Origin of the sequence: Palleronia rufa (assembly GCF_000743715.1) — a bacterium.
Lineage (GTDB): Bacteria > Pseudomonadota > Alphaproteobacteria > Rhodobacterales > Rhodobacteraceae > Palleronia > Palleronia rufa.
This window is the reverse complement of record NZ_JQEY01000001.1, coordinates 1-57,068: the sequence shown is the minus strand read 5'-3', so window position 1 is coordinate 57,068 and position 57,068 is coordinate 1. Positions and strand designations below refer to the sequence as shown.

General features: G+C 69.4%; 49 protein-coding genes and 3 pseudogenes (1 of these 52 running past the window's edge). 27 read left to right on the top strand and 25 right to left on the bottom strand.

From position 1 onward, the window contains the following. The 6 genes from KW83_RS00250 to KW83_RS00225 all read right to left on the bottom strand — a co-directional run. Window positions 1–159, bottom strand: partial view of a pyridoxamine 5'-phosphate oxidase family protein gene (locus KW83_RS00250; RefSeq protein WP_036172870.1) — the start only. 399 nt of this gene lie to the left of the window's left edge; only the first 159 of its 558 coding nucleotides appear in the window; the start codon lies at window positions 157–159; its stop codon lies beyond the left edge, outside the window. Next, entirely contained in the window at window positions 152–1,207 is a 1,056-nt protein-coding gene (locus KW83_RS00245; protein WP_036172867.1) for a lipocalin-like domain-containing protein, read from the bottom strand. Before KW83_RS00245 ends, KW83_RS00250 begins: the two co-directional genes overlap by 8 nt. Beyond that, window positions 1,197–3,566, bottom strand: coding sequence for an ABC transporter permease (locus KW83_RS00240; protein ID WP_161785446.1), 2,370 nt, complete (start codon window positions 3,564–3,566; stop codon window positions 1,197–1,199). Before KW83_RS00240 ends, KW83_RS00245 begins: the two co-directional genes overlap by 11 nt. After that, a complete protein-coding gene (locus KW83_RS00235; protein WP_036172864.1) occupies window positions 3,566–4,231 on the bottom strand; it encodes an ABC transporter ATP-binding protein in 666 nt (221 codons plus the stop codon). Before KW83_RS00235 ends, KW83_RS00240 begins: the two co-directional genes overlap by 1 nt. 70 nt (window positions 4,232–4,301) lie before the next feature. Further along, complete coding sequence (locus KW83_RS00230; RefSeq protein WP_036172861.1) at window positions 4,302–4,688, bottom strand: DUF1178 family protein; 387 nt, start codon at window positions 4,686–4,688, stop codon at window positions 4,302–4,304. Window positions 4,689–4,716: 28 nt separating this feature from the next. Continuing rightward, window positions 4,717–5,190, bottom strand: a complete 474-nt coding sequence (locus tag KW83_RS00225) for an NUDIX hydrolase (RefSeq protein ID WP_051928065.1) — start codon at window positions 5,188–5,190, stop codon at window positions 4,717–4,719. Between the two features lie 168 nt (window positions 5,191–5,358). Between KW83_RS00225 and KW83_RS00220 the strand changes: the two genes are divergently transcribed. Next, a complete protein-coding gene (locus KW83_RS00220) occupies window positions 5,359–6,477 on the top strand; it encodes an acetoin utilization protein AcuC (protein WP_036172858.1) in 1,119 nt (372 codons plus the stop codon). A 56-nt stretch (window positions 6,478–6,533) separates the two neighbouring features. Here KW83_RS00220 and KW83_RS20835 read toward each other — a convergent pair whose 3' ends face one another. From KW83_RS20835 to KW83_RS00195, 6 genes are all read right to left on the bottom strand, one after another. After that, window positions 6,534–6,698 (bottom strand): hypothetical protein, encoded by a 165-nt coding sequence (locus KW83_RS20835; protein ID WP_161785427.1) that lies wholly within the window; start codon window positions 6,696–6,698, stop codon window positions 6,534–6,536. A gap of 140 nt (window positions 6,699–6,838) precedes the next feature. Continuing rightward, window positions 6,839–7,888 (bottom strand): hybrid-cluster NAD(P)-dependent oxidoreductase, encoded by a 1,050-nt coding sequence (locus tag KW83_RS00215; protein WP_235191329.1) that lies wholly within the window; start codon window positions 7,886–7,888, stop codon window positions 6,839–6,841. Between the two features lie 56 nt (window positions 7,889–7,944). After that, entirely contained in the window at window positions 7,945–9,180 is a 1,236-nt protein-coding gene (locus KW83_RS00210) for an aromatic ring-hydroxylating oxygenase subunit alpha (protein ID WP_036172853.1), read from the bottom strand. Between the two features lies 1 nt (window position 9,181). Then, the gene (locus KW83_RS00205) at window positions 9,182–11,215 is read right to left on the bottom strand and encodes an NADH:flavin oxidoreductase (RefSeq protein WP_036172850.1); all 2,034 of its coding nucleotides are present in this window, start codon (window positions 11,213–11,215) and stop codon (window positions 9,182–9,184) included. 216 nt (window positions 11,216–11,431) lie between these two features. Beyond that, entirely contained in the window at window positions 11,432–12,778 is a 1,347-nt protein-coding gene (locus KW83_RS00200; protein WP_051928062.1) for an FAD-dependent monooxygenase, read from the bottom strand. 113 nt (window positions 12,779–12,891) lie between these two features. Then, on the bottom strand, window positions 12,892–13,851 hold the full coding sequence (locus KW83_RS00195; RefSeq protein ID WP_036172847.1) for a 2-hydroxyacid dehydrogenase: 960 nt from the start codon (window positions 13,849–13,851) through the stop codon (window positions 12,892–12,894). Window positions 13,852–13,958: 107 nt separating this feature from the next. Between KW83_RS00195 and KW83_RS00190 the strand changes: the two genes are divergently transcribed. The 4 genes from KW83_RS00190 (at window position 13,959) to fdhF (ending at window position 21,222) form a co-directional block, all read left to right on the top strand. After that, a complete protein-coding gene (locus KW83_RS00190; RefSeq protein WP_036172844.1) occupies window positions 13,959–15,635 on the top strand; it encodes a formate--tetrahydrofolate ligase in 1,677 nt (558 codons plus the stop codon). 190 nt (window positions 15,636–15,825) lie between these two features. Beyond that, on the top strand, window positions 15,826–16,716 hold the full coding sequence (folD, locus tag KW83_RS00185; protein ID WP_036172840.1) for a bifunctional methylenetetrahydrofolate dehydrogenase/methenyltetrahydrofolate cyclohydrolase FolD: 891 nt from the start codon (window positions 15,826–15,828) through the stop codon (window positions 16,714–16,716). 40 nt (window positions 16,717–16,756) lie between these two features. After that, the gene (locus KW83_RS00180; protein ID WP_036172837.1) at window positions 16,757–18,436 is read left to right on the top strand and encodes an NAD(P)H-dependent oxidoreductase subunit E; all 1,680 of its coding nucleotides are present in this window, start codon (window positions 16,757–16,759) and stop codon (window positions 18,434–18,436) included. Beyond that, window positions 18,436–21,222, top strand: coding sequence for a formate dehydrogenase subunit alpha (fdhF, locus tag KW83_RS00175; protein ID WP_036172835.1), 2,787 nt, complete (start codon window positions 18,436–18,438; stop codon window positions 21,220–21,222). Before KW83_RS00180 ends, fdhF begins: the two co-directional genes overlap by 1 nt. A gap of 1 nt (window position 21,223) precedes the next feature. Here fdhF and KW83_RS00170 read toward each other — a convergent pair whose 3' ends face one another. The 3 genes from KW83_RS00170 to KW83_RS00160 are packed head-to-tail and all read right to left on the bottom strand — an operon-like array spanning window position 21,224 to window position 22,945. Beyond that, complete coding sequence (locus KW83_RS00170) at window positions 21,224–21,937, bottom strand: LrgB family protein (RefSeq protein WP_036172832.1); 714 nt, start codon at window positions 21,935–21,937, stop codon at window positions 21,224–21,226. Then, window positions 21,930–22,286: a CidA/LrgA family protein gene (locus KW83_RS00165; RefSeq protein WP_036172828.1), complete on the bottom strand. Its 357-nt coding sequence runs from the start codon at window positions 22,284–22,286 to the stop codon at window positions 21,930–21,932. Before KW83_RS00165 ends, KW83_RS00170 begins: the two co-directional genes overlap by 8 nt. Then, window positions 22,283–22,945: a class II aldolase/adducin family protein gene (locus tag KW83_RS00160; protein ID WP_036172826.1), complete on the bottom strand. Its 663-nt coding sequence runs from the start codon at window positions 22,943–22,945 to the stop codon at window positions 22,283–22,285. The genes KW83_RS00165 and KW83_RS00160 overlap by 4 nt, the downstream gene beginning before the upstream one ends. Before the next feature lie 277 nt (window positions 22,946–23,222). Here KW83_RS00160 and KW83_RS00155 point away from each other — a divergent pair, with 277 nt between their 5' ends. The 19 genes from KW83_RS00155 (at window position 23,223) to KW83_RS00065 (ending at window position 41,047) form a co-directional block, all read left to right on the top strand. Then, on the top strand, window positions 23,223–24,026 hold the full coding sequence (locus tag KW83_RS00155; protein ID WP_036174689.1) for an urease accessory protein UreD: 804 nt from the start codon (window positions 23,223–23,225) through the stop codon (window positions 24,024–24,026). A gap of 2 nt (window positions 24,027–24,028) precedes the next feature. Then, window positions 24,029–24,331, top strand: coding sequence for an urease subunit gamma (locus KW83_RS00150; RefSeq protein ID WP_036172823.1), 303 nt, complete (start codon window positions 24,029–24,031; stop codon window positions 24,329–24,331). A gap of 10 nt (window positions 24,332–24,341) precedes the next feature. Next, on the top strand, window positions 24,342–24,527 hold the full coding sequence (locus KW83_RS00145) for a hypothetical protein (RefSeq protein WP_036172821.1): 186 nt from the start codon (window positions 24,342–24,344) through the stop codon (window positions 24,525–24,527). Continuing rightward, on the top strand, window positions 24,524–24,829 hold the full coding sequence (locus KW83_RS00140) for an urease subunit beta (RefSeq protein WP_036174686.1): 306 nt from the start codon (window positions 24,524–24,526) through the stop codon (window positions 24,827–24,829). The genes KW83_RS00145 and KW83_RS00140 overlap by 4 nt, the downstream gene beginning before the upstream one ends. A 158-nt stretch (window positions 24,830–24,987) precedes the next feature. After that, window positions 24,988–25,338 carry a lysozyme inhibitor LprI family protein gene (locus KW83_RS18915; RefSeq protein ID WP_051928060.1) on the top strand — a complete coding sequence of 117 codons (351 nt, stop codon included), beginning with the start codon at window positions 24,988–24,990 and terminating at the stop codon, window positions 25,336–25,338. A 60-nt stretch (window positions 25,339–25,398) separates the two neighbouring features. Beyond that, on the top strand, window positions 25,399–25,716 hold the full coding sequence (locus KW83_RS00125) for an antifreeze protein (protein WP_235191328.1): 318 nt from the start codon (window positions 25,399–25,401) through the stop codon (window positions 25,714–25,716). Between the two features lie 114 nt (window positions 25,717–25,830). Next, a complete protein-coding gene (gene ureC / locus KW83_RS00120; RefSeq protein WP_036172818.1) occupies window positions 25,831–27,540 on the top strand; it encodes an urease subunit alpha in 1,710 nt (569 codons plus the stop codon). Window positions 27,541–27,651: 111 nt separating this feature from the next. After that, window positions 27,652–27,873, top strand: a complete 222-nt coding sequence (locus KW83_RS21290; RefSeq protein ID WP_036172815.1) for a hypothetical protein — start codon at window positions 27,652–27,654, stop codon at window positions 27,871–27,873. A gap of 10 nt (window positions 27,874–27,883) precedes the next feature. Next, window positions 27,884–28,354, top strand: coding sequence for an urease accessory protein UreE (locus KW83_RS00110; protein WP_235191327.1), 471 nt, complete (start codon window positions 27,884–27,886; stop codon window positions 28,352–28,354). Then, the gene (locus tag KW83_RS00105) at window positions 28,323–28,973 is read left to right on the top strand and encodes an urease accessory protein UreF (RefSeq protein WP_235191326.1); all 651 of its coding nucleotides are present in this window, start codon (window positions 28,323–28,325) and stop codon (window positions 28,971–28,973) included. The genes KW83_RS00110 and KW83_RS00105 overlap by 32 nt, the downstream gene beginning before the upstream one ends. Continuing rightward, the gene (ureG, locus tag KW83_RS00100; protein ID WP_036172811.1) at window positions 28,970–29,578 is read left to right on the top strand and encodes an urease accessory protein UreG; all 609 of its coding nucleotides are present in this window, start codon (window positions 28,970–28,972) and stop codon (window positions 29,576–29,578) included. Before KW83_RS00105 ends, ureG begins: the two co-directional genes overlap by 4 nt. A 108-nt stretch (window positions 29,579–29,686) precedes the next feature. Further along, window positions 29,687–30,682 carry a deoxyribose-phosphate aldolase gene (deoC, locus tag KW83_RS00095; protein WP_051928055.1) on the top strand — a complete coding sequence of 332 codons (996 nt, stop codon included), beginning with the start codon at window positions 29,687–29,689 and terminating at the stop codon, window positions 30,680–30,682. Window positions 30,683–30,689: 7 nt separating this feature from the next. Continuing rightward, complete coding sequence (locus KW83_RS00090) at window positions 30,690–33,023, top strand: aldehyde dehydrogenase family protein (protein ID WP_036172808.1); 2,334 nt, start codon at window positions 30,690–30,692, stop codon at window positions 33,021–33,023. A 514-nt stretch (window positions 33,024–33,537) separates the two neighbouring features. Further along, window positions 33,538–33,930, top strand: a complete 393-nt coding sequence (locus tag KW83_RS20830; RefSeq protein ID WP_161785426.1) for a hypothetical protein — start codon at window positions 33,538–33,540, stop codon at window positions 33,928–33,930. A 109-nt stretch (window positions 33,931–34,039) separates the two neighbouring features. Beyond that, window positions 34,040–35,686, top strand: a complete 1,647-nt coding sequence (locus KW83_RS00085; RefSeq protein WP_036172806.1) for a glycoside hydrolase family 13 protein — start codon at window positions 34,040–34,042, stop codon at window positions 35,684–35,686. Window positions 35,687–35,886: 200 nt separating this feature from the next. Then, window positions 35,887–36,981: a TRAP transporter substrate-binding protein DctP gene (gene dctP, locus KW83_RS00080; RefSeq protein ID WP_036172803.1), complete on the top strand. Its 1,095-nt coding sequence runs from the start codon at window positions 35,887–35,889 to the stop codon at window positions 36,979–36,981. An 82-nt stretch (window positions 36,982–37,063) separates the two neighbouring features. Further along, the gene (locus tag KW83_RS00075) at window positions 37,064–38,425 is read left to right on the top strand and encodes a TRAP transporter small permease subunit (protein ID WP_081904381.1); all 1,362 of its coding nucleotides are present in this window, start codon (window positions 37,064–37,066) and stop codon (window positions 38,423–38,425) included. Beyond that, on the top strand, window positions 38,425–39,780 hold the full coding sequence (locus KW83_RS00070) for a TRAP transporter large permease (protein ID WP_036172801.1): 1,356 nt from the start codon (window positions 38,425–38,427) through the stop codon (window positions 39,778–39,780). Before KW83_RS00075 ends, KW83_RS00070 begins: the two co-directional genes overlap by 1 nt. Before the next feature lie 52 nt (window positions 39,781–39,832). After that, entirely contained in the window at window positions 39,833–41,047 is a 1,215-nt protein-coding gene (locus KW83_RS00065; protein WP_036172799.1) for an acetyl-CoA C-acyltransferase, read from the top strand. Between the two features lie 159 nt (window positions 41,048–41,206). Here KW83_RS00065 and KW83_RS20315 read toward each other — a convergent pair whose 3' ends face one another. The 8 genes and pseudogenes from KW83_RS20315 to KW83_RS21775 all read right to left on the bottom strand — a co-directional run bounded on the left by KW83_RS20315 (window position 41,207) and on the right by KW83_RS21775 (window position 53,496). Then, window positions 41,207–41,845, bottom strand: a complete 639-nt coding sequence (locus KW83_RS20315; protein ID WP_152563426.1) for a hypothetical protein — start codon at window positions 41,843–41,845, stop codon at window positions 41,207–41,209. Between the two features lie 946 nt (window positions 41,846–42,791). After that, window positions 42,792–45,644 carry a molybdopterin-dependent oxidoreductase gene (locus tag KW83_RS00060; RefSeq protein ID WP_051928053.1) on the bottom strand — a complete coding sequence of 951 codons (2,853 nt, stop codon included), beginning with the start codon at window positions 45,642–45,644 and terminating at the stop codon, window positions 42,792–42,794. Continuing rightward, window positions 45,641–45,973, bottom strand: coding sequence for a nitrite reductase small subunit NirD (nirD, locus tag KW83_RS00055; RefSeq protein WP_036172796.1), 333 nt, complete (start codon window positions 45,971–45,973; stop codon window positions 45,641–45,643). Before nirD ends, KW83_RS00060 begins: the two co-directional genes overlap by 4 nt. Further along, window positions 45,970–48,399: pseudogene (gene nirB, locus KW83_RS00050) on the bottom strand (nitrite reductase large subunit NirB). The gene nirD and the pseudogene nirB overlap by 4 nt, the downstream one beginning before the upstream one ends. Window positions 48,400–48,410: 11 nt before the next feature. Next, complete coding sequence (locus KW83_RS00045; protein WP_036172793.1) at window positions 48,411–49,343, bottom strand: GAF domain-containing protein; 933 nt, start codon at window positions 49,341–49,343, stop codon at window positions 48,411–48,413. A gap of 5 nt (window positions 49,344–49,348) precedes the next feature. Further along, a pseudogene (locus tag KW83_RS20825) lies at window positions 49,349–49,960 on the bottom strand (ABC transporter ATP-binding protein); the annotation flags it as partial. Window positions 49,961–50,020: 60 nt separating this feature from the next. After that, on the bottom strand, window positions 50,021–51,220 hold the full coding sequence (locus KW83_RS00035; protein WP_036172791.1) for a TrbI/VirB10 family protein: 1,200 nt from the start codon (window positions 51,218–51,220) through the stop codon (window positions 50,021–50,023). Further along, window positions 51,220–53,496, bottom strand: a complete 2,277-nt coding sequence (locus KW83_RS21775) for a TrbG/VirB9 family P-type conjugative transfer protein (RefSeq protein ID WP_081904380.1) — start codon at window positions 53,494–53,496, stop codon at window positions 51,220–51,222. Before KW83_RS21775 ends, KW83_RS00035 begins: the two co-directional genes overlap by 1 nt. Before the next feature lie 170 nt (window positions 53,497–53,666). Between KW83_RS21775 and KW83_RS00025 the strand changes: the two genes are divergently transcribed. Then, complete coding sequence (locus tag KW83_RS00025) at window positions 53,667–54,056, top strand: antitoxin Xre-like helix-turn-helix domain-containing protein (protein ID WP_036172788.1); 390 nt, start codon at window positions 53,667–53,669, stop codon at window positions 54,054–54,056. Further along, window positions 54,053–54,742, top strand: a complete 690-nt coding sequence (locus KW83_RS00020; protein WP_036172785.1) for an RES family NAD+ phosphorylase — start codon at window positions 54,053–54,055, stop codon at window positions 54,740–54,742. Before KW83_RS00025 ends, KW83_RS00020 begins: the two co-directional genes overlap by 4 nt. A gap of 68 nt (window positions 54,743–54,810) precedes the next feature. Here KW83_RS00020 and KW83_RS00015 read toward each other — a convergent pair whose 3' ends face one another. Continuing rightward, window positions 54,811–56,001 (bottom strand): hypothetical protein, encoded by a 1,191-nt coding sequence (locus tag KW83_RS00015; protein WP_036172782.1) that lies wholly within the window; start codon window positions 55,999–56,001, stop codon window positions 54,811–54,813. A gap of 49 nt (window positions 56,002–56,050) precedes the next feature. After that, window positions 56,051–56,626: pseudogene (locus KW83_RS00010) on the bottom strand (IS3 family transposase); the annotation flags it as partial. Between the two features lie 62 nt (window positions 56,627–56,688). Here KW83_RS00010 and KW83_RS00005 point away from each other — a divergent pair. Then, window positions 56,689–57,068, top strand: a 380-nt coding sequence (locus KW83_RS00005) for an IS5 family transposase (RefSeq protein ID WP_036172780.1), incomplete at its 3' end; no start/stop codon positions are given.

The window sequence follows — 57,068 nt, the reverse complement described above, 5'->3', positions numbered from 1 at the left end:
GCGGCGGAGCACCACCATCCGCGCCTCCGCCGCGCCGCCCGGCCCGGTGGTCGCCAGCGCGCAGGTGTGCAGCGGATGGCCGGCGTCCCCGGCGCCCGCACTCAGCCCCTCCCAGGCGCGGGACCGCAGCCCCTCCAGCGTCTTGGTCCAGTCACTCATAGCCCGTCATCTCCAGGTATCCGACTCCGGCGTGGCTGCCCTCGATCGTCACCGGACCCTCCCAGTAGGCATAGAGCAGGTCCATCCACGCCTCGCGGTTCACCGCCGCGATCTCCACGTCCAGGCCGCGGTCCGGCAGCGCGATCCGCCAGCGCACCGGCACCGACCGGCCCGCCACCTCGGCCGTCTCCAGCGGCGTCAGCGTCACGCCGCCGTCGGGGATCGGCGTGGGCGAGCCGTCGGCGGCGATCCAGGTGGCGGCGGTGAAGGGCGCGCGCCCCTGCTGGCGAAGCTGCGCCGCCATGACCTTCTCGCCCGTCGCCAGGTGCAGCGACGCCCAGTCCCAGCCCAGCTGCCCCGGCTCCAGCGGCGCAGAGGACCATTCCCGGTCGAGCCAGGCCAGCCCGGTCACCGGCACCTCCCGGTCCGGCAGGATCAACCGCCCCTCGGCGCGGTAGAACGGCTGCGAATAGTAGTGGCTGGCGACGCCGGTGGCGGATTTCAGCGAATAGCCCCGATCTCCCTGAAGGACGAAGGGCCTGTCGGTGGCCAGCGCCAGGTCATAGGCGAAATCGGCCCCGGCGGCCGTCATCGTCACGTCCGACAGCGACGGCCCGTCCAGCGCCCAGTCGTCGATCCGGGCCGAGAACGGCTCTGCCGTCACCCCGGCCTGCCCGGTGCCGCCGCGCGCCATCCGCTCCGCCGACAGGTGCCGGTCCGGCGTGGTCAGCGCGGCGTGGCCCAGCCAGGCCTGCGGAATCGCATCGTCCGTGGACAGCGCCGAGCGGAACAGCGTCCACTGCACCCCGTAGGCCGTGCCGTCCGGTCCGGTCAGGTTGGCGGTGACGTACCACCATTCGATGCGAAAGGCCGGATGGGGCCCGTGATCGGCCGGAAAGCGCAGCCGCGTGTCGCGGGACGGCTGCGCGAAGCCCCCCGCCGCGGGTCCCAGCGGCGCGAAGGTCTGCGCCCGGACCAGCGCCGGGAATGCCAGCGACGGCAGGGCCGACAGGATCAGCGACCGGCGGGTGGGATGTCTAGCGTTCATGGGCAAAGACCTTGAGCAATTGCGCGGGCGGCATCCGGGCCAGCCGCCGCGCGGGGATCAGCGCGGCGGCCAGCGCGGCCGCCAGCGACAGCGCCAGCAGCACCAGCCAGTCGCGCGGGAACACGAAGAGCGGCAGCCGCCAGCCGAACGCCTCCACGTTCACCACCGCCAGCAGCACCCAGGCCAGCGCGATGCCCACCGGCAGCGCCGCCAGAAAGGTCAGCCCCGCCAGCAGCGCCGCCCGGGCGAGGTCAAGCCGCGCCAGCGCGCGTCGCGTCATGCCCAGCGCCCAGACCGGGGCCAGCTGCGGCTGGCGCATCCCCGACAGCGTCAGAAGCGACGTCAGGATCGCCAGCCCCGCGACCCCCAGCGTCAGCACGTTGAGTGCGGCGGTCACCGTGAACGTGCGCTCGAACACCGCAAGCGAGGCGCGCTTGATCGCCGCCTGGTCGGTCAGCCGGTCGTCGGCCAGCCCGAACCGGTCGCGCAGATCCCCGGCCAGGCCCGCCACCTCGGCCTCTGGCACGCGCAGGCCGAACCGGGTGCGGGGGGCGTCCGGAAACAGCGCGTCGAAAAGCGCCAGCCCCACCATCGCCTGTCCGCGCGGGTTGCCGTAGTCGGAATAGACCCCGGCCACGGGCAGGTCGCGGCCGGCGATGGCGATGCGGTCGCCGGGCCAGATGCCCTCGCGCCGGGCTAGTTGCTCGTTGACCAGCGCGGCCTCTCCCGCCGCCACCCGGTCCCAGACCCGCGGGCTGTCGGCGATCAGCGGCCAGTTGTCGCGGTAGGTCGCGTGATCGGCCACGCCGAAGACCTCTCCCGGTGCGCCGGCCAGCCGGGTTTCGGCAGAGCGGATCGGCAGGATCGCGTCGACGCGGGGGGCCAGATAGGCCTCGATCTCGCGGGCCTGGTCCTCGGTCTCGGCGTGCAGGTAGAGCTCTGCCGCCAGCCGCTGGTCCAGCCAGCCGGTAAAGCTCAGCCGGAACGACGACACCATCGTGCCGACGCCGATGTTCGTGGCCAGCGCCAGCAGCAGCGCCATCAGCGCCAGCGACAGGCTCGGAAGCTGCTGGCGCGCGTCGGCCCAGAACCATTCTCCCCGCGGCCCGCGCGCCGTGCGCGACAGGGCCGACAGGGCCGCCGTCAGCACCAGCGGCAGCGCCAGCGCCGCGCCCAGAAGCAGCCCGCCCAGCAGGACGAACCCCGCCACCAGACCGCCGCCGACGATCCCCGCGGCAAGTGCGACGGCCCCGCAGACCAGCGCCGCGCCCGCCTGCCAGCGCATCGCCCGGCCAGAGGCGCGCGCCCAGGCCCGGGGCCGCGCCGGCGCCAGAAGCGGCATCCGCGCCGTCTGCCACAGCGACGCGGCCGCCGCCACGCCGGTGCCCAGCACCGCGATCCCCAGACCCGACAGCCACCACGCGGGCCGCAGCGTCAGCGTGCCCGCCACCTCCGCGCCGTAGAGCCCGCGCAGAGTCGCCGCGACGTCGCCGATCAGCAGTGAGGCGATCACCCAGCCGAGGGCCACCCCGATGGCGCCCGCCACCAGCGCCAGGATCAGCAATTCCATGCCCAGAAGGGCGGTCAGCGTGGCCCGCGGCATGCCCAGCGCGCGGAGCGTGCGGATCATCGGGCGGCGCTGCTCGAAGGCCAGCCCCACGGCGCCGCGCACGATGAACAGCCCGACGGCAAAGGACAGGAACCCGAAGGCGGTCAGGTTCAGATGGAAGCTGTCGGTCAGCCGCGCCACATCCGCGCCGCCGGTGTCCGGCGCGCGGCGGGTCAGGTCCGGGGCGACCTCCGTCAGGGGCGGCGCGGTCAGCGACGGCGGCCCCGTCAGGATCAGCCGGGTGTAGCCGCCATCTTCCAGAAGCCGCGCCGCGGTCGCGATGTCCGTGTAGGCGGTGCCGGGCGGCACGCTTTCGGCGCGGACGGCGGGCGGCAGGCCGTCCGGCACCTCTGCGCCCGGCGCCACGATGAGCCGCCCCTCGGGGCCCAGGAAGGCCGGATCGAAACTGCCGCCGTCGCCCGGAACGTCGCCGGGCGGCAGGGTGAACGGATCGATCCCCACGACCCTGAGCGCGCCGACCCGCCCCTCCAGCACCGGGCTGACCGGCCAGCCCGCGCGGCGCAGCGCCAGAACCTGCGCGGGCGGGATCGGCGCGTCGCTTTCCAGCGTCTCCCGCGCGGCCCCCGCCAGATCGCCGGCCGCGCGGTCGTAGCTGGCGCGCGCCTCGGCGTTGATCGCCTGCACGCCGGACCACAGCGCCGTCGCCGTGGCCAGCCCGACCACCAGCGTCAGCAGCTGGAACGGACGCCGCCGCCAGTGCGACAGAAGCGCCATCAGCCCCGCGCGGATCACGCCACCCGCCCCCCGGTCAGGGTCAGCCGCCGGTCCATCCGCGCGGCCAGCGCCGGGCTGTGGGTGACGCAGAGCAGCGCCGCGCCGGTCTCGGCCACCAGCTCCAGCATCAGATCCAGCACCCGGCCGCCGGTCTCTTCGTCCAGGTTGCCGGTCGGCTCGTCGGCCAGCACCAGGCGCGGCCGTGCCGCCAGCGTCCGCCCGATGGCCACCCGCTGCTGCTGCCCGCCGGACAGATCCTCCGGGTATTTCCGCAACTGGTCCTCCAGCCCCAGCCGGGCGGCCAGCCGCGCCGTCCAGTCCGGATCGTGCCGGCCCGAAAGCCGCGCCTGGAAGGCGATGTTGGCGGCCACGTCCAGCGACGGGATCAGGTTGAACTGCTGGAACACCACCGACACCCGTTCGCGCCGCAGCCGGGCGCGGCCCGCCTCGTCCAGGCCGGCGATGTCGCGGCCCTCAAGGCGGATGCGGCCGCCGTCCACCGTGTCGAGCCCGCCGACCAGATGCAGCAGCGTGGACTTGCCCGACCCGCTCTCGCCGGTCAGCGCCAGGGTCTCGCCCCCGGCAAGGTCGAAGGACACGCCGCGCAGGACCGGCACGGGGGCTTCGGCGCCGGGATAGGATTTCTCGACGCCGTCGAGGGAGAGGAGCGGTTCGGACATGGGACGGACTTATGTCACGCGGCCCTTGGCGGACAGGGGGGCGGCCAAAGGGTCGCGCGCGGCCCCCCCTTCAGTGCATTTTGGTTTTCGGACCGAAGGGCAGGGGGGCCACCGCGATGCCGTCGCGGGCCAGGGCCTGGATGTCGGCGCCCGTGGCCTGTCCCCAGATCGGGCGATCGGCCGCGTCCCCGCCCTGGATCGCGCGCGCCTCCGACGCGAAGCGGTCGCCCACGTAGTCGGCCTCCGACTCGATCCGGCGGCGCAGTCGCGCGATGGGATGCTCGGCGTCGTCGCCCCTGGCCACACGCGGGGCCATCACCGACTTTTCCACCCGCGCGGACCCGCACTCCGGGCAGACCACGTCGCCCCGCGCGCGCAGCCCCTCGAAAGCCTCGGCCGAGCGGAACCAGCCGTCGAAATCGTGGCGCGCGGCGCAGCGCAGGGTGTAGCGGATCACGGCAACCCCCCTGCCGCCGCGCCCCGGGTCACCTCAGCAGCTTGGGCAGGGTCGGATCGGACAGGATCCGCGCCAGCTCCGGGTCCGACACGGTGCGCGCGGCCTTTTTCAGCGTCATCCACTGCCGCGTCCGCTCTCCCTTCTCCGGCCAGTCGCCCAGCACCTTGGAGACCGCCAGCGGAAACACCGCCACCAGCACCGGAAGCACGCCGTCCGCCATCTCCTTGAGATAGGTGAACACGCCGACCGCGCGTTCCGACACGATGCCCCGCACGCCGGCCTCTTCCAGCGCCTCGATCCCGGCGGCCTGCTGGGGCGCCTTGCCCTGCATCGGCCAGCCCTTCGGGATCACCCAGCGCCCGCTGTCGCGGGAGGTGATCAAAAGCACCTCGATCTTGTCGTCGCGCTGCCGCCAGCACAGCGCCGCGAACTGGGCCCGCATGTCGCGCTTGCCCAGGTCCGAAAGGCGGGTTCCCCCGCCGTGAGAGACAATCTGCCCCATTCTCGACCTCCTGCCGCGACTTGTCAGCTGCGTCGCGTTCATCCACACAACATACATAATGCAAGTGGCTCAATATTGGAAATTTTCGGTTAATGCGCAAACCCGCCCGATGACGCATCCCGCCGGCAGACGGATCGGCCCTGCCGGGACCGCCCCGCCGGCGGCGGCGTGACCGCGCGCTTCATCGGGTCAGAGATCTACCGCGGCTCCAGCTACGGACCCGCCCACCCCCTGCGCATACCCCGCGTGCCGACGGTCATGGACCTGTCCCGCGCGCTGGGCTGGCTTACCGCGGACCGCTACCTGACCTCTCCCCGCGCACGGCCCGCGGCGCTCACCGCCTGGCACGACCCGGACTATGTCGCGGCGCTGCAGCGCGCCGAGGCCGAGGGCACCGTCACCGACGCGGTCCGCCGCAGGCACGGGCTGGGCACCGCGTCGAACCCGGTCTATCCGGAGGTCTTCCGCCGCCCCGCGACGGCCGCCGGCGGGTCGATCATGGCCGGATCGCTGCTGCGCGACGGCGGGCGGATCTACAACCCCGGCGGCGGCACCCACCACGGGCTGCCCGACCGCGCCAACGGCTTCTGCTATCTCAACGACCCGGTGCTGGGCATCCTCAGCCTGCGCCACGCGGGCGCCCGCCGCGTCGCCTATGTCGACATCGACGCCCACCATTGCGACGGCGTGGTGCACGCCTTCGCGGACATGCCCGAGGTGCTGGTCCTGTCCACCCACGAAGAGCGCCGCTGGCCCTTCACCGGCGCGCTGGACGACCGCGGCGCGGGCAATGTCTGGAACCTGCCGCTGCCGCGGGGCGCCCATGACGGCGACATGGCCCTGGCCCGCGACGCGGTGATCCTGCCGGCGGTGGCCGCGCACCGCCCCGACGCGATCGTGCTGCAATGCGGCGCCGACGCGGTGCTGGAGGATCCGCTGTCGCGACTCGCCATGTCCAACGGCGCCCATCGGGCGGTGCTGCGCGCGCTGATGCCGCTCAGCCCGCGCCTGCTGGTGCTGGGCGGCGGGGGGTACAACCCGTGGTCCGTGGGACGGCTCTGGACCGGGATCTGGGCCACGCTTTCCGGCCAGGAGATCCCGGACCGGCTGCCGCCGGCGGCGCAGGCCGTGCTCCGGGAGTTGCGGTTCGACGGCCACCGCCTGGGCAAGGCCCCGCCCGAAGGCTGGATGACCACCCTGGCCGACCCGCCCCGCGACGGCCCCCCCGCGCCCGAGACCCGCGCGCGCGTGGCCGTCCTCACCGCCCGCGCCGCGGCCTGGGTCTGAACCGGGGTCCGGCGCTCGGCGATACCGGCCGCCGCCGCGCCGCGTCAGTCCGTCGGTCAGTCCGCGAAAAGGTCCGGATAGGCGGCCTGCATCTGTGGCGTCGCGTGGGTATTGGCAGAGGGATAGGCGACGTCCTGGGCGAACTGGGCGATGCCGGCGCCTGTGCCGGCGAGGATCAGCGCCGCAAGCGCGGCGGGGATGAGAACGGTGATGCGGGTCATGGCGACCTCCTGGCTGTCTGCGGCGCCGACGGGGCGCTTGCGGACATATACGGCCCGCGGCGCCCGAAGTTGCCCTGCGCCAGCGCACAAGACCGGCCCGCCTGCGCGCAGACCCCGGCGCGCGCGCAGGGGAACCGCGCTCAGGCGTCGATCTCGACCGCGCCCATGGGGTGCGAGCAGCAGGCCAGGATATAGCCCGCGTCGATATCGTCCTGGGTGATCCCGCCGTTGTGGACCATGTGCACCTCGCCGGAGAGCTTGCGCACCTTGCAGGTGCCGCAGACCCCGAAGGTGCAGCCGAACGGGATCCGCATGCCGTGCGCCCGGCTCACCGACAGCACCGTGTCGGTCTGGTGGCACGCGATGCGCATGTCCGTCCGCATGAACGCCACCTCCGCCGTGGCGGCCTCCTCGGGGGCGACGTCGTCGAACTGGGGCACGTCCTCGGCCAGCAGGGCAGGGGCGGCGAAACTCTCCTGGCGATAGCGCGCCATGTCGTATCCCATGGAGGTCAGTGCCTCCCGCACCATGGTCATGAAGCTCTCCGGGCCGCAGCAGTAGACGTCGCGCTCCAGGTAGTCGGGCGCCATGAGGCCCAGCATGATCTGGTTCAGACGCCCCTTGTAGCCGGTCCAGACCTTGTATCTCTCTTCCTCCGTCACGGCAAAGGACAGCCGCAGCCCCGGAACCCGCCCGGCCATATGGGTCAGGGTGGTGGGAAAGATCAGGTCCGTGGGCCGCCGCCCGCAGACGATCAGATGCGCGTCCGGCTGGCGGCCGTGGTCGTAGAGATAGCTGACCATGGACATCATCGGCGTGACGCCCGACCCGGCGCAGATGAACAGATACCTGGCCTCCGGATCGCCCAGCACGAAGGTGCCCGCCGGACCGCTCGCGCGGAGCCGCACGCCCGGCGCGACATGGTCGAACATCCAGCGCGTGCCGACGCTGCCCTCCTGCGCCTTGACGGTGACCGACAGCGCCTGCGGCCGCGACGGGCTGGACGAGATCGAATAGGTGCGAAAGACCGGCCCCCCCGGCACCGGCAGCTCGAAGGTCAGGAACTGCCCGGGGCGGTAGTCGAACAGCCGCCCCGACGGCGGGCGGAAGGCGAAGGTCCGCACCCCCGGCGCCTCCGGGATCACCATCGTGCATTCCAGGGGCTCGTCGTCGGTCCAGATCCCGTCCATCTTCATCTTTCCAGAAATATCCCCGCCGGAGGCCCGATTTTTCGAAGAAAAATCGTCTACTCCGCCGCCACCATCGCGCGGCCCGTCAGGCGCGCCGTCATGGTGCGCGCGTACCAGTCCACGAACTGGCGCACGCCAGACTCCTGAACCGTGCTGTAGGGGCCGGGCTCATAAGCGGGCGAGGCGATGCCGCGCTGGTTGCCCTCCACGACCGAGCGGTCCTCGGCGTTGGTCTGGATCCAGACCGTCGTCAGCCGGTCGAGATCGTAATCCACGCCCTCCCGCGCGTCCTTGTGGACGAACCACTTCGTCGTCACGGCGGTCTCGGTCGGCCCGATGGGCATCATCGAGAACAGCATCACCACATCCGACAGGAAATGGTTCCAGCTGTTGGGGTAGTGAAAGAACAGCAGGCTGCCGGCATCGCGGATCGGCACCTCTCCGACCAGCTTCTCGCAGGACGGGCCGCCGTCCATGGTGTAGCTGACCGCACGTCCCAGAAGCGGCACCCGCACGAAGCGCCACTGCTCGTCGGGGGCGATGCGGAACCGCCCCGGCAGGCCCGCGGCCTCGCATTTCCGCAGATGGCTCTCGATCGCCGGATCCCCCACACCCGATCCGTCCCCGGCGATGTTGGGGTTGTCGTCGAAGGACACGCAGAGCGCGGGATGGCTTCCCGAACAATGATAGCACTCGCGGTTGTTCTCCATCACCAGCTTCCAGTTGCCGTCCTCGACGATGGTGGTCTCATGGGCCAGCTTCAGGTCCGCCAGACCGTGCGGGCGGGCGTAGGTCTCCGCCGCCTCGGCCATGGCGTCGATGGCGGGGGGCACATCGGCCAGGCAGATGAACACCACCCCGCCGGCCACCCGGCAGTGCACCGGCTTCAGACCGTGGGCGCCCGCGTCGAACTCCGCGCCCATGTCGCGGGCCCACAGAAGCCGGCCGTCGAGCTCGTAGGTCCACTGGTGGTAGGGGCAGACCAGCTTGGGGCTCATCCCCTTGCCGGCCTTGCACAGCCGCGAGCCGCGATGCCGGCAGACGTTGTGGAACGCGCGCACCGCGCCGTCGCCGCCGCGCACCACGATCACCGAATACTCGCCCACGTCCAGCGTCATGGTCGCGCCCGGCCGGGGCAGCTCGCATTCCGCGCCGACCAGCAGCCAGTCGCGGTACCAGATCGTCTCCATGTCCACCCGGAACATGTCCGCATCGGTATAGAGCGCGCGGGGCAGCGAATGGCCCGGCTTGCGGCGCATGAGGTGCGAGAGCATCTCGGACTGGAGGCTCATGTCAGATATCCTTCAACAGACGCAGCGCGTCGTAGATTGCGGCATGGGTGTTGCGGGCGGCGACGGCATCGCCGATCCGGTAGAGGTCGAACCGCCCGGCGGGGTTCGGGGCAAGCGCCTGCGCGCGCCCGGCGATGAGCGCCGCGTGATCGACCCGGCCCAGGTTGCGGCTGTCGGGTTTGAGGTCGAAATAGAGCTCGGCAATGGGCAGGGTGCCCGCGTTCACCACCACCTGGTCGAAAACCCGTTCCAGCCCCAGCGGTCCGTAGTCGCTGTCGATGGCGACCGCCAGGCGGTTGCCGTCGCGCCGCACCGCGCGCGGGCGCTGGGCCACGGTGAACACCGCACCGGCCTTTTGCAGGCTGCGCATGTAGGGGGTCAGGTTCATGCCGATGACTTCGGGCGCGATGGTGCGGTCCGGCGTCATGATCTCGACCGCGCCGCCCGCCGCGGCGATCGCCTCGGCGGCCTGCAGGCCCGCGTGATCGCCCGCCTCGTCGTAGATCAGCACCTCGCTGCCCGGTGCCACGTCGCCCGACAGGATGTCCCAGGCCGATACCGCCAGCTCGGCACCCGCGACCACGGAGGTATCGGGATAGCCGCCGGTGGCCACGATCACCACATCCGGCTCCAGGGCGGTCACGTCCCCGGCCTCGGCCCAGGTCCCGAAGCGGAAGGCCACGCCGGCCGCCTCCAGCCGGGCCATCCGCCAGTCCACGATCCCCAGCATCTCGCGCCGGCGGGCAGAGCGCGCGGTCAGCCGGATCTGCCCGCCCGGCCGGGCCGCCGCCTCGAACAGCGTCACCTCGTGGCCGCGCGCCGCGGCCACCCGCGCGGCCTCCAGCCCGCCGGGGCCGGCACCCACCACCACCACCCGCCGCGCCGCAACCGCCGCCGGGATCGTGTGGGGCATGGTCAGTTCCCGCCCCGTGGCGGCGTTGTGGATGCACAGCGCCTCTCCGCCCTGGTAGATCCGGTCGAGACAGTAGGTCGCGCCGACGCAGGGCCGGATCTGGTCCTCGCGCCCCTCCATGATGCGCGCGACGATCTCCGGCTCGGCCAGATGCGCCCGCGTCATCCCCACCATGTCGAGCTGTCCGGTCGCCACCGCGTGGCGGGCGGTGGCCACGTCCGGGATGCGCGCGGCGTGGAACACCGGCAGGCCCGTGGCCGCGCGCACCCGTCCGGCGAAATCCAGATGCGGCGCGCTTGGCATCCCCTGCACCGGGATCACGTCCACAAGGTCCGGGTCGGTGTCGATCCGGCCGCGGATGACGTTGAGGAAATCCACCTGCCCGGAGGCCGCCAGACGGCGTGAGATCTCCAGCCCCTCGTCCTCGGTGATGCCGCCGGGCGCGGTTTCGTCCGCCGTGTAGCGGATGCCGACCACGAAATCCTTGCCGACCCGGTCGCGCACCGCGGCCAGCACCTCTCGGGTAAACCGCATCCGCGCGTCCAGATCGCCGTTATAGCCGTCCTCCAGCCCGTTCAGCCGCGGCGACCAGAACGAGTCCATCAGATGCCCGTAGCTCTCGATCTCGATCCCGTCGAGCCCGGCGGCCTGCATCCGCGCCGCCGCGTCGGCCCAGTCGCGCACGATCCGGTCGATGTCCCAGTCCTCGATCAGCTTCGGGCTGGCCCGGTGCGCGGGCTCGCGCGCGTGGCCGGGCGACACCGAGGGCAGCCAGTCGCCCCGGTCCCAGCGCGTGCGCCGGCCCAGATGGGTCAGCTGGATCATCACCGCCGCGCCGTGTTCGTGACAGGCGTCGGCCAGGTCGGCCAGCCAGGGCACGACCTCGTCCTTCCAGGCCAGCACGTTGCCGAAGGCCGGCGGGCTGTCGCGGCTGACGCTGGCCGATCCGGCGGTCATGGTCAGTGCCACGCCGCCCTTCGCGCGGGCCGCGTGATAGGCGCGATAGCGCGCCTTGGGCATCCCGTCCTCGGTATAGGCGGGCTCATGGCTGGTGGTCATCAGGCGGTTTTTCAGCCGCAGGTGCTTCAGGTCGAACGGTTGCAGAAGCGGGTCGCGGGACATGGGGCTGCCTTGATGCGCCGAAGGGCATGGCGCGCTTTTGCCTCCGATCGCCGCCCGGCATTTGCCGCACTGCGACATTCGGCTTCGGGTTTGCGACCTTGTCCGCGCGCCGTTCCCGCGTCCCCTGCCGGAGGCGGCTCCGGCCGCCGCCACCTGCGCGCGGCCGATCGGTGCCGGCACTCCCGCCCGGCCGCCCGTTCCGCCGGTCCGGGCCGGTCACCCGCCGGGCGAGACATGCCGGCGGGCAAGCGCCCCCGGACCTCCGTCCCCCGGGGGGACCGCCCGCGTCGCGTCGTATCCGTAGACGCGGTCGAGCGGCGCGAGCTGCAGCCCGACAGGCAGCCGCCGCGCCAGACCGAGCCGGGCGCGCACGCCCGCCGCCCCCAGCGGCCCGGACAGGTGATAGAGCGCGCCGTTCTGCCGCGCGATCTTCTGCAACCGGCTGGTTCTGGGCTTGCGCGCGCATTCGTAGGCCTTCAGCGCGTCTTGCGGCGTGCGGCCCTCCAGCGCATCGGCCAGCACCCAGGCGTCCTCGATCGCCATGGCCGCGCCCTGGGCCATGAAGGGCAGGGTGGGGTGGCAGGCGTCGCCCAGAAGCCCCACGCGCCCCTCCGACCAGCGCGGCAGCGGTGCGCGGTCGAAGAGCGCCCACAGATGGCAGGTCTCGACCCGCGCCAGCAGCGCCGCGACCTCGGGGCACCATCCGGCGAAGCCGCGGCGCAACGCGCAGGGATCGCCCGGTTCGACCCAGCTTTCGCAGCGCCAATCCTCCCGGGCCTCCACCGCCACCACGTTCACCGCCCGGCCGCTGCGCAGCGGATAGCTCACCAGGTGCCGCCCCGGCCCGATCCAGACCGTGGCCCCCGGCGCCACCGGCGGCGCGCCTTCTGCGTCCAGCACCGCGCGATAGGCCACCTGGCCGGTGAACCGGGGCGCGTCGCCGCCCAGCATCTGCCGCCGCAGGGCAGAGCGCAGCCCGTCGGCCCCGATCACCATATCCGCCCGCCGCGCCCCCGGCCCCGATGCGGCGTCCCCGCTGCGCCCCGGCAGGGCGGGCCGCGGTCCCGGCGCGCCCTGCGATGCCGCCGGGCCGGCACCCGCCGCCCCCGGCGCGCCGCGCCCGTCCCCGGCCGTCACCAACCAGGCCGCCCCGTCCCGCTGGCCGTAGCCCGTCACGGCCGTCCCGGTCTCGACCCGGACGCCGGCGGCCAGCGCCGCGTGTAGCAGCACCCCGTGGAGGTCGGCGCGGTGGACATGCAGATAGGGCGCCCCGTAGCGCGCCGTGCAGGCGGCCCCCAGCGCCGGTGCGAAGAGCGTCGCACCGCTCCGCCCGTCGCGGATCGCGGCGAAGGCGGGCGCCGAGCCGATCCGCCTCATGGCGGCGCCCAGACCCAGCGCGTCGAGCACCCGCATCGCGTTGGGCGACAGCTGCACGCCGGCTCCGATCTCGCCCAGGGCGCCGGCCCGTTCGAGGACGCGCACCGCGTGCCCCCGCCGCGCCAGCGCCAGCGCCGCCGCCAGCCCGCCGATCCCGGCGCCGGCAATCTCGATCGACCGCTCCAATTCCGCCCCTCCGTTCCCACCTCGGTCGAGGCCCGCCACCCGGACGCGCGCCGGTCCGGCCCCCCGGTTGCCGATGCGCCCCTGACCCGTCCGCCCAAAGGCCGGCCGGCGGCTCAGGCCACGCGCGTTGCGACCTCGCGCCCGGCGAAGAACGCGTCCAGCGCATCCGCCACCATCATGCCCATCGCCACGCGCGCCTCCGCCACGGCGCTGCCCAGATGCGGCAGCAGCACCACGTCCTCACGCGTGCGGAGCGCCTCGGGCACTTGCGGCTCGCGCGCGTAGACGTCCAGCCCGGCGCCGCCGATCCGGCCCTGCCGGAGCGCCGCGACCAGCGCGCTTTCGTCCACCACCGTGCCCCGCGCGGTGTTGATCAGGATCCCCGCCGGTCCCAGCGCCTCCAGCTCCGCCATGCCGATCATCGCGTCGGTCTCCGCGCCCCCCGGAACATGCAGCGACACCACGTCCGCCGCCGCCATCAGCGCGGCCAGACTGTCCATTCGCCCCGCCATCCCGACATCGGACCGGTTCCACCACACCACCCGCATCCCGAAACCGTCGCGCGCGATCCGCGCCACCTCCCGGCCGATCCGGCCCATGCCGACGACGCCCAGCACCTTGCCGCGCAGACCCCGCCCGACCAGATGCGTGGGCCGCCAGCCGGTCCAGCCGCCGGCGCGCAGCTCGCGCTCGCCCTCTCCCGCGCGGCGCGCGACCATCAGCATCAGCGTGACGGCCAGATCCGCGGTGGCTTCGGTCAGGCAGTCGGGGGTGTTGGTCACCGCGACCCCCGCGGCCCTGGCGGCCCCCAGGTCGATATGGTTCACGCCGACGCCGTAGTTGCCCACGATCCGCGCCCGCGTCCCGCCGGCGAAGGCCTCCGCCCCCATCGGGTCGGTCACCGTGGCGCAGACCGCATCGTGGCTCTGCATCGCGGCGCGGATCTCGGCCGCGGTCATCTGGGTGTCGTCCTGGCGCAGCGTCACGTCGAAATCGCCGGCCAGCCGCGCCTCGCAGGCAGAGGGCCATTTCCGGGTCAGCAGGATCCTGGGTCTGGATCTGGGTCTGGGCATCGGGACTCGCTCGCCGTTGGGGACATCTATAGCGTCGCAAATAGTCCGGGACGACCCGCCGTCCCATGGCAGGCTCCAAGGCGGGCGGAGACAGGGGGAGAGCGTCGATGGGCCAGGGCTCGGACATAGAGATCGCGCGCGCCGCGCCAGTGAGGCCGATCCGGGAGATCGGCGCGGCGCTGGGGATACCGGAGGCGGATCTGATCCCCTACGGCCACGACAAGGCGAAGGTCTCGCGCCGGTTCCTGGGCAGCCTGTCCGACCGCCCGGACGGCAGGCTGATCCTGGTCACCGCGGTCAACCCGACCCCCGCCGGTGAGGGCAAGACCACCACCACCGTGGGCCTGGGCGACGGGCTGTCGCGCATCGGCAAGTCGGCGATGATCTGCATCAGAGAGGCGTCGCTGGGTCCGAATTTCGGCATGAAGGGCGGTGCCGCGGGGGGCGGCTACGCGCAGGTCGTGCCGATGGAGGACATGAACCTGCACTTCACCGGCGATCTGCACGCCATCACCGCCGCCCACAACCTTCTGGCGGCGATGATCGACAACCACATCTACTGGGGCAACGAGTTGCAGATCGACACCCGCCGCGTGACCTGGGGGCGGGTGCTGGACATGAACGACCGCGCGCTGCGCCAGGTCACCACGTCGCTGGGCGGCGTCTCCAACGGCTTCCCGCGGGAGACCGGGTTCGACATCACCGTGGCGTCGGAAGTCATGGCGATCCTCTGCCTCGCCGCCGATCTGGACGACCTGGAGCGGCGGCTGGGCGACATGATCGTCGCCGCCCGCCGCGACAGGTCCCCCGTCACCGCCCGCGACCTTCAGGCCCACGGCGCCATGACCGTCCTGCTGCGCGACGCGATGCAGCCGAACCTGGTGCAGACGCTGGAACACACGCCGGCCTTCGTCCACGGCGGGCCCTTCGCCAACATCGCCCACGGCTGCAACTCCGTCGCCGCGACGCGCGCGGCGCTCAAGCTCTGCGACTACGTGGTGACCGAAGCCGGGTTCGGCGCCGACCTGGGGGCAGAGAAGTTCTTCGACATCAAGTGCCGCAAGGCCGGGCTGAGGCCCGCGGCCGCGGTTCTGGTGGCCACCATCCGCGCGCTCAAGATGAACGGCGGCGTGGCCAAGGCGGACCTGGGGGCAGAGAACGTGGCCGCCGTCAAAGAGGGCTGCGCCAACCTCGGACGGCACCTGGAGAACGTCCGCGGCTTCGGCGTGCCGGTGGTGGTGGCGATCAACCATTTCGACGGCGACACGCCGGCAGAGATCGCCGCCGTCACCGATTACGTGGCCGGGCAGGGGGCAGAGGCGATCCTGTGCCACCACTGGGCCCGGGGCGGCGAGGGGGCAGAGGCGCTGGCCACCCGCGTGGCCGAACTCGCCGATGCCGGCACGGCGGATTTCGCCCCGCTCTACCCCGACGACATGGGGCTGATGGAAAAGATAGAGACCGTCGCGCGCCGCATCTACCGCGCCGACGGCGTGTCGGCCGATCCGCGGATCCGCGCCCAGCTTGCCGATTGGGAACGGGCCGGCCACGGGTCGCTGCCGGTCTGCATGGCCAAGACGCAGTACTCGTTCACCACCGATCCTTCCATCCGCGGCGCGCCCACCGGCCACACGATCCCGCTCAGAGAGGTGCGCCTGTCCGCCGGCGCGGGCTTCGTGGTGGCGATCTGCGGCCAGATCATGACCATGCCGGGCCTGCCCCGCACCCCCGCCGCCCAGTCCATCCGCCTGAACGCGGATGGAGAGGTCGAGGGCCTGTTCTGATGCGCCGCCGGATTTTCGCGGAGAATGCGCATCCCCTTACGCGGCGCGCGCACCCTCTTACAAACCTCCTACAGGATTCCGACACGGGTCCGACACGGGTCGCACCCCACGGCCCGGCCCGGTGGACGGCGCCTCGGGGTTCGGCCTAGATGGCGCCCGAACCAGCCCCGAACCAGCAAGGGAGCGCGGGATGAGCGCCCAGATCCTCGACGGCAAGGCCTTCGCCGCCACCATCCGGTCACGCGTCGCCGCCCATGTGGACCGGCTGAAGGACGCCCACGGCCTGACCCCCGGACTCGCCGTGGTCGTGGTCGGAGAGGACCCCGCCAGCCAGGTCTACGTCCGGTCCAAGGGCCGGCAAACGGTCGACTGCGGCATGGAATCTTTCACCCACCGCCTGGCCGCGGACACGCCGCAAGGGACCCTGCTGGCGCTGGTGAAATCTCTCAACGACGCGCCAGAAGTGCACGGAATCCTTGTGCAACTTCCGCTCCCGGAGCATATCGACACGTCCCTGGTGCTCGACGCGATCTCCCCCGACAAAGACGTGGACGGGTTCCATGTCTCCAACGTCGGACGCCTTGCCGCCGGCCAGGACGCGATGGTGCCCTGCACGCCGCTGGGCTGCCTGATGATGCTGCGCGAGCATCACGGATCGCTTGCCGGGCTCGATGCCGTGGTACTGGGCCGCTCCAACATCGTCGGCAAGCCCATGGCGCAGCTGCTGCTGGGCGAAAGCTGCACCGTCACCATCGCCCATTCCCGCACGAAGAACCTGCCGGATGTCGTTGGCCGGGCAGATATTCTTGTCGCCGCCGTGGGACGCCCGCGGATGATTCCCGGCGCCTGGATCAAGCCGGGCGCGACCGTCATCGACGTGGGCATCAACCGCGTTCCCGATGGCGACAGGGACCGGCTTGTGGGCGATGTGGACTTCGACAGCGCCGAAAAGGTCGCCGGCGCCATCACCCCGGTTCCCGGCGGCGTCGGACCCATGACCATCGCCTGCCTTCTGGCCAATACGCTGACCGCCTGCTGCCGCGCCAACGGCCTACGACCACCGGAGGGGCTGACAGCCTGAAACCGCGACCCGACACTGCGTCCGCACACAAGGATGAACGATGAACGAGTTGACGCGCACGCTTCCGCAGGGCGGCCGCTCGGTCGCCAAGACCAAGGGCCGGATGCTGGACGACACCGCGCTGGCCGAGGTCCGCGCGCTGATCGATGCGGCACCGGCCCGTGATCGGCTGATCGAATACCTCCATGCGATTCAGGACAGGTACGGCCATCTCTCCGCCCGCCATATCCGGGCGCTGGCCGAAGCCATGCGCCTTGGCCAGGCAGAGGTCTATGAGGTCGCGTCCTTCTACGACCATTTCGATCTGGTGAAGGAGGGCGACACCCCGCCGCCGCCGCTGACCATCCGCATCTGTGACGGCATCGCCTGCATGATGGCCGGGGCCGAGCGTCTGATCGAGGAGATGCGCGCCGGCACCGACCCCGCCCGGATCCGCATCCAGCGCGCCCCCTGCATGGGGGGGTGCGACGTGGCCCCCGCCGCGCGGGTCGGCGACCGGGAGGTCGGCCGGGCCGACGCGGCCGGGCTGACGACCATGGCCCGGACCGGTGCGACCGGCGTGGCGCTGCCCGGCTACAGAGACCTTGCGGCGTACCGCGCCGAAGGCGGCTACGCGCAGATCCGGCGACTGCGCGAGGGCGGCATCACCATCGCGCAAGTCATTGCCGAACTTCAGGACTCCTGCCTGCGCGGCCTGGGCGGCGCGGGCTTTTCGACGGGCAAGAAATGGGAGCTGGTCCGCAAGAACCCCGGCCCGCGGCTCATGACGATCAACGCCGACGAGGGCGAGCCCGGTACCTTCAAGGACCGCTACCACATGGAGCGGAACCCCCATGCCATGCTCGAAGGCGCCCTGATCGCCGCGCATTGCGTCGAGGCCACGCGCATCTACCTCTACATGCGCGCCGAATATCCTGCCGCGATCGAGATCATGCGCCGCGAGATCCGCGCCCTGGAAGAGGCCGGCCTGGCCCCGCCCGACTTCATAGAGATGCGCCGCGGCGCCGGCGCCTATATCTGCGGCGAGGAATCGGCGATGGTCGAATCCATCGAGGGCAAGCGCGGCCTGCCGCGTCTGCGTCCGCCCTTTATCGGGCAGGTCGGTCTCTTCGGCCGGCCCACGCTCAACAACAACGTGGAAACGCTCTACTGGGTGCCGCAGATCCTGGCCAACGGGATCGACTGGTTCCGCGACCTGGGAAAAGAGGGGCACCCCGGCCTGCGCTCCTGGTCCGTGTCGGGCCGGGTGCGGAACGCGGGCGTGGTCCAGGCCGCCGCGGGATCGACCGCGCGGGAACTGATCGCGGCCTGCGGCGGGATGCAGGAGGGCCACGACTTCAAGGCCTATCTGCCGGGCGGTGCCTCCGGCGGGGTGCTGCCGGCCTCCAGGGGCGACGTGCCGCTCGATTTCGGCGGCGACCTGGCCGCGCTGGACGCCTTCGTCGGCAGCCATGCCGTCGTGATCTTCAGCCAGCAGGACAACATCAAGGACGTCGTGCTGAACCTGATCGACTTTTTCGCCCATGAGTCCTGCGGCCAGTGCACACCATGCCGCGGCGGCACCGAGAAGCTGGCCCAGCTCCTGCGCCGGGACCGGCTGGACGAGGATGCGGTCGCCGATCTGCAACAGGTCATGCGCGATGCCTCGATCTGCGGTCTGGGCCAGGCGGCGCCGAACCCCGTGGCCCATCTTCTCCAGTATTTCCGCGAGGATCTGTGATGTCAGACCGTGTGAAACTCACGCTAGACGGCGTTGAAATCGAAGCGGAAACCGGTCAGACGATCTGGCAGGTGGCACAGCGGCACGGCACCACCATCCCGCATCTGTGCTGGCGCGACGCGCCGGGCTACCGGGCCGACGGCAACTGCCGCTCCTGCATGGTGGAGGTCGAAGGCGACCGCGTGCTCGCCGCCTCCTGTCACCGCCGGGTCGAGGACGGCATGGTCGTGCGCACCGACACCGACCGGGCGCGGAAATCGCGCGAGATGGTGTTCGAGATGCTGGGCGCGGACATGGGCGCGCCCCAGGACAGCGCCGACGGAGAGGCGCCCTTCTGGCTCTGGGCGCGGGACATGGGCATTTCGGACCGGGTGACGGGGGGGCGGCTGCCCTCGAAGTTCGGCCATGGCGCGGTGCCGGAGCACGACGCCACCAACCCCGCCATCGCGGTCAATCTCGACGCCTGCATCGCCTGCAACCTGTGCGTCCGCGCCTGCCGCGAGGTTCAGGTCAACGACGTCATGGGCATGGCGGACCGCGGCCACCACACCATCCCGGTCTTCGACCAGCACGACCCCATGGGCCTGTCCACCTGCGTGACCTGCGGCGAATGCGTGCAGGCCTGCCCCACCGGCGCGCTGATGGAAAAGAGCCTGCTGGACGGCGCGAACCGGACCCGCGAGGTGCCGGAAAAAGCCATCGAAACCGTGGCCAGCGTCTGTCCGTTCTGCGGCGTCGGCTGCCAGACGGAGGTCTCGGTCGCCGATGGGCGGATCGTGCGCGTGGACGGGCGCGACGGCCCGTCGAACGAGAATCGTCTCTGCGTCAAGGGGCGCTTCGGCTACGACTATGCGATGAGCCCGGACCGGCTGTCCGTCCCGCTGGTCCGGCGGGACGACGCGCCCAAGGAGGCGGCGCCCGACTTTTCCCGGGACCCGATGGAAATGTTCCGTGAGGCGACATGGGAGGAGGCGATGGAGGCCGCCGCCCGCGGGTTGACGACCGTTCGCGACCGCGACGGCGGCGGGGCCATCGCCGGATTCGGCTCTGCCAAGGGCTCGAACGAGGAAGCCTACCTGTTCCAGAAGCTGATCCGTGCGGGGTTCGGCACCAACAACGTCGATCACTGCACGCGGCTGTGCCACGCGTCCTCGGTCTCGGCGCTGCTGGAGGGGGTCGGCTCGGGCGCCGTGTCGGCCCCGTTCATGGACGCGCACAAGGCCGATTGCGTCATCATCATCGGCGCGCGCCCCGCCACCAATCACCCCGTGGCCGCCACCTACTTCAAGCGCGCGGCCAAGGAGGGAACGAAGATCGTCGTCATCGACCCCCGCGGGCAGGAGATGTCGCGCCACGCGGAGTACGCCCTGAAGTTCACGCCCGGCACGGATGTGGCGCTGCTGAACGCGATGCTGCATGTGATCGTTGCCGAAAAGCTCTACGACGCGCAGTATATCCAGGCCCATGTCTCGGAGTTCGAGGCGCTCAAGGACAAGGTGCGCGACTTCTCTCCCGAGGCCATGGCGCCCACCTGCGGCATCGACGCCGAAACCATCCGCGAGGTCGCGCGCCTCTACGCCACCTCACAGCGGTCGATGATCTTCTGGGGGATGGGCATCAGCCAGCATGTCCACGGCACCGACAATTCGCGCTGCCTGATCGCGCTGGCGCTGATCACCGGGCAGATCGGGCGACCGGGCACCGGGCTGCACCCGCTGAGGGGCCAGAACAACGTTCAGGGCGCGTCGGACGCGGGCCTGATCCCGATGAGCTTTCCCGACTACGTGCGCGTCGACAACCCGGACGTGCGCGCCCGGTTCGAGGACGCCTGGGGCCGGTCGCTGGACGCCAAGGCGGGCCTCACCGTCGTCGAGATCGTGCACGCGATCCATGCCGGCGACGTCAAGGCGATGTATGTCATGGGCGAGAACCCGGCCATGTCCGACCCCGACCAGACCCATGCGAGGGGTGCGCTGTCGAAGCTGGAGCATCTGGTGGTGCAGGACATCTTCTTCACCGAGACCTGCCATTTCGCGGATGTGATCCTGCCCGCCAGCGCCCATGCCGAAAAGCGCGGCACCTATACCAACACCAACCGACAGGTGCAGATGGGCCGGCCCGCCATGGCCCCGCCGGGACAGGCGCGCCAGGACCTGGAGATCATCGTGGACCTCGGCGCCCGTTGCGGCCTGGACTGGTCCTACGGCGACGTGTCGGATGTCTATGCCGAGATGGCGTCGCTCATGCCGTCGCTGAAGGGCATCACCTGGGACATGATCGAGGCGGAGGGCTCGGTCACCTATCCGCTGAAGGGCGCGGCGCAGGAATGGGTGATCTTCACCGACGGCTTCCCCACCAAGGACGGCCGGGGCAGGCTGGTGCCCGTGGATCTGCTCCCCCCCGACGAGACTCCCGATGCCGAATACCCCATGGTGCTGACCACGGGCCGCCTGCTGGAGCACTGGCACACCGGGGCGATGACGCGGACCTCCGATGTCCTCGACGCGCTGGAGCCAGAGGGGATCGCCTCGATGAACCCCGGCCAGATCGCCCGGATGGGTCTGTCCGCGGGCCAGGCCGTGACGGTGGAAACCCGGAGGGGCCGGGTCGCGGCGGTGCTGCGCGCGGACCGAGAGGTGGCCGACAACATGGTTTTCATGCCGTTCTGCTTCGTGGAGTCGGCCGCCAACATGCTTACCAACCCGCAACTCGACCCCTACGGCAAGATCCCGGAGTTCAAGTTCTGCGCCGCCCGGGTGTCCGGTGTCCAGGTCGCGGCGGAGTAGCCTAGAAGAAGAGAGTCACGATCAGCGGCGCCAGCACGGCCGTGAGCATGGCGTTCAGCCCCATGCCGATACCCGCGAAGGCGCCGGCGGTGGAGTGGACGCGGAACGCATGGGCGGTTCCGATGCCGTGGGCGGCGATGCCCACCGCGAACCCCCGTGCGCGCCAGTCGGTGAAGCGCAGGGCGTTCAGCATCGGGGTCGAGATCACCGCGCCGATGATGCCCGTCAGGATCACCAGGACGGCCGTCAAAGACGGCAGTCCGCCGATCTGTTCGGAGACCCCCAGCGCCACCGGCGCCGTGGCGGATTTCGGCGCGAGGGAGAGCAGCGTCTCGCCCCGTACCCCCAGCGCCCGGGCGATCCCCAGCGCCGACAGGATCGCGGTCAGCGAGCCTGCGACAAGGGCGGCCAGCATCGGCAGCAAAGCCTTCCTCAGCCTTGCCACGTTCGCATAGAGCGGCAGCGCCAGCGCGACCGTTGCCGGACCCAGCATGAAATGCACGAACTGCGCGCCTTCGAAATAGCGCGCATAGGGCACCCCGGTCGCCAGCAGGACGGCGCCGATGGCGATCACCGACACCAGAACGGGGTTCGCCAGCGGATGCCTGACCGTCGTGGCCAGCGCATCGGCGCCGACATAGGTCACAAGGGTCAGGGTCAGCCACAACAGAGGCTCCTGCGCAAGATAGGACCACAGGTCGGTCGCGTCACTCATCGGCCTGCGCTCCGGTCAGACGGGCGACGGCCGCGAAGGCCGCCACCGCCGCCACGATCGCCAGCGCGGTCGACACCACCAGTGCCGCCGCAAGTGCCGGCCCGTCGCGTCCGAACGTGTCCAGATGCGCGATCACGCCCACGCCCGCCGGCACGAACAAAAGCGACAGATGCCCCAGAAGTGTCGTCGCGGTGGCCTCCAGCCGATCGCGCAAGGAGGGGCGCAGGAACAACAGTCCGAAGAGCGCGGCCAGCCCCAGCACCGGGCCGGGGAGCGGGAGTCCCGTGCCGCGGGCCACGGTCTCTCCGGCCAGTTGGAACAGAAGCAGAATGGCGAGCGCGCGAATCATCGGTCCCGCCTCGGGCCGTAGTCCTCGAACTTCGCCAGGGTCGCGTCGATCTCTTCCCGGCTCAGCAGGTGCGGCGTGCCGGCCTGGCGCGCCAGGATGAACCCGCGGGCCAGCACCTCAAGCTCTTCCATGCGCCACAGGGCCCGTTCCAGGGTCTCTCCGGTGGTGGTCGCGCCGTGGTTGGCCATCAGGCAGCCCTGCCGGTCCTGTAGGGCGGCGACCACATGCGAGGACAGCGACTCTGAGCCGAACAGCGCGTAGCCGGCCACCGGTACGTCATGCCCGCCGAATGCCGCGACCATGTAGTGGCAGGCGGGGATCGGCGCGCGCAGCATCGACAGCGCCGTCGCATGGGCCGGATGGGCATGGACGACCGCATGGATGCCGGGCCGGGCGCGGTAGAGCGCGCGGTGGAAATGCCACTCGGAGGATGGCTTGCACGGACCCTCGGCCGCCCCGCCCGCCAAGGGCACGCGCGCGACCATTTCGGGGTCCATCGCGTCATAGGGGATCGCGGAGGGCGTGATCAGCATCGCCGTCCCCGCCCGGACCGACACATTGCCGGAGGTGCCCTGGTTCAGGCCCCGCGCCCCCATCCAGAGGCAGGCGTCTACGACCGCCCGGCGGGTCGTCTCCGCGTCGCTGTAGGGCGGGGTCATCGGCAGTGCTCCCACGCGGCGGGCCGTCGCGGCCTGCCGGGACGGCTGCGCGTGACGGCACCGGCGGAATGCGCCGGACGGCCCTTGCGGGTTGCGCCGAACGTGACGGCCGGCGCGGACCCCTCGGGGCGCGGGTCGGGTGGATGGGACATTGGCGTTTCCTTTCTGCACGGAAATTCATCGCCGTGCGTCGGCGGGTGTCGCGATACCTAGCCCGCCCGGCCCGGAACGGCGAGCCGGCTTGCCCACGCCGCGCAGACCTGCCTTGATGGCCGCGATGAAGGATATCGCGGTCATTGATGGCGCCACCCAGCCCCGCGCGCGGGGCGCGCTGCGCATCGGCGTCGGCCCACGCGGTCTGACGGCGCTGCGCCAGTCCGGCGCGCTCAAGGCGCTGTTCCCCCACCGCGGCAGCGATCAGGTCGTTTTGGTGAACACCGCCGGCGGCATCACCGGCGGCGACCGCTTCGGCGTGGTGCTGGAGGTGGCGCCGGGCGCCCGCCTGACCGTCACCACCCAGGCCGCCGAGCGGGCCTATGCCGCCCAGCCCGATGAGACCGGGCAAATCGAGATCGACGCGCGGGTGTCCGGCGAGCTCTGCTGGCTGCCGCAGGAGACGATTATCTTCGACCGCTCGCGCCTATCCCGCCAGATGCGGGTAGACATGGACGCGGGTGCGCGCGTGCTCTGGTGCGAGCAGATCTGCTTCGGCCGCCTGGCGCGGGGCGAGACATTGCGCGATGTGCGCTTCCGCGACCGGGTAGAGATCCGCCGCGGCGGGCGGGCGGTCTATCTCGACGGTCTTGACCTGACAGGCGATGTCTTCGCCACGCTCGACCGGCCCGCGGTGGCCGCGGGCGGGCGTGCGATGGCGAGCCTGGTGCTGGCCGGTCCGGACGCGGCGGAGCATCTCGCTGCGGTGCGCGCGCTCTTGCCCGCCACGGGCGGCGCATCGATGCTGGGCGCCGACGTGCTGGTGGCCCGGATCGTGGCCGCAGACGGGTACGACCTGCGCGTGGCCCTGGCCGCGATCCTGAGGCGGCTTTCGGGCCGCGACCTGCCGGCTGTCTGGAGGAGCTAGAGATGCAGTTGACCCCCCGCGAAAAGGACAAGCTGCTGGTCGCCATGGCCGCGGAGGTGGCGCGCAAGCGGCTCGGCCGCGGCGTGAAGCTGAACCATCCGGAGGCTATCGCGCTCATCACCGATGCGGTGGTGGAAGGGGCGCGGGACGGACGCTCGGTCGCCGACATGATGGAGGCGGGCGCCCAGGTCATCACGCGCGAGCAGTGCATGGACGGCGTGCCGGAAATGATCCCCGACGTCCAGGTCGAAGCCACGTTCCCCGACGGCACCAAGCTGGTGACCGTGCACAACCCGATCCGCTGAGGAGATCCCCATGCTGCGTTACATCCCCGTTTTCGTCCTGTCCGCCGGACCCGTTCTGGCCCATCCCGGCGTTCAGTTCGGCGCCCATGCCGACCCGGCTGCCGATGCGTCATGGCTGCCGGTCGCGCTGGGCGTCGCGGTGATCCTGACCGCGGTGCTGGCACGCGCCGGCGGGCTGCGGGGATGGCGCCGGTGATCCCCGGAGAGCTGTTCCCGGCCGAGGGCGACATCACCCTGAACGAAGGAAGGGCGTCGGTGACGCTGATGGTGGCCAATACCGGCGATCGCCCGGTGCAGGTGGGCAGCCACTATCATTTCGCCGAGGCCAATCCGGCGCTGGAGTTCGACCGCGCCGCGGCCAGGGGCTGCCGGCTCGACATCGCGGCCGGGACGGCCGTCCGTTTCGAGCCCGGACAGAGGCGTCAGGTCCGGGTCATCCCCTACGGCGGCGGCCGCCGGGTTACGGGATTCCGCCAGGAGGTGATGGGTCCGCTTTGACGCGGAGAAAATTCCATCGGGGCGTGTAAAGGAGCGCCGCCGCGTGTCCCGGCCCTGTTTCACAGCGATGAAGACGCTGTGAACGCGCCGCCTTTCGCATATCGCAGCACGGTGCGGCAGGCTAGGTTGGGCCGACCGTTCGCACCGGAGGCCCCCCGATGATCCGACCCGTCCTTGCAGCAACCCTTTGGCTTCTGCCCATCGCCGCATCCGCGCAGCCGGAGTGCAGCGGAAACACCCAGATAGAGATCAACGTCTGCGCCAAGGACCGGTGGGAGACCGCGGATGCGGAGTTGAATCGGCTCTGGAGCGCGGCGAAGCCTGCGGCGGATGCGCGCGGTCACGGCCAGGCGTTGCTCGACAGCCAGCGGGAGTGGCTGCGCCTGCGCGACGCACGGTGCGAGCCGGAACTGGACAGCGGCGGCAGTGCCGCGGCGATGTACTACTGGTCCTGTATGGAAGAGATGACGCGCGCCCGGAATCAGGAACTGCGAATCGTGGCGCAGTGACCTTCGGGTGGTAGACGGTTTCGCCCCTCCCTCGCTTTTCGCGGTTGCAGCATTATATTGATGCGCAACGCAGTGAAGGAACAGAAAATGTACGGCCAAGGCTACATGGATACCACGATTGGGGCGATGCGGATGATGATGGAAGCTCAGGCGGTTGTGACTTACCGCGTCCTCGGAATGATGGGATTCTGGCCTGTCGCACCGTCCGAAAACTGGCGCATGACGATGGAGAAGGGGCCCGCCTTCGCTGCGGCGCAGCAAGGCGCAATGGCTGCGATGATCGCTGGCAAGACGCCGGACCTGGTCGCTGCTGCCTGGTTGAAGCCGATCGGCGGCAAGACCCGGTCCAACCAGCGCCGCCTGTCCAAGCGTCGCTGACACAGGCCTTGCCTTAAATTCGGGCAGCGCCCGGTCGGGGCAGGGCCGCGTTCGCCAGCGGGCTTGCCCTCCGCGGTCCGGCTGTCTTGGATGGTCCCAAACGACGGAGGGACCATGCCCGCAACCATATCACGCCAAGACTACGCCGGGATGTTCGGGCCCACCACCGGCGACAGATTGCGGCTGGCCGACACCGACTTGATCGTGGAGGTGGAGCGCGACCTGACCAGCTACGGCGAAGAGGTGAAGTTCGGCGGCGGCAAGGTGATCCGGGACGGGATGGGACAGTCCCAAGCCTCGCGCGCTGAGGGCGCCATGGACACCGTCATCACCAACGCGCTGATTCTGGATCATTCCGGCATCTACAAGGCGGACGTGGGCCTGCGAGAGGGGCGGATCGCCGGCATCGGCAAGGCCGGCAATCCCGACACCCAGTCCGGCGTTGACATCGTCATCGGACCGGGGACGGAGATCATCGCCGGAGAAGGGCGGATCCTGACCGCCGGCGCGTTCGACAGCCACATTCATTTCATCTGCCCGCAGCAGATCGAGGACGCGCTTCATTCCGGCGTGACCACCATGCTGGGGGGCGGCACCGGCCCGGCCCATGGAACGCTCGCCACCACCTGCACGCCGGGACCTTGGCATATCGGGCGGATGTTGCAGGCGCTGGACGGCGTGCCGATGAACGTCGGGCTGGCGGGCAAGGGCAACGCCTCGCGTCCCGACGCGCTGGTGGAGATGGTCGAGGGCGGCGCCTGCGCGCTGAAATTGCACGAGGATTGGGGAACGACGCCCGCCGCCATCGACTGCTGCCTGTCGGTGGCGGACGATTGGGACGTGCAGGTGATGATCCACACCGACACGCTGAACGAGAGCGGCTTCGTGGAGTCCACCGTGGACGCCATCGCGGGCCGCACCATCCATGCCTTCCATACCGAGGGGGCGGGCGGCGGCCATGCCCCCGACATCATCAAGATCTGCGGCGACGCCAATATGCTGCCGTCCTCGACCAACCCGACGCGGCCCTTCACGGCGAACACGATCGAGGAGCATCTCGACATGCTGATGGTCTGCCATCATCTGTCGAAATCCATCCCCGAGGATATCGCCTTCGCCGAGAGCCGGATCCGGCGCGAGACCATCGCCGCCGAGGACATCCTGCACGACATGGGCGCGTTCTCGATCATCGCGAGCGACAGCCAGGCGATGGGGCGGGTGGGGGAGGTGCTGATCCGCACCTGGCAGACCGCCGACAAGATGCGAAAGCAGCGCGGCCGCCTGGCGGGCGAGACCGGCGACAACGACAACCTGCGCGTCCGCCGCTACATTGCCAAATACACCATCAACCCCGCGATCGCCCACGGGATGAGCCATGAGATCGGCTCGGTCGAGGTGGGCAAGCGGGCCGACCTGGTGCTGTGGGATCCAGCGTTCTTCGGGGTCAAGCCGATGATGGTGCTGCTGGGCGGGTCCATCGCGGTGGCGCAGATGGGCGACCCCAATGCCTCGATCCCGACGCCGCAGCCGGTCTATTCGCGGCCGATGTTCGGCGCCATGGGGCGGGCGGTCGAACGTTCCGCGGTGGCCTTCGTGAGCCAGGCGGCCGAGGCCGCGGGGATCGGCGCCACGCTGGGCCTTGCGCGTGACGTAGCGGCGGTGCGCGGTACGCGCGGCATCGGCAAGCGGGACCTGATCCTGAACGACGCGCTGCCCATGGTCGAGGTCGATCCCGAAACCTACGAGGTCCGCGCCGACGGGGAACTTCTGACCTGCGCGCCGGCAGAGGTCCTGCCCATGGCGCAGCGATATTTCCTGTTCTGAGAGGGATGAGCACGATGCAACCCGGCAATGCGGATCCGGCCATGGTGCTGCGTCGCGGCGTTCCTTACCTGTCCTGCCAAGGGAGGAAGACGCGAGTTGAAGGAGCCTCTCATGGCATCGCTTACCTATTCCGACGATCGCGCGCGGACCCGCCGCCCGCTGCGCGACCTGGGCGCCAAGTTCGGCGCCTGGATGGAATCGTTCATGGAAGCCCATGCGCGCACCGGCGAGATCAACGCGCTTCGGGACATGTCCGACGCGGAACTGGCCCGTCGCGGGATCGCGCGCGACCAGATCATCCGCCACGTCTACCGCGACCGCTTCTTCTTCTGAGGGCCGGCTCGTGAGCGCGCTGCCCGTCGCGGGCCGCGTGGGGCAGGGCGCGGCAGAGGAGCGGGTGACGCTCGACTACGCCGGGCGGTTCCTGCGCCGCAAGCGGCTGGAGACGGATCGGGGCCGGGCGTTCCTGGTCGATCTGCCGCAGACGGTGTCTCTGAATCAAGGCGATCGTTTCGACCTGGACGACGGCAGCCGTGTGGCCGTCGTGGCGGCGGAAGAGCCGCTGCTGGCCGTCCGCGGCGACCTCACCCGCGCGGCATGGCATATCGGCAACCGCCACGCGCCCTGCCAGATCGGTCCGGACCGACTGCTGATCCAGGACGACCCGATCATGGCCGACATGCTGGCCCGCCTGGGCCTGGAGGTCACACGCATAACCGCGCCCTTCGTGCCGGAGCGCGGCGCCTACGGCCACGGCCGCACCCACGGCCACGATCATTCCCATGAGCACAACCATGCCCATTCCCACGGTTGAGGCGGTCCTGACTCTGCAAAGCTGGCTCTCTCCAGGCTATCCGGTGGGCGCCTTCGCCTATTCCCACGGGCTGGAACTGGCGGTGGCAGAGGGGCGGGTTGGCGGCGCGGCCTCGCTGGAGCTCTGGGTGCGGGACGTCATCGAACTGGGCGGCGGCCGGGGCGACGCGGTGCTGCTGGGCGCCGCATTCGACGACTGGGCCCAAGCCGACACCGCCGCGCGGGCCTTCGCTGCCGGCGCCGGCCGTCTCACGGAAACGCTGGACCAGGGCCGGGCCTTTGCCGCCACGATCGCGGCCGCGGAAGGCGGCGCGGCGGATCCGGTGGCCTACCCGGTTGCCGTGGGCCGTGCGGCACGGGCGTCCGGCCTGCCGCGGACACTCGCCGCGGCGATGTACCTGCAGGCCATGGCCGGGGCGCTGGTCTCTGCCGCGCAACGCCTTGCGCCGGTCGGACAGACCGAGGCGCAGGGCATTCTCGCCCGTCTCCGTCCGCTCTGCCGCGCGGTCGGGGCGGAGGCGTCCCATGCCGGGCTGACGGCGCTTTCCGGCGCGGCGTTCCTGTCGGATATCGCGTCCCAGCGGCATGAGGTGAAGCATGTGAAGGTGTTCCGGACATGAGCGCGAACGGTCCCCTGCGCATCGGCATCGGCGGTCCGGTCGGCGCGGGCAAGACCACGCTGACCGCAGGCCTGGCACGCCACTGGCATCCGGGCCGCTCCATCGGCGTCATCACCAACGACATCTACACGCAGGAGGATGCAGAGGCGCTGATGCGGATGCAGATCCTGCCCGGCGACCGGATCATCGGCGTCCAGACCGGCGGCTGCCCGCATACGGCGATCCGGGAGGATGCGTCGATCAATCTGGCCGCCGTGGCCGACATGCGCGCCCGGCATGGTGATCTGCAGGCGATCCTGATCGAATCCGGCGGCGACAACCTGTCGGCCACGTTCAGCCCGGAACTGGCGGATGTGACGGTCTACGTGATCGACGTGGCCGCGGGAGAGGAGATCCCGCGCAAGGGCGGGCCGGCCATCACCCGCTCGGACATTCTGGTGATCAACAAGACCGATCTTGCCCCTCATGTGGGTGCCTCGCTGGAGGTCATGGCCCGGGACGCGGCCCGGATGCGGGGCGACCTGCCGGTGGTCTTCGCGAAGCTGAGGGACGGTGCGGGCGTGACCGAGATCGCGGCCCTTCTGGAGACCCTCGGCGGTCTCTGAGGCGAATTTTCGTCGAAAATTCGGCGCCGGTGCCGTGCGTGACGCATCGGCGGGCGTGGACAGCCGGCGCGGTTTGGAGCAGCCTGCGGACGACCGCAAGGAGGTTCCATGGATCCCGCGATAACCGCCGGTGCGTTGCCCGCCACGACAGCCACGCCTGCCCGCAACCCCGGCCAGTCGCTCGATACCGCCATGTTCGAAGGGATCCGCGTCAACCGGCCCGCCGCGGAAAAGCGCGCCGCGGCGTTCGGCGCACGGCGGTCGGTGAAGAAGCTCCATCAGGCGGCCTGGCTCGTCAACGCGGTGCGGCTCATCGACCTCACCACCCTGGCCGGAGACGACACGGCCGGTCGGGTCCGGCGGCTCTGCGCCAAGGCCCGTGTCCCGATCGCGCCCAGGATCGCGGACGGGCTGGGCATCGCCGACATGGGCCTGCGGGTCGGCGCGGTCTGCGTCTATCCCACCATGGTGCACCACGCCGCGGCGGCTCTGGACGGTTCCGGCATCCCGGTGGCCAGCGTCGCCACCGGCTTTCCCGCCGGCCTCATGCCGCTGCACCTGCGCCTGCAGGAGATCGAGTGGGCGGTGGCGCAAGGGGCCGCAGAGATCGACATCGTGATCACCCGCGCCCATGTGCTGTCGGGCGACTGGCCCGCGCTCCATGACGAGATCGCGGCGATGCGCGCTGCCTGCGGTCCGGCCCATCTCAAGGCGATCCTCGCCACCGGAGAGCTGGGAACGCTCACCCGCGTCTATGCCGCCTCCATGGTGGCGATGCAGGCGGGGGCGGATTTCATCAAGACCTCCACCGGCAAGGAGGGCGTGAACGCCACGCTTCCGGTGTCGCTGACCATGGTGCGCGCCTTGCGCGACTACGGGGCCGCGACCGGCCACCGGATCGGGTTCAAGCCCGCCGGCGGGATCAAGTCGGCCAAGGAGGCGATCCAGTGGCAGGTGCTGATGAAGGAGGAGCTGGGCCGCGACTGGCTGGAGCCGGACCTGTTCCGCTTCGGCGCGTCCTCCATGCTGGCCGACATAGAGCGTCAGCTGGAGCACCATGTCACCGGGCGCTACGCCGCCTCCCATCGCCATGCGACGTCGTGAGGGACAGATGCAGATCACCGAGATACTGAGCACGATGGAGTACGGCCCCGCCCCGGAGGACCGCTCGGTGGCAACCGACTGGCTGGCGGGGCACGACGCGGGCTTCGGGCATTTCATCGGCGGCGCGTTCGGCGATCCCGGCGACGGTTTCGCGGTGACGAACCCGGCCACGGGCGCGGAGATCGCGCGGGTGGCGCAGGGGTCCGGGGCGGACGTGGACCGGGCCGTCGCCGCGGCGCGGGCGGCACAGCCGGGCTGGTGGGCGCTGGGCTGCCACGGCCGGGCGCGGCATCTCTATGCGCTGGCCCGGCATGTCCAGCAGCGCGCGCGGTTCCTGGCGGTGCTGGAGACGCTGGACAGCGGCAAGCCGATCCGGGAAAGCCGGGACATCGACGTGCCGCTGGTCGCCCGGCACTTCTACCACCACGCGGGCTGGGCCGAGATCCTAGAGGACACGTTTTCGGGCGCGCGGCCCTGGGGCGTCTGCGGTCAGGTGATTCCGTGGAACTTCCCGCTCCTGATGCTGTCGTGGAAGGTCGCGCCGGCGCTGGCCGCCGGCAACACCGTCGTGCTGAAGCCGGCCGAATACACCCCCCTGACCGCGCTGGCCTTTGCCGAGATCGCGCGGGAATGCGGCCTGCCGGACGGGGTTCTGAACATCGTCACCGGCGACGGCACCACGGGTGCGGCGCTGGTCCGGCATGAGGACGTGGACAAGGTGGCGTTCACAGGCTCCACCGATGTGGGCCGCCAGATCCGGCGCGCGACCGCCGGGACCGGCAAGGGGCTGACGCTGGAACTGGGCGGCAAGTCGCCGTTCATCGTGTTCGAGGACGCCGACCTGGATGCGGCTGTCGAGGGCGTCGTCGACGCGATCTGGTTCAACCAGGGACAGGTCTGCTGCGCCGGCTCGCGGGTGCTGGTGGCCGAGTCGGTGGAGGCGCGCTTCGTCGACCGCCTGACCGCGCGGATGGGCAAGCTTGTGACCGGCGATCCGCTGGACAAGAACACCGACCTTGGCGCCATCGTGCATCCCGACCAGCTGGCGCGGATCCGCGCCCTGGTCGAGCAGGGCCGGTCAGAGGGCGCGGGCATCGTGCAGGGCACCGCGCCCGAGGGATGCTTTTACCCGCCCACCATCGCGTTGGACGTGCAGCCCGCGTCGGTCCTGGCGACCGAGGAGATCTTCGGCCCCGTCGTCACCGTCACATCGTTCCGCAGCCCACAGGACGCGGTGGCGCTGGCCAACAACACCGCCTACGGGCTCGCCGCCTCGATCTGGTCGGAAACCGTGACCCAGGCGATGGACGTGGCCGGCCAGGTGAAGGCGGGCGTTGTCTGGGTGAACGGCACCAATCTCTTCGACGCGGGTGCGCCCTTTGGCGGCTACCGCGAGAGCGGCTTCGGCCGCGAAGGCGGTCGCGTGGGCATGCGCGCCTACCTGCGGGACGACGCGCGAGAGGGATCGGGTGCGGCACCGCCCGCACCGGACGCGACGCCGGCGGCGCGCGGGCCGGGGGGCATCGACCGGACGGCGAAGCTGTTCATCGGCGGCAAGCAGACGCGGCCCGACGGAGGCCATGTCTACAGCGTGGGCGATGGCGCGGGTCTGGCGGGCCTTGGCAACCGCAAGGACATCCGCAACGCCGTCGAGGCGGCGTCGAAGGCCGCGCCCTGGGGTCGGACCACCGGTCACAACCGCGCGCAGATCCTGTATTACCTGGGTGAAAACCTGTCGGCTCGCGCGGCGGAGTTCGCGGGGCGTCTGGAAACCATGGGCGCGGCGGCAGAGGCGGCACATGCCGAGGTCGAGACCGCGATCCGCCGCTGCTTCTGGTATGGCGCCCAGGCCGACAAGGTGGACGGCGCTGTCCACGCGACCGTGTCGGGCCATGTCACGCTGGGCATGGTGGAGCCGCTGGGCGTCATGGGCGTCGTCTGTCCGCAGGCGGCGCCCCTTGCCGGGCTCCTGTCCCTGGTGCTTCCGGCCATCGCCATGGGAAACCGGGTGGTGGCGGTGCCGTCCCAGTCCGCGCCGCTGGCCGCGACCGATCTCTACCAGGTGATGGAGACCAGCGATCTGCCCGCAGGCGTCGTCAATATCGTCACCGGCCCGCGGGACGAGCTGGCCCGGATCCTGGCCCAGCACGACGGGGTCGACGGGATGTTCTACGTAGGCGCGGAGGCGCGGATGATCCAGACCGAGAGCGCCGGCAACCTCAAGCAGGTGTGGTGCGAGGCGGACGGCGCGCGGGACTGGGCAGGACCGGACGGGCAGGGGCGCGGGTTCCTCGACCGTGCCACGCAGATCAAGACCGTCTGGGTGCCCTACGGGGCGTGACCGGGCCGGTTCGGGGCGTACCGGCATCCGGCAGGAGCGCAAGCCGCCGGACTGGGGTCGGTCGCCACAACGGAGTCGGGAGCGTCGCTTCCGGGATCCGCGGACGTGCCGTGCCGACGGCGACGCGGCCCGGCCGGAACCCGGCGCGCCGCGCCCGGCCCGGCACTGTGCCGATCCGCCCCCGTCAGACGCCGCGGAGGCCTGCCTGTCGCATGCAGCGCCGACCGTCGGCCGCATTCCCGGCCCGCAAGGGGTGGGGTGCCAGTAGATGTGAATGTCGGAGAGCGTGATGGACTGCGCCCCTCGGGGTGGACGGGATCACGCGGCGGTTTTGACTGGTGCGGAGGTGTTGCGGTCCTCGAACTGGGCGGGGCTGAATGCGGGCGACGGGTGTCGTATGCCGCGATGAAGCAGGGCACCCCCTCAGCCATATCGTCGAAGGTTTGGTATTAGTGGAAAGGCCGACGGGCCGGTTGTCATGGATGCAGGCGCGTTTTCTGCAAGGGTCCGGAGCGTGCCGCCGCTTTGGAAACCCGATCCCAAGCGCCTGCCGTCCGACGCGGCGCAGGACGGCCGCGATGCGCGCCTCACGATCCGCGAGCAACCGGGCCGCAGCCGCGTCTTCATTCGATACACCGGCCTCTGCCTTCCCGATTCGGATCCGGATCGGGTTTCTCGACAGCTCGTGGCGATGGCCGAGAGCATGCAGGGTGTCGCCGGCATGATATTCGGCAACCTGGCGCTTGATCCCGGTGCGATAATTGCGATGGCGTTTCGGCATGAACTGTCCTCTGAAAGCCCCCTCCCGGTCAATTCAACCCGCTCAATTGGTCCACGCCGAGGGGCGCACTCCATGACGAAAGGCGGGCGGTGCGGATGGCGCGGCATTGGCGATGAGCCGTCTTGATCCGCGCCGCGTTCGGGACAGGTTTTGCAACAGACAGCGCGGGGCACCTGCCGGAGCCGGGGACACCTTGGCGTGCCGCGAAACAGATCCCGAAGGCGGAAGGCCGTCCATGACCGAAACCGAAACGAACGTTCCGTGGTGGCAGACCGCCACCGGCTATCAGATCTGGCCGCGCAGTTTTCAGGACACGGACGGCGACGGGATCGGCGATCTTGCCGGGATCGTGGCGCGGCTCGACCACTTGGCCGACCTGGGCGTGGGCTTCGTGTGGCTGTCTCCGGTCTACGCCTCGCCGCAGCGCGACATGGGCTATGACATCTCCGACTACCGGGCGATCGCGCCGGAATATGGGACGCTCGACGACATGGACCGGCTGATCGCCGAGGCGCGCGCCCGGGGCATCGGCATCGTCATGGACTTGGTGGTGAACCACACATCCGACCGCCATGCGTGGTTCCGCGCCGCAAGGGCGTCCCGCGGGGCCCCGGAGCGCGACTGGTATGTCTGGCGCGACGCAGGACCAGACGGCGGCCCCCCCACCGACCTCAGGGCCTGTTTCGGCGGTCCGGCCTGGACCTGGTCGGAGGAGGCCGGTCAATACTATCTGGGCTATTTTTCCCCGTTTCAGCCGGATCTCAACTGGCAGTCCCCCGCCCTGCGCCAGCAGATATGGGAGATGATGAACTGGTGGTTCGCCCGCGGGATCGCTGGATTCCGGATGGATGTTATCTCTCTCATCGGCAAGGACGTCGATGCCGGGACGTTCGAGGAAGGGCCGGACCTGCACCGATTTCTGCGGGAGATGCACAGGCAGACCCTGCGGGGCCGCGACGTGGTGACCATCGGCGAAAGCTGGTCCGTCAGCCGCGACACCGCGCGTCTTTACTGCGGGGCGGACCGGGAAGAGTTGGACATGGTTTTCCAGTTCAACCACATCAAGGCGGGCTGGGACGACACCCACGGCAAATGGAAGCCCCGCCCGCGCGACCTGGCAGCGCTGAAAGACGAGCTTTTCGGCTGGCAGGAGGCGCTGGCCGATGACGGGTGGAACGCGCTTTTCCTGTCCAACCACGACCTGCCGCGGCAGGTGTCGAAATACGGCGACGACGGGATCTGGCGGTTGCGTTCGGCGCGCTGCCTGGCGACCGCGATCCACCTGATGAAGGGCACGCCCTTCGTCTATCAGGGCGAAGAGATCGGGATGCCGAACACCCGCGTCGCCGCGCTGGAGCAGCTCCGCGATCTTGAGACGCTGGGCCACTGGGACGAAGAGCGCGCCCGCGGCACGTCCTGGGACGCGTTTCTGGCGGGCGCGAACGAGAACGGGCGCGACACGTCGCGCACCCCGGTGCATTGGAGCGACGCACCCAACGCGGGTTTCAGCACCGGTACGCCCTGGATCGGGGTGAACCCGGACTACCCCCGGATCAACGTCGCGCGCGACCGCGCCGACCCCGATGGCGTGTTCGCGCATTACCAACGGCTCATCGCGGCGCGGTCCGGGCGGCGGCTGGTGTCCCACGGACGGTTCCGCGGCCTGGCACGGGACCACCCGCGCGTCGTCGCCTACATCCGGGAACTGGATCAAGAGCGCCTGTCGGTCGTCGCGAACCTGAGCGGCGAGGTGACGGAATTCGATGTACCGGACGCCCTGGCCATCGCCGGAGAGCCGCTGTCCTGGAGCGTCCGGCCGCGCGACAGGATCGACGGGCGGCTCGTGCTGGAGCCATGGGAGGCCATCGCCGTCGCGCGCTGACAGCGCGGTTTGCGCAATCGCGGGTCTAAGACCTTGGTGCCGGACCGCCGCCCTGCCGCTGGTCAAGCGGCGCGATTGGTGCGTAGATTTCCGACAGGAAGATCACGATCGGTGTCGGGCGCTCCGGTGCCGGCCTGAGCGGACCTGCGCCCAGCCGCAGGCGACGGACGGTCTTCTGCAAAAAAAACGGGAGGACGACGATGACCAAACTCACCAGCCGCCGGGCGGCGCTTCGCACGATCGGGATGGCCGGAGCGGCGGGCCTGGCCGCGCCGCATATCGCCGGCGCCCAGGCCAACGGCACGACCTGGCGGATCCAGACATCCTGGCCCGGGGGCGCGGGATTGCAGATCTTCAAGGACTGGTGCGCCAGCATCCAGGAAAAGACCGGTGGAGAGCTGTCGTTCACGCCGTTCGGCGCCAATGACGTCGTGGGCGACTTCCAGCTCTACGACGCGGTCAAGAACGGCGTTCTGGAGGCCATCAACCCGTTCACCATCTACGCCCAGGGGATCATCCCCGCGGCGACGTTCCTGACCTCGATCCCGCTGGGCCTGCGTCAGCCGTCCGAATTCGACGCGTTCTACTACGGCCTTGGCGGGCTCGACATCGCGCGGGAACTCTACGCCAAACAGGGCATGTTCTTCGTCGGGCCGGTCCACCACGATGCCAACATCATCCATTCCAAGGTGCCGATCCGGTCGATCGACGATTTCGCGGGCCGCAAGATGCGCCTGCCCGGCGGCATGGTGGCGGACGTGTTCTCCGAGATCGGGGCAGAGACCACCGTCCTGCCGGGGTCGGAGATCTTTCCCGCGCTGGAGAAAGGCACCATCGACGTCGCCGATTACGTGGGCCCGGCGGTGAATTACGCGCTGGGGTTCAGCCAGGTGACCGATTACATCGTGATGGGGCCGCCGGGCTTCATGTCTCTCTACCAGCCCGTGGACATCATGGACATCACCGTGGGACAGGCCGCGTGGGACGCGCTGAGCCCGCAGATGAAGCAGTTCGTCGAGATGGAGACCCACGTCTATTCCGACATGCACTACGCCGCGATCCAGGCCGCCGACCAGGAGGCCTGGCCGAAGTTCGAGGCCGACGGCGTGGAAGTCACGCGCCTGAGCCAGGACGACGTGGACATCATGACGGAGATTGCCGTGCCGATCTGGTTCGACTACGCACGGCGCGACCCCGATGCGGCGCGGGTGTTCAAGATCCAGCTCGACTACATGCAGTCCGGGTCGCTGGGCTACGTCGACCCGGCCCTGACCGAAGGCATGTCGCTGGAGTGAGTCCCGCCGACTGAGCATTGACGCCGCCCGCAGGTTCCGGGCGGCGTTCGTCCGATACGAACCCTTGCGCCGGAGTCGCGCCATGCCGTCGTTGAATTTTTCCCTGCCGCACTGGCTCTACTGGGTGGGGCTGATCGTGTTTCCGGCCGTCGCCATGGTCATGTCGCGCCGGGCGCGGAGGCAGACGCGCCGCTACAGCCTGCCCCTGGCCTACATGATCCTGGTGACGGGCGGCATCCTGGGTCTGCACCGCTTCTATCTCAAGAATGTCTGGGGCCTGCTGTTCCTGCCGGTGTTCTTCGCGATCCTGATTGCCAACGGCCAGGGCCAGGACGCGCGCACCACGGTGTCGGAACTGGCCAACAAGGTGCGCATCGCCGAACGGACCGTCGCCCGTGAGGAGCCGCGGATCGAGGAAGCGCGCGCCGACCTCGAAGCGCTCCGCGCGTCTGTCGCCGAGGCCGAGCAGGGCTCAGTCGCGGCGCGGCTGGCAGAGCGCCGGTTGGAGCGCGCCCAGCGGACCATCGACGGCGGAGAGGAACGGCTGGCCGAGGCCCGCGCCGTCACCGAGGCGCAGGCCGAGGCGCTGAGTGCGGCACGCGGCGACCGGCTGTTCTGGGCGGACGTGTCAAAAGTGGCGTTCTGGCTGCTGCTGGCCGGCGTCGCGCTGGACGCGCTGCTGCTGCCGATCCTCGTGCGTCGCGCCAATGCGGCCCTGACCGACGATCCCGTGAGCGAGGCCGAGCGTCGCCTGCGGGACGCAGAGGCCGCCGAGTCCCGCAAGGCCGACCACGAATACGCCGAGAACTGGATCGACCGCCTGTCGCTGTTCTGCGGGGAATTCGCGGCCTACTGGGCCGTGATCGCGGTGTTCGCGTACTACTATGAGGTCATCGCCCGCTATGTGTTCAACAGCCCCACGAACTGGGTACATGAATCGATGTATCTGATGTTCGGGATGCAGTACCTGATCGCGGGCGCCTATGCGATGCTGACCGAAACCCACGTGCGGGTGGACATCTTCTACGCGCCGCTCAGCCGCCGCCGAAAGGCGTGGGTCGATCTGCTGACATCGGTGTTCTTCTTCATCTTCGCCGGAACCCTGCTGGTGACCAGCTGGACCTTCGCCATGGACGCGCTTGCCGTGCCCACCGGCAACGCGCTGGTCAGCGAATGGGCGCGGGGCCAGATCGGACTGGCCGAGGTCTGGTCCGGCTGGGGGCTGAACCAATGGAGCGATCCCAACATCAGATGGGGCGAGATCAGCTTCAACGAGTGGGAGGTCCCGCTCTGGCCGATGAAGTGGGTGATGGTGCTGGGCGGGCTTCTGCTGGTCCTTCAGGGCATATCGAAATTCGCCAAGGACATCCGCGCGATCATGGCCGGCGATCCGCCTGACCGCGGCCCGAGGGGCGCCGCCGCAGAGATGAGGGAGACCGCCTGATGGGCATCGAGATCGGCATCGGGTGGCTCACCCTCATCATGTTCGGCTCTCTGCTGGCGCTGCTGATGGCGGGGCTGCCGCTCGCCTTCGTGACCGGCGGGCTGGCCACGGTGTTCCTGTGGGTTCTGGGCGATGCGCAGGCGCTCAACATCGTGCCCTCGCGCATCTTCCCGCTGATGACGAACTACCAGCTTTCGGCCATTCCGTTGTTCATCTTCATGGCGGCGATGCTGGAACGCGCGGGCATCATCAACGACATGTTCGACGTGATCTACAAGATCCTCGGCGGGGTGAAGGGGGGACTCGCGGCGGCGACGGTGCTGGCCTCGACGATCCTCGCGGCGATGGTCGGGGTCATCGGCGCGGCGGTGGTGACCATGGGCATCATCGCGCTGCCGGCGATGCTGGCGCGCGGCTACGATCCCAAGATCGCCATGGGCTCGATCATGGCGGGGGGCACGCTGGGCATCCTGATCCCGCCGTCGATCCTGGCGATCATCTACGCGGTCGTGGCCGAGCAATCGGTGGGAGAGCTGTTCATCGGCGCGGTGATCCCCGGCCTGATGCTGTCGACGTTCTACATCGGCTACTGCGTCCTGCGCTGCACGATCGATCCGACCCTTGGGCCGCCGATCCCGCTGGAAGAGCGCGTGTCCAACCGCGACAAGCTGCGCCTGCTGGGCAACATGGCCGCCCCCATCGCGCTGATCGTCGTGGTGCTGGGGGTGATCTTTTCGGGCGTGGCGACCCCGGTCGAGGCCGCGGGCATCGGCACCTTCGGCGCGTTCATCGTGGCGGCGATCCACCGCAAGCTCGACTGGCCCACGGTAAGAGAGGCGTGCCTGACCACGCTCAAGGCCAGCGCCATGGTGATCTGGATCATGTTCGGCGCGACGATCTTCGTCGGTCTCTACGTGCTCGAAGGCGGCCAGCAGTTCGTGCAGGAGTCGCTCGCGGCGACCGGGCTGGGGCCGTGGGGCATCCTGATCCTGATGCAGATCCTGCTGGTGATCCTGGGCATGTTCCTCGATTGGGTCGGGATCCTGCTGCTCTGCGTGCCGATCTTCGTGCCCATCATAAAGGCGTTGGGCGCGCAGAGCTTCGGCCTCGACTCGCCCGATGACCTGGTGCTGTGGTTCGGGGTGCTCTACCTTGTGAACATGCAGATGAGCTTTCTGTCGCCGCCTTTCGGATATGCGCTGTTCTACCTGCGCGGCGTGGCGCCTCCGGAAATCCCGATGAGCGACATCTTCAAGTCCGCCTTGCCGTTCCTGGGCTTGCAGGTCCTGGGGCTGGGGATCGCCATGATGTTTCCACAGGTCATCATCTGGCTGCCGCGGCTGGTCTATGGATGAGGTGTCCCCCGCAGGCTAGTCTGCGGGGGACCGCCAGACCGGGAGACAATGCATGGCCGCCAGTACCCCCTCCGATCCGATCGTGATCGTCGCCGCGCGGCGCACGCCGCTGGGCGCATTCCAGGGCGCGTTCCGCGGCGTTGCGGCGACCGCACTGGGCGCGCGGGCCATCGGTGCCGCGCTGGAGCAGGCGGCGCTATCGCCGGAGCATGTCGATGAGGTGCTGATGGGCAACGTCCTGCCCGCCGGGCTGGGCCAGGCGCCCGCGCGGCAGGCCGCACTGGGCGCGGGTCTGCCGCAATCGGTGCCGTGCACGACCGTGTCCAAGGTCTGCGGATCGGGCATGAAGGCGGTCATCCAGGCCCATGACGCGATCACGGCCGGGTCCGCCAGCGTGGTCGTCGCGGGCGGTATGGAGAGCATGACCAACGCACCCTACCTGCTGCCGGAGGGACGCTCCGGCGCGCGGATCGGCCACGGGCGGATGCTCGACCACATGATGCTGGACGGGTTGGAGGACGCCTACGACATCGCCCCCGACGGTACCCGCCGCTCCATGGGCACCTTCGGTGAGGACTGCGCCCGGCACTACCAGTTCACCCGCGATGCCCAGGACGCCTATGCCATCGAGAGCGTCGCCCGCGCCAAGCGGGCCGCCGAGAGCGGCGCCTTCGACTGGGAGATGGCGCCGGTCACGGTGCGGGGCCGCAAGGGCGATACGGAGATTGCCGCCGACGAAGGCCCGCAGCGGATCGACCCCGAAAAGATCCCCGGCCTGCGGCCGGCGTTCGCCCCGGACGGCACGATCACGGCGGCCTCGTCCTCGTCCATCAACGACGGCGCCGCGGCGCTGGTCCTCACGCGGGCCTCTCGGGCAGAGGCCTTGGGCCTGGCGCCGCTTGCCCGGATCGTCGGCCATGCCGCCCACGCCGGAGCGCCGGGCTGGTTCACCACCGCGCCGATCTTTGCCAAGCGCGCGCTCTTCGAGCGCATCGGATGGACCGCCGACGACGTGGACCTGTTCGAGATCAACGAGGCCTTCGCGGTCGTGGCGATGGCTTCCATGCGCGACATCGGCATCGACCGCGACCGGCTGAACGTCCATGGCGGCGCGGTCGCGCTGGGCCATCCCATCGGGGCCTCTGGCGCGCGGATCATGGTGACGCTGCTGGGCGCGATGCGTGCGCAGGGCGCACGGCGTGGCGTCGCCTCGATCTGCATCGGCGGGGGTGAAGCGACGGCGGTGGCGATCGAAGCGATGGGCTGAGCGCGGCAGGACGGGGCGACGCGGGGGCGGGCGGAAAACCGCGCCGCCCCTCTTGCATTGCGGCGCCCTATACTCCGTCCAACATCCAAGTGGATGGGAGAGACCCGATGAAGACACACGGACTGCCCGACAGACATGGCGACATCGATAAGGTGACGATCAGCCGGGCCGTTCGTCGATCGCGCTGCTAAAGCCCGGATTGGCCCGCGGTCCGCTGCTCCCGAGAATTTCGCGGCGCACCGTTCGAACGAGCGGATCCGCAACTGCGATGCGGCATGAAGATTTGTCGCGCCGCAACAAAAATGCCGCTGCGAGCGCACGCAGCGAGAATTTGCTTTGTCGGCAACGGGCTTTGAACAGACCTCGGACCCGGCGCAGCAATTCAAGTGGGCGCTCGCTCGACGCACGTCGCGACGGGCCGGAAGCGGTTATCCGCGATCCGACGATCCACATCGAAAAGCGTACACGAACGGACTTGAAGACTGCGGATTTTCCGGACTTTCGCTGCATCGCGCCCGAAGGTCGGTTAAAACTGGGTAGACGTTTGGAACACGAACAGCAGGCGCGCTCTTCATATCGGTCGCGCTCGGCGTCCATCGCCTCCTGCCACTCCCGTTGCAGCAGGTCCATGCGCCGGCAATCCGGCGCGTCGATGACCGTGCCGCCGGCGATCCGCTTGGTCGGGAAGTAACAGAAAGCCCGCGCGCAGCTCGCACAGGGCGGCGACGATCCGGCCTTTATCGCGGTAGCCGGTGAGCAGTGGCCAGACGACGCGATCGGTCCGGTCGCCGCCGCCATCGCTGTATCTCAGCGCGATCTTGCAGCGCTGTCGGATCGCTAGGCGGATCTCGGCCGCGGGTAAGCCCTCCCTCCGGTGCCTCGACCGGCGCGCCTCTAGGTGTTTAGCCCCAACATCCGGTGGATCGGGTCGGGGGTAGATCGATCCGGCTCTGGTGTCCGGATGTATCCGCTGGGCGTGAGACCGTTCGGGGGCCTGCCTCGGCGGGCGAGGTTGTCGGGCGCCGGGACGTCCGCGAGGTGCTGGCGCAGCCGATCGGGGCTGTCGGCGGAGGCGCTCGACCGTGGCCTCCGCGATCGTGCGGTTCGTTCGCCCGACCCGGCCGTTCGTCCATGGATTCCGACCTGGTCGGCCGGTGCTCGGTGCCGCTCCGCGAACGGACTGCCGTTTTCGGTGAGGGACCCGACAGGACACAACCCCGAGCGTGCGGTCTTTCGGGCCGCCGTCGCAACGCGTTGGGCGACCGCGAACTGGGCCGTCCGGTTAATGCCGGCGAAAAGGTGGAGCTTGCCCTCCGCTGTCTGCACCTTGGCAAGGCGCCTTGCCGACGGAGCACATGTCCGCGACGTGAGGGTCGACAAGGTCGGCGTACGTCGTCAGACGCGCGACCGATGACCTGTTGGGTGCCAGCCCCTGATCCACCCGGGTCTCCGTCTGCCGGCCCCAGCGACGGGCGTCGTCCCGGCGCACGAACGTCTCTCTCGCGTAGCGCCCCTCGTGCCGGACCGCTGCGCCTTGCACCAGCCCCAAGGATGCGGACCTTCCTGTGCGCGGACTCGGTTCCTGCCGCAATTGCGAACGCTTTCGGAGGTTGGGCCGAGATCCGCCATACGCAGCGAAAGACACGAATGGTAGTTCGAAGACCCCTCAATATCACCAGGGCTGCAAGTCCACGGCGAACCGATCAAGCACCCAAGCGGTCTCCGAAGGGGCGAACCGGTCTTGCTACGAGGCGACGCGAAGTGCCGATACGTCGGCGGCCGTCGGATTCGTCACCAGGATCAGAGCGCATCCGCTGATTTCGGCCTCTCGGATGGCAAGCGCCATCGTTCCGAGCGTCGTGCGCAGCACCGTCTCGCCTCGTTTCGACGCGTCCGCGACGACCTCCACGCGCGTGTCAGGCGACATGCCGCTTGCGACGAGATCGGCAGCCAGATCGGCGGCGGTCGACACCCCCATATAGATCGCAAGCTCGGTGCCGCGCTTGGCGAGACGTGGCACATCGGCCAGCGCTCCGTCCTTCTGACGGCGCGCGGTGGTCAGCACCAGGGTATCCGTCATGCCGCGGGAGGTGAGCCCGCGCCCGAGGGCCGCCGCCGCCGCGCAAGCCGCGAGGATCGTGTTCACGCCAATTCCGAAACAGGAGCACAGTGTCGGGCCGGGATCGGGCCGGTCGGCGGGCGCTCGGCCCGTCAGCGTGTCGGTATCTGGCAAGGTCGTGAGGTAGTCGCGCATCAGGCCCAGAGGCCGCGGTCCAACGAAGAGGGCGGCGGCAAGGCGACCGCCCTCGCGGAACGCCAGCCGGGTGACGCCGCGCGCCGGGTCGCTCAGCACCTGCGCCTCGGCCTCGGGCAGGTCGAAGAGGGTGCGGGCGGCCTGCTCCCAATCTACGGGGCTGTCGGTGCCGGCGAGTTCTGCGCGCCAGCCGCCCGCGCTGCGCGCGACGGCCCAGTAGCCGCATGTCGGAGCCAGGGGCGCGGCGGAGACGGCAAAGCCGTACCAGGCGGCGGGATAGGGGCGCGCGGCGCAGACGGCGGCCTTGCATTCCGGTTGGCCCGAGATCGGGTCCGTCGCCCCGGCGACCAGCGCGTCGATCCGGCCCGAGGGCGCCATCTCGGCGGTCCAGTGGATCGGCGCGAAGAATGTGCCGGGCTGGACCGCGTCGGTCACGGTGGCGCGCAGGATCGCGCGGCCCGTGGGGGCTGTCAGCTCGACCAGCGTGTCGGGCGCGACGTGGAGCGCGGCGGCGTCTTGCGGATGGATCTCGACGAAGGGTTCGGCCAGATGGGCCGAGAGGCGGGCCGACCGCCCCGTGCGCGTCATCGTGTGCCAGTGGTCGCGCACCCGGCCTGTGTTCAGGCGAAACGGGAAGCGCGGCGTATGTTTCGCCGCAGGGGCGCGCCAGGTCACGGGCACCATCCGCATCTTTGCGTCCGCGTGAAACGAGCCGCCATCGGCGAAGAACCGTCCACCGCGTTTCGCGGCCACCGGCCAGCGCGTGGGGGGCAGCGTGGCGTAGGCGCTGTCGGAAAGATCGGCGAGGCCCGAGATGTCGAAATCGCGACCGAAGCCGCCTGCGATGCCGGACAGGGCGGCGTGTTCGCGGAAGATCTCTGGCGGTCCGTGGTAGTCGAAGGCGCGTCCGTAGCCCAAGCGGCGGGCGACCTCTGCGATGTGCCACCAGTCGGGCCGGGCCAATCCGGGTGGGGTCAGGGCGGCGCGCTGGCGCGAAATCGTGCGGTCGGAATTGGTGACCGTGCCGTTCTTTTCGGCCCAGGCGGCCGCGGGCAGCAGCACGTCCGCAAGCCGCGCGGTGTCGGTCGCCGCCGTCACATCGGAGACGACGGTGAAGTCGCAGGCGGCGATGGCGGCGCGCACCCCATCCGCCTCGGGAAGGGTCGCCGCCGGGTTCGTGTGCATGATCCAGAGCGCCTTGATCCGTCCCCCGGCCACGGCGCGGAACATCTCCACCGCCTTCAGGCCGGGCCGCGTGGCGAGGCGCGGCGCGTCCCAGAAATGGGCGACGGCGGCGCGGTGGGCCGGGTTCTCGATGTCGAGATGGCAGGCAAGCGTGTTGGCAAGCCCGCCGACCTCGCGGCCGCCCATGGCATTCGGCTGACCGGTGACGCTGAACGGACCCATTCCCGGCCGACCGATCCGGCCCGTGGCAAGGTGGCAGTTGAGGATGGCGTTGACTTTGTCGGTGCCGCTGCTCGACTGGTTCACGCCTTGGCTGAACACGGTCACGACGCGTGCGGTCCCGATCCAGAGGTCGCAGAAGTGCCGGATCAGGTCGGGGGTGAGGCCCGTCGGATCGGTGCTGTCGGCCCGGGCGGCGGCGAACGCCTCCTCCAGCCCCTCGACCCGGTCCAGATAAGCGGGGTCGAGCGCGCCCGCTTCGACGATCGCGACCAACAGCCGATTGAACAGCGCCACGTCCGAGCCGATGGCGAGCGGCAGATGCAGATCCGCGCCGTCGCAGCTCGCCGTGCGGCGCGGGTCGATCACCACGATCCTCGTGCCCCGCGCGGCCTTCGCGGCGAGGACGCGCTGATACAGGATCGGGTGACACCACGCAAGGTTCGAGCCGACCAGCACCACAAGATCCGCCTCGTCGAGATCCTCGTAGGTGCCGGGCACGGTGTCGGTGCCGAAGGCGCGCTTGTGCCCCGCGACGGTCGAGTCCATGCAGAGCCGCGAGTTGGTGTCGATATTCCCGGTGCCGACAAAGCCCTTCATGAACTTGTTGGCGACGTAGTAATCCTCGGTCAGCATCTGGCCGGAGGCGTAGAAGGCCACGCTGTCCGGGCCGTGCGTCTTGATGGTTTCGCTGAAGCGGGCGGCGACGAGGTCAAGCGCGGTGTCCCAGTCCGTGTCCTGTCCCTCGATGCGCGGGGCGAGCAACCGCCCGTCAAGGCCCAGCGTGTCGGCAAGCGCCGATCCCTTCGAACAGAGACGCCCCTTGTTCGCCGGGTGGTCCGGATCGCCCGTCACCTGGAGGCCACCCGTGCCATCGGGCGCCAGCAGCACCCCGCACCCCACGCCGCAATAGGGGCAGGTGGAGCGGATGGCGGTCACGCGGCGCTCCGCTTGCCGATGGCGTCGCCGTCGATGAGGACGCGGCCCTCCTCGACGCGGACGGGATAGGTGGCGATGCGGCCCTCATCGGCCCCCTGCACCTCTCCGGTTTCCAGTGAATAGACCCAGTTGTGCAGCGGACAGGTCACGCGGCGGCCGTGGACAATGCCCTCGGCCAGCGGGCCGCCCTTGTGTGCGCAGGTATTGGAGGTTGCGAAGATCTCCGCCTCGGCGGTGCGGAACAGTGCCACGCAGCCCGCGCGCGTCTTGACCATGCGCGCGCCGCGCAGGGGAATGTCGTCCAGCGCGCCGATGTCGATCCAGCTCATTGGGCGGCCTCCAGGGTCAGGTCGGCAATCGGGGCGAAGGCGCGGGCTTTCTCGCGCACCGCCAGTTCGGCCCAGGGATCGGTCTGGTAGATCGTCTGGCTCAGGTCGAAGCGCTCGACCAGCGCGCGGCGCGTGGCGGCGTCGCCGAGCGTCTCTTTCACCCAATCGAGCCCCACCTTGCCGAGCCATTTGTAGGGCCGGTCGAGATACCTCGCGTGCTCGCGGTAAAGCTGGACGAAGGCGACGGTCCATTCGACAGCCTCGCCCTCGGTGGCGACCTTCACCAGGCGCTCGACCTCCTTGACGTCCATGCCCGCGGCCCCGCCGACGCCGATCTCGTAGCCTGAATCCACGCAGACGATGCCGACGTCCTTGCAGGTCGCCTCGGCGCAGTTCCTGGGGCAGCCCGACACGGCGAGCTTGACCTTGTGGGGCGTCCACGATCCCCAGAGCCGCTTTTCGAGCCGGATGCCGAGGCCGGTGGAATCCTGGGTTCCGAAGCGGCAATGGTCGGTGCCCACGCAGGTTTTCACGGTGCGCAGGCCCTTTGAATAGGCGTGGCCCGACACCAGACCGGCGGCGTTGAGGTCGGCCCACATGGCGGGCAGATCCTCGCCCTTGACGCCCAGAAGGTCGATGCGCTGACCGCCGGTGACCTTGACCGTCGGGACGTCGTATTTCTCTGCGGCGTCGGCGATGGCGCGCAACTCCGACGCGCTGGTGATCCCGCCCCACATGCGCGGCACGACCGAGAAGGTGCCGTCCTTCTGAATGTTGGCGTGCTTGCGCTCGTTGACGAAGCGGCTTTGCGGGTCGTCCTGATATTCCAGTGGCCCGTCGGCCAGCAGGTAGAAATTCACCGCCGGGCGGCAGACATGGCAGCCGTTGGGCGTGCGCCAGCCGAGTTCCTGCCAGACCGCCGGTTGCGACTTCAATTCTCGCGCCTTGATCAGACGGCGCACGTCCTCATGGGTGAGGTCGGTGCAGCCGCAGATCGGTTGCGCGGCAGGCATGGCAAAGGCATCGCCCAGCGTGACGGCGAGCATCTGTTCGACAAGGCCCGTGCAGGTCCCGCAGGAGGCGCTGGCCTTGGTCGTGGCGCGCACGGTCCCGAGGTCGGTGGCGCCACCCTCGATGGCGGCGATGATCTGCCCCTTGCAGACGCCGTTTCAGCCGCAGATCTCTGCGTCAGCCGGCAAGGCTGCAACGGCGGCCATAGGGTCCTGCGCGGCCCCCCCCTGGTAGGCGGGGCCGAAGATCAGCGTCTCGCGCATCTCGGCCACGTCGGTGCCATCCTTGATGAGGCCGAAGAACCAGTTGCCGTCCGCCGTGTCACCATACATCACCGCACCGACGAGCCGGTCGTCTTCGACCACCAGCCGCTTGTAGATGCCGCGCGCCGGATCGCGGAACACGATATCCTCGCGTCCCGGCCCTTCGGCGAAGTCCCCCGCGCTGAACAGATCGCAGCCGGTGACCTTCAGTTTGGTCGAGAGCTGCTTCGGCGCGAAGGCGGCAGGCTCGCCGAGCAGGGTCGCTGCCAGCACCTTGGCCTGATCGTAGAGCGGCGCGACGAGGCCGAAGAGCTGGCCCGCGAATTCCACGCATTCGCCGACCGCGAGGATGTGCGGGTCGGAGGTCTGCATCTGCGCGTCCACCTCGATGGCGCGGTTCACCGTCAGCCCGGCCTCTCTCGCCAACGCCACGGCCGGGCGGATGCCGACCGCCATGACCACCAGATCGGCGGGCAGGACCGTGCCGTTTTCCAGCTCCACCGCCTCGACGGCGTCGGTGCCCTGGATGCACCTCGTGCTGGCCTCGGTCATCACGGCGATGCCGCGCCGCTCCAGATCGGCGCTCAGAAGGTATCCGGCGGCGGGGTCGAGCTGGCGCTCCATCAGGTGACCGGCAAGGTGCAGCACCGTGACCTCCATGCCCCGCAAGCGCAGCCCGGCCGCGGCTTCCAGACCCAGCAGACCGCCACCGATGACCACGGCACGGCTGCCAGGCGCCGTGTCGATCATGCGGTTGGTGTCGTCGAGGTCGCGATAGGCGATGACGCCGTCGAGATCGTGGCCAGGGCAGGGGACGATGAAGGGCGCCGAGCCGGTGGCAATGACAAGCCGGTCATAGGACACTTCGCCGTTGACGCCGACGACGACGCGGCGGTGGCGGTCGATCCGCTCGACCGCCTCGCCGAAGCGGCAAGTGACGTTATGCGCCGCGTACCAGTCGTCGTCGTGGGTGACGATCTCGGCATAGCTCTTCTCGCCCGACAGCACGGGCGAGAGCATGATGCGGTTGTAGTTGCCGCGCGGCTCGGCGTTGAACAGCGTGACCTCGAAGCGGTCGGGATCGGCCTCGAAGAGATGTTCCAGCAGACGGCCCGAGGCCATGCCCGCGCCGATGACGACCAGTTTTTCCATGTCCACTCTCCTCAGCAATACCAGGCGACCACGTGGGCGAGCTCGCCGCCCCTGTGGACCGGGAGGGCGACCATCATCGCGTAGGCGCCGGCGGCGGCCCCCGTTTCGGCCACCGGAAGGCCGGCGCCGAGGACCCGGCCGATGGGCCCCTCCCAGGCGTGGGCCACGCGCTCGTTTCCGGCGTTGTCTGGATCCCAGAGCGGGCCCCCGCGCTCGCAGATGCCGTCGATCAGCTTCGCCGTGTCGCGCGGGCCTGTCTTGGCGGCGCGCGCGTCCCAGATCTCGAAGCGCCGTGCGATGGGGGTGCCCTTGGCCGAGAGCAGCGTCAGGACATAGGTCTTGTCGCCCGGTACCGGGACCGGCAGCCCGAGGCCGGTCGTCAGCCCCGCCTGTCCCGCGCTTTCGGAGCGGATGAACCGGTAGCCCGAGCCCAGGTCGCGCATCAGGATCGGCGTGTTCGAGGACCAGACGCCCCCCGGCAGGCCCTGGCCGCGCGGGAATTGCGTGTGCTGGCTGACCCATTCGAAATGGCTCGCCGCGCCGTAGTACCCGTCGTCGAGGGTCAGGATGCCGTCGGCTTCCTGCCACACCTCGATGGCGCCGGTGCGCGTGGCGTCGTCGGCGCAGAGCACGACCAGCACCGCCTTCAGGGTCGCTCCGGCGAAAACCGGAACCGCGACGGCGCTGGTCAGCCCGACCTCCTTCGCCGCATCGGTGCGCTTGAAATACGAACCGTCGAATTGCTCGAGGACGACCGGCCGCGCCTCGGCCCAGGCCTTGCCGGGCAAGCCCTCGCCCTTGGCGAAGCTCTTGCGATGCGACGCCTCGGCGAAGCTCGCATGGGCGCCGTAGACTCCGCCGGACAGGACCAGCCGGTCGCCCTCGGGCACCCAGATTTCTGCGACCTCGACAAAGGTCTTCGACGTTTCCAGAACGGTATCCATCGGCCTTACTCCGCCGCAATGGCCTTGTCGGCCGGTTTGGGTTGGGTCCTGGGCCGCGCGCCGTGCTCGTATTCCTCAAGGAAGTTCAGCACCTGCTCGCGGTAGAGGTAGTAGTCGGGATGTTCGAGCAGCGCCTTGCGAGAGCGCGGGCGCGGCAGGTCCACATCCACGATCTTGCCGATCGTGGCCTGCGGGCCGTTGGTCATCATCACCACGCGATCGGCCAGAAGGATGGCCTCGTCCACGTCGTGTGTGACGCAGATGGCGGTGACCTTGGTGCGATCCCACACCTCCATCAGCACCTCTTGAAGCTCCCACCGGGTGAGGCTGTCGAGCATCCCGAACGGCTCATCCAGCAGCAGGAGTTTGGGCGACAGGGCGAAAGCCCGCGCGATGCCCACGCGCTGTTTCATGCCGTTCGAGAGATCCGCGGCGGGCTTGTCCATCGCATCGGCAAGCCCCACCCGTTCGAGGTAGTATTCCACCACGTCCTGCCGCTCGGCGCGGGAGGCGCGGGGATAGACCTTGTCCACGCCCACGGCGCAATTCTCGCGCGCCGTCAGCCAGGGGAAGAGAGAGGGCGACTGGAACACCACGGCCCGCTCCGGGTCCGCGCCCAAGCTCCACAGTCAGCTTGACCGGCTTGTCGTCATGGATCGGGCCGAGCTTCAGCTTCTTCATTTCACTTCTCCCAAAAGCTCGAGGATCAGGTCGCGGGTGACCATGACGCGGACGGGGAAGCCCGGGCGGATGGTCAATGTCGGTGGGACGGCGAGCTGCTGTTGCACGATCTCGTCCCCGGTCCGCCCGATCGTGTCTTGCGCGGCTTCGCGGATGGCGCGGGCGACGTCATCCGCGCTGTCGGCTCTGCTCTCCAGGCCGAGGTTCAGGATCGTGGCGAGGCCTGCGGCCAGGAAGACGCGACCCCAATGGTAGTTTACCCGGTCCTGCAGGCCGGACGCGCCGGTTCCGTCCGTGCCGGGCGCGCGCTCCAGCACAAGGGAGCGACCATCCGGAAGGATGAGCCGGGTCCAGACGAGGAGCAGGCGGCTTTGCCCGGACGCGATGCGGCTGTCATACTCCCCCAGAAGCCGAGCGCCTTGCGGGATCAGCAGGTAGCGACCCGAAGGACTGCCATAGACGTTCGACGTCACCTGCGCCGAGATCTGGCCGGGAAGGTCGGAACGAAGACCGGTGATCAAGGCAGCCGGGATGACGGTTCCGGCCTGCAGAATGTAGGGACAGGGCGGTGCCGTGATGCGTTCAGCGCTCACAGTTTCCGTGTCTCCGGTTCGCATGAGGAGTGTTTCCCGGCTCGAGTCGGGGTCGTTGGCCGCCCCGGTATTCGGGTTCGTGGGAAACAGCGCGCCGGTCGCAGGCAGAGACGGGACTGGCGGCGTGCCGCCACGCGGCACAGTCTGCGCTTCGGCAAAGAGGGCGCTCAGGCGGGCGGCCTCGATCTCCTGAAGTCTGCGTTGTTCGTCCGGATCGACGGTCGTCGGGACCGGACCCGCAAGCGGCGGAGCAGGCACAGGCTGACCCCGATCCTGAGCGCCGAGAATGGCGCGGCCAAGCTCACCGGGCAGAGGCGGTCCGAGACGCGGGATATCGGCATAGTCGCGTGGGAGCGTCGTAGGCCCTTCGGCGGCCTGGATCCGTTCCGTGGAGTAGAGCTCGCTCTGAGTTCCGTCCGTGCGATTGCTCTGCAGCGCCACGATCAGGATTGCGCCAACTCCGAGCCCGCCGACGGCCGTTGCAAGCGCGATGGCCCGGCGGGACAAACGCATCACGCGGGGTGGGTCGGGTCTGAGGCGCAGTTCGCGGGCGATGTCCTCTTCGCTTCTTGGGCGCTCGGGCATTTCGGGTGGGTGTGTCATCACTCCGCCTCCGGTCGGGGGTCGCCCGGCTGACGTCGGATGCCATCCGTCCTTACGATCCGTACGACCTGTTGCTGCCTTTCGCCGAGACGCAGCTCCGCCGCGCCGAACAGACGATCGACGATCAGCACGTTCCCGAGCACGCGGGTGTTCACGATCTGGCCACGCCCATCCGCGGCGATCACGAAGAGCGGGGGCATTTCGCCTTGGGCGATGCCGGGCGGGAAGACGACATAGACTCGCCGTCCATCGTCGAAGACCGAGACCGGCCGCCAGGGCGGGGCGTCGCCCTGCAGGCCGTAGCGGTAGTGCCGATCGGCCTCGAGCGAGATCACCGGACGCCGGAGGATCGGGGCGCGTGGCGTGGATCGCACTTCCGGGTAGGCCCAAGCAACGCTGGGCATCCAGGTCTCCGCGTCCGCGTGCAACTCGATGTGATAGGTGCGCCGGTCGGTGTTGACGACGAGGTTGGTGGCGATGTCGGGACGTGTGGGCTTGGTCACGCGACCGAGGTAGCTGTCACCCGTGGCCGTCCAGCCCGCCTTGGCCATGTCGAGCCCGACGGTTCCGGCCAGCACATCCGCATGCGCGATGGCGCGCGGGCGACGCTGGTAGGGGTCGTGGACGGCATTCACGCTCATCGCCACGCAATGGGCGAAGAGCGCCTCGCGGCTGCAGCTGTCGAACTCGGTCAGCGCCTCCCAGAGGTCCTCGGGTGCCTTCGGCAGGTTCCCCGCCCAGGTCTCGTGGCGCTGGTCGATGGCCTGCGCGTAGGCCGTGTCGCCGAGGCCCGGCACCTGCGATCCGAAGGCGGCATTGCGCGGTTCGATCTCGATGCAGCTGTCGACGGCGTATCGGTAGAAGAGCCGCAGGACCATCGCGTGCAGGGCTGCGAGGAAAGCGACCTGCGGGTCCTGGGCCAGCGCATTGCGCAGCGCCAGGGTGCGATGGGCCGTCAGTTCCATGACGAGGCGGTCGGAGAGCGGTTTGAGGCCGTCATCCTCTTCCTCGTCGTCCGCAATAGACGCGACAGTGTCGTCGGTGTCCTCGACCTGCGCCGCTTGCGGTGCGACCTCGCCGAGGTCCTCCACCTCCTCGACCGGCTCATCCTCAGGCCGCACGTAGCCCCGTTCGACGCGCAGACGCCCGGAGTTGTCGATGCTGACGAAGGCTCCTGCCAGCGCGAGGTCGTCGGCCTCGTACCGGATCGGACGCGCCTCGAGTGCCTCCATCGCCTCCTCGATCTCGCCCAACCGGGCATCGACATCGTCGGGCAGTTCGTCGGCTTCCGCATGCTCGGCCTCGAGCGCGTCGTATTCGGCCTTCAACGCCTGGTAGCGGGCCTCCTCCTCGTCGCTCATCGGCACCGCTTCGCCATTGACCCGGCGCATCCCGAAGGTATGGCCATAGGGGAACTCGGTATCGACCTCGACCCATTTCCAGCCCTCGGCACGCACCCCCTCGGCCTCTTCAGCGAGCTTCTCGCGCACCATGACGTCGAGCAGGGCGGCATCCTGCAGCCAGCCGCCGTCATCCTGCTGGAACAGATCGCGCAGGATCTCGCCCCCGGCCTCGACATAGTTGTCGAGCCCGACGAACTGCGCCCGCTTGTCCGAGGCCCGCACCGCACCCTCGGTCAGCATGCGGCGGATCTCGTAAGGCTGCCGCGAATAATGCCGCTGCAGCGCCTCCCAGACCTGCTCCTGCCGCGCGTGATCGGGGTTGACCGTGAAGGCCATGAGCTGGTCGAGCGTCATTTCCTCCTCGGCATAGGCATCATGCAGCGACGGTGCGACCGCGGCGAGCTTCAGCCGCTGCTTGACCACGCTGGCCGAGACGAAGAAGGCTGCGGCGATCTCCTCCTCGGTGCGACCTTTCTCGCGCATCGCTTGGAAGGCACGGAACTGGTCGAGCGGATGAAGCGGCGCACGCTGGACGTTCTCGGCGAGGCTGTCCTCTTCTGCGAGCCCATCGGTGCGGACGATGCAGGGGACAAGTGCTGTCTTGTTCATGCGCTTCTGCTTAACGAGCAGTTCGAGCGCCCGGAACCGCCGCCCGCCGGCGGGGATCGAGTACATGCCGGTCTCGGCGCCGCAGTCGTCCAGCACGGGCCGCACGGTGATGGAGCTGAGCAGCGTCCGCCGCGCGATGTCCTCGGCCAGTTCCTCGATCGACACGCCCGCCTTGACGTGGCGCACGTTCGACTGGCTGAGCATCAGCTTGTTGAAGGGGACGTCGCGCGAGGCGCTGAGGGTGATTTTTTGTTGCTTTGTCATCGGGATATCTCCGCGACAGGCCAGCCGGGAGCCTCTCTCCCGACCTCCAAACCCGTCACGGAAAACCCGGCACCCCTCTCACTCTGGAGGCACCGGGCAGGCCATATGAACTTGCAAATCAATCCATATGGCCTTATATCATCAGTCAAGCTAGGAAGGAGCGCCAACACATGGAAAACCTTGTTCTGGAACGTCCTGCGCCGGATCGGCAGGGTGTCGCTCTCAAGGCCTTCGCGCGGATCGCGGAGGCCTGGTCGCTCACCCTGCGTGAAGCGGCGGCGCTGGCGGATATGTCGGACTCGACCTGGAAGCGGGCCAAGAAGCCGGGGTTTGCTGGGGATTTGACGCGGGATCAGATGCTGCGTTTGAGCGCGCTGATCGGCCTCTATAAGTCGCTTGAGCTCTACTTCAATCAGCCGATTTCGCGGGACTGGGTGAAGCTGCCTAACCGGGGTCCGGAGTTCGACGGCGCGCGGCCTGTTGACGCGATGATCGAAGGGGGATTGCCCAAGATCCTGCGCGTGCGGGGCTATGTCGATGCGCTGCGGGGCGGGGTTTGAGGGTCACGTCGGTCAATGACCGCGCCCTTGTCCGGCTGATCTCCGAGACCCATCACAAGCCGCCCGTGCTGCGGGGACTGGTCGACAGCGACGAGGAGGCCGCGATTCTCGCCGAGATCGAGGGCGAGACCAGTGCCCGCCTGATCGCCGAGGCGCAGGGCAGCCCCGCGCTCGACCGCCGCGAACTCGCTTTCGCGCGGCGGTCTCATGACCTGACCCTCTATGGACAGAGCCATATCAACGCGGCCTTCACGTACACGAGACCCTCGGGCAACCGCTTCAATACTGGTGACCGCGGTGCCTGGTATTGCGCCTGGGAGATGCTGACGAGCGCGCAAGAGGTCGGGTTTCACCGGACCCGCGAACTGGGCTTCATCGGCCGCTACGAGGACGAGGCCCGTTACGTGGAATTGCTGGCGGATTTCATCGGGGACTTCCCGGATCTGCACGGGGAGGCGCATCCCGCGCTCGATCCGGCCCCCGAGCGGGGCTACCCGGCCGGGCAGCGCCTTGCCGCGGATCTGAGATCAGAGGGGCATCGCGGGCTGATCTATCCCTCCGTACGCTACCCGGGCGGACGGTGCTTCGTCGCCTTCGATCCCGGGATCATCCAGAATGTCCGCCCTGGCGCGAGCTGGAAGCTGGTCTGGCAAGGTGCACCCGAATTCACGATCGAGGGGTTCTAACGCCCCTCGATGTCCTCATGCGACACTTCAACTCTTGGCATTAAAGCTCTGAGAACAAACCACCTCCCTCAGACCTTCTCCAGCAACGCCTTCGCCTTCCCCTCCATCACCAACCGCGCATCCTGCTGCGGTTTCGACCGGGCGACCGCCGTGATCCCCTGCACGAAGTCAAAGACGCTCTCAGGCGGGCGGCCTTCCTCGGCCAGGACCGTCTCGACGATTCGCCCCGTCTCCGCCTTCGAGAACCCGCGCTTGCGCAGGAAATCCTGACAGTCCTCGTCCGACCGCGCGACGATCTTACTCCGCGCCGCGCGGATGCCGTCGATGAAGGGTGCGGGCGAGGACTCGGCGAAGCGGCTTAGCGCAGGCGCGGCCTCGTGGGCGAAGCGGGAGGCGGCGTATTTCGAGTGCCGGATCGTGATCTCCTGGAAGTCCTCGACGCCCCACAGGTTGCGGTTCTGGCAGACGGCGCGCAGGTAGAAGCTGGCGATACCGAGCGTCTTGGCTCCTACCTCGGAGTTCCAGCAATAGAACCCCCGGAAATAGAGGTCGGGCGAGCCGTCGGGCAGCAGCCCCGCCTCGATCGGGTTGAGATCGTCGACGAGGAACAGGAACACGTCGCGGTCCGAGGCGTAGAGCGTCGTCGTCTCCTTCGTCACATCCACGCGCGGATTGTAGATGCCCGTCGACCAGTCGAGCACGCCCGGCACCTTCCAGCGGGTGTCGCCTGTCCCGTTGCCCGCGATGCGCTGGACGGCGGAGACCAGTTCATGGTCGTAGATGCGCCCATAGTCGGGGCCGGTGACAGCGCGCAGTTCGGTGCGACCTTCCGCGACCTCCATCGTCTTGATCTGCTCTGCCCGGTGGTTGGTCAGCCAGTACTGCAGGTTGATCCCCGCCAGCGGCGCGGGCAGTTGCCGCAGATAGGCGGCCGGCGCGCCGACGAGGCTCGAGAGCTGGCCGAAGGACCAATGCGTCGGCGCGATGGGTTCAGCCGCGCCCGGTAGGACAAGGCCCAGCTTCTCCGGGTTGTCGCGATACGCCTCGACCCGGATCGGCGCACTCTCCACCGTGCGCGTCCGGCTGCGCTCCGCCCGGCCTTTGACGGACGTAAAGAGATCGTCGAGCGACAGATACCGCTCGTCATCCGGCCGCGAGAACCACTCGGACGACACGCGGTCCACATTCGTTCCGCGCGACACTTCCACCTTATAGCCGCCGCTGGCGTCACGCCCGGCATCGATAATCTCGGTGTTCATTGGGAAACCTCTGGACCTGTCGCGATTTCGTGCCGCCCCAAGTGCTCGTTTAAGCCACTTTTCTTTCGAATGCGACGGGGCTTTTCCAGCCCAGTGCTGAGTGGCGGCGACGCGGATTGTAGAAGCCATTGATGTATTCAAAGATCGCCACTTCAGCTTGCCGCCGCGTTTCCCATGACCTGCGCCAGATCAGCTCGGCCTTGATCGTCTTGAAGAAGGTTTCGACAGCGGCGTTGTCATAGCAATTGCCCTTGCCGCTCATCGACACCTTGAAGCCATGCTGGCGCAAAAGCTTCTGATAGTCGTGTGAACAATATTGCGACCCGCGATCCGTATGATGGATGCAGCCTTTGGGCGGCGCCCGAAAAGCTATGGCCATGTTCAACGCCCGGATCGCCAAGTCGCGTTTCATCCGGTTGCTCACGGCCCAGCCGATCACACGCCGTGAATGCAGATCGAGGATTACGGCCAGATACAACCAGCCTTCGCGGGTCCAGACATAGCTAATGTCACCGGCCCACTTCTGGTTGGGCGCATCAGTGTTGAAGTCTCGATCCAGCAGGTTCGGCGCGATATTGAACTTGTGATCGCTATCGGTCGTCACCTTGTGTTTGCGGGTTCTGAGGCTCTGTTGCACAAACCCGGTGAGGGATTCATGTCGTGAGTCCAGCGTGGTAGCTGGACGACATGAGCAGACCCACACCGCCAACCTACACGACCAGGAACTGGCCGGCCTATAATGAAGCGCTCAAGCGCCGTGGCTCGCTGACGATCTGGTTTGACCCAGAGATGATCTGGGATGCTGCGCCGACCGGCAAACGCGGCCGACAGCCAACCTACAGCGATACCGCCATCCAGACATGCCTGACGATGAAGGTTCTGTTTGGCATGGCGTTGCGCCAGACGACCGGGTTCGTCGAGAGCCTGTTGCGTCTGATCGGTTTGAACTGGGCGGTGCCCGACTTCAGCACGCTATCGCGCCGCCAGAAAACGCTGGCCGTGAACATCCCGTATCGTGGCTCCAACGGCCCAGTGCATCTCCTGATCGATAGCACGGGCATCAAGGT

What these genes read in the sequence shown, in the direction of transcription:
- KW83_RS00245 (WP_036172867.1), bottom strand. Translation starts at nt 1,207, where the DNA reads ATGAACGCTAGACATCCCACCCGCCGGTCGCTGATCCTGTCGGCCCTG.
- KW83_RS00235 (WP_036172864.1), bottom strand. Translation starts at nt 4,231, where the DNA reads ATGTCCGAACCGCTCCTCTCCCTCGACGGCGTCGAGAAATCCTATCCC.
- KW83_RS00225 (WP_051928065.1), bottom strand. Translation starts at nt 5,190, where the DNA reads ATGGGGCAGATTGTCTCTCACGGCGGGGGAACCCGCCTTTCGGACCTG.
- KW83_RS20835 (WP_161785427.1), bottom strand. Translation starts at nt 6,698, where the DNA reads ATGACCCGCATCACCGTTCTCATCCCCGCCGCGCTTGCGGCGCTGATC.
- KW83_RS00215 (WP_235191329.1), bottom strand. Translation starts at nt 7,888, where the DNA reads ATGGACGGGATCTGGACCGACGACGAGCCCCTGGAATGCACGATGGTG.
- KW83_RS00210 (WP_036172853.1), bottom strand. Translation starts at nt 9,180, where the DNA reads ATGAGCCTCCAGTCCGAGATGCTCTCGCACCTCATGCGCCGCAAGCCG.
- KW83_RS00205 (WP_036172850.1), bottom strand. Translation starts at nt 11,215, where the DNA reads ATGTCCCGCGACCCGCTTCTGCAACCGTTCGACCTGAAGCACCTGCGG.
- KW83_RS00195 (WP_036172847.1), bottom strand. Translation starts at nt 13,851, where the DNA reads ATGCCCAGACCCAGATCCAGACCCAGGATCCTGCTGACCCGGAAATGG.
- KW83_RS00190 (WP_036172844.1), top strand. Translation starts at nt 13,959, where the DNA reads ATGGGCCAGGGCTCGGACATAGAGATCGCGCGCGCCGCGCCAGTGAGG.
- folD (WP_036172840.1), top strand. Translation starts at nt 15,826, where the DNA reads ATGAGCGCCCAGATCCTCGACGGCAAGGCCTTCGCCGCCACCATCCGG.
- KW83_RS00180 (WP_036172837.1), top strand. Translation starts at nt 16,757, where the DNA reads ATGAACGAGTTGACGCGCACGCTTCCGCAGGGCGGCCGCTCGGTCGCC.
- fdhF (WP_036172835.1), top strand. Translation starts at nt 18,436, where the DNA reads ATGTCAGACCGTGTGAAACTCACGCTAGACGGCGTTGAAATCGAAGCG.
- KW83_RS00170 (WP_036172832.1), bottom strand. Translation starts at nt 21,937, where the DNA reads ATGAGTGACGCGACCGACCTGTGGTCCTATCTTGCGCAGGAGCCTCTG.
- KW83_RS00165 (WP_036172828.1), bottom strand. Translation starts at nt 22,286, where the DNA reads ATGATTCGCGCGCTCGCCATTCTGCTTCTGTTCCAACTGGCCGGAGAG.
- KW83_RS00160 (WP_036172826.1), bottom strand. Translation starts at nt 22,945, where the DNA reads ATGACCCCGCCCTACAGCGACGCGGAGACGACCCGCCGGGCGGTCGTA.
- KW83_RS00155 (WP_036174689.1), top strand. Translation starts at nt 23,223, where the DNA reads ATGAAGGATATCGCGGTCATTGATGGCGCCACCCAGCCCCGCGCGCGG.
- KW83_RS00150 (WP_036172823.1), top strand. Translation starts at nt 24,029, where the DNA reads ATGCAGTTGACCCCCCGCGAAAAGGACAAGCTGCTGGTCGCCATGGCC.
- KW83_RS00145 (WP_036172821.1), top strand. Translation starts at nt 24,342, where the DNA reads ATGCTGCGTTACATCCCCGTTTTCGTCCTGTCCGCCGGACCCGTTCTG.
- KW83_RS18915 (WP_051928060.1), top strand. Translation starts at nt 24,988, where the DNA reads ATGATCCGACCCGTCCTTGCAGCAACCCTTTGGCTTCTGCCCATCGCC.
- KW83_RS00125 (WP_235191328.1), top strand. Translation starts at nt 25,399, where the DNA reads ATGCGCAACGCAGTGAAGGAACAGAAAATGTACGGCCAAGGCTACATG.
- ureC (WP_036172818.1), top strand. Translation starts at nt 25,831, where the DNA reads ATGCCCGCAACCATATCACGCCAAGACTACGCCGGGATGTTCGGGCCC.
- KW83_RS21290 (WP_036172815.1), top strand. Translation starts at nt 27,652, where the DNA reads ATGGCATCGCTTACCTATTCCGACGATCGCGCGCGGACCCGCCGCCCG.
- KW83_RS00105 (WP_235191326.1), top strand. Translation starts at nt 28,323, where the DNA reads ATGAGCACAACCATGCCCATTCCCACGGTTGAGGCGGTCCTGACTCTG.
- ureG (WP_036172811.1), top strand. Translation starts at nt 28,970, where the DNA reads ATGAGCGCGAACGGTCCCCTGCGCATCGGCATCGGCGGTCCGGTCGGC.
- deoC (WP_051928055.1), top strand. Translation starts at nt 29,687, where the DNA reads ATGGATCCCGCGATAACCGCCGGTGCGTTGCCCGCCACGACAGCCACG.
- KW83_RS00090 (WP_036172808.1), top strand. Translation starts at nt 30,690, where the DNA reads ATGCAGATCACCGAGATACTGAGCACGATGGAGTACGGCCCCGCCCCG.
- KW83_RS00085 (WP_036172806.1), top strand. Translation starts at nt 34,040, where the DNA reads ATGACCGAAACCGAAACGAACGTTCCGTGGTGGCAGACCGCCACCGGC.
- dctP (WP_036172803.1), top strand. Translation starts at nt 35,887, where the DNA reads ATGACCAAACTCACCAGCCGCCGGGCGGCGCTTCGCACGATCGGGATG.
- KW83_RS00075 (WP_081904381.1), top strand. Translation starts at nt 37,064, where the DNA reads ATGCCGTCGTTGAATTTTTCCCTGCCGCACTGGCTCTACTGGGTGGGG.
- KW83_RS00070 (WP_036172801.1), top strand. Translation starts at nt 38,425, where the DNA reads ATGGGCATCGAGATCGGCATCGGGTGGCTCACCCTCATCATGTTCGGC.
- KW83_RS00065 (WP_036172799.1), top strand. Translation starts at nt 39,833, where the DNA reads ATGGCCGCCAGTACCCCCTCCGATCCGATCGTGATCGTCGCCGCGCGG.
- KW83_RS20315 (WP_152563426.1), bottom strand. Translation starts at nt 41,845, where the DNA reads ATGGCGGCGGCGACCGGACCGATCGCGTCGTCTGGCCACTGCTCACCG.
- nirD (WP_036172796.1), bottom strand. Translation starts at nt 45,973, where the DNA reads ATGAGCTGGATCGACATCGGCGCGCTGGACGACATTCCCCTGCGCGGC.
- KW83_RS00045 (WP_036172793.1), bottom strand. Translation starts at nt 49,343, where the DNA reads ATGGATACCGTTCTGGAAACGTCGAAGACCTTTGTCGAGGTCGCAGAA.
- KW83_RS00035 (WP_036172791.1), bottom strand. Translation starts at nt 51,220, where the DNA reads ATGACACACCCACCCGAAATGCCCGAGCGCCCAAGAAGCGAAGAGGAC.
- KW83_RS21775 (WP_081904380.1), bottom strand. Translation starts at nt 53,496, where the DNA reads ATGACAAAGCAACAAAAAATCACCCTCAGCGCCTCGCGCGACGTCCCC.
- KW83_RS00025 (WP_036172788.1), top strand. Translation starts at nt 53,667, where the DNA reads ATGGAAAACCTTGTTCTGGAACGTCCTGCGCCGGATCGGCAGGGTGTC.
- KW83_RS00015 (WP_036172782.1), bottom strand. Translation starts at nt 56,001, where the DNA reads ATGAACACCGAGATTATCGATGCCGGGCGTGACGCCAGCGGCGGCTAT.